The sequence below is a fragment of the Leisingera sp. ANG59 genome (assembly GCF_013317235.1).
Classification (GTDB): domain Bacteria; phylum Pseudomonadota; class Alphaproteobacteria; order Rhodobacterales; family Rhodobacteraceae; genus Leisingera.
The window spans coordinates 108,248-164,506 of record NZ_WLCM01000007.1 but is presented as its reverse complement, the minus strand read 5'-3'; the positions used below and the strand labels follow the sequence as shown (position 1 = coordinate 164,506).

The 56,259-nt window shown below is 65.2% G+C and carries 50 protein-coding genes, 2 tRNA genes, 1 pseudogene and 1 riboswitch (2 of these 54 only partly in view); of the genes and pseudogenes, 22 read left to right on the top strand and 31 right to left on the bottom strand.

Annotation, left to right across the window (positions count from 1 at the left end):
* Positions 1-16: transfer RNA gene (locus GKC28_RS09195), tRNA-Gly, on the bottom strand; it reaches 58 nt to the left of the window's first position.
* Between the two features lie 174 nt (positions 17-190).
* Here GKC28_RS09195 and GKC28_RS09190 point away from each other — a divergent pair.
* The 8 genes from GKC28_RS09190 (at position 191) to GKC28_RS09155 (ending at position 7,129) form a co-directional block, all read left to right on the top strand.
* Positions 191-904: a CbiX/SirB N-terminal domain-containing protein gene (locus GKC28_RS09190; RefSeq protein ID WP_174146604.1), complete on the top strand. Its 714-nt coding sequence runs from the start codon at positions 191-193 to the stop codon at positions 902-904.
* 105 nt (positions 905-1,009) lie between these two features.
* Positions 1,010-1,083, top strand: a tRNA-Cys gene (locus GKC28_RS09185).
* Positions 1,084-1,287: 204 nt separating this feature from the next.
* A complete protein-coding gene (locus GKC28_RS09180; RefSeq protein ID WP_174146603.1) occupies positions 1,288-2,220 on the top strand; it encodes a glycosyltransferase family 2 protein in 933 nt (310 codons plus the stop codon).
* A gap of 2 nt (positions 2,221-2,222) precedes the next feature.
* Positions 2,223-3,020 (top strand): NAD(P)-dependent oxidoreductase, encoded by a 798-nt coding sequence (locus tag GKC28_RS09175; protein ID WP_174146602.1) that lies wholly within the window; start codon positions 2,223-2,225, stop codon positions 3,018-3,020.
* Positions 3,013-3,789 (top strand): glycosyltransferase family 2 protein, encoded by a 777-nt coding sequence (locus tag GKC28_RS09170; protein WP_174146601.1) that lies wholly within the window; start codon positions 3,013-3,015, stop codon positions 3,787-3,789. The genes GKC28_RS09175 and GKC28_RS09170 overlap by 8 nt, the downstream gene beginning before the upstream one ends.
* Positions 3,786-4,979 carry a DegT/DnrJ/EryC1/StrS aminotransferase family protein gene (locus GKC28_RS09165; RefSeq protein ID WP_174146600.1) on the top strand — a complete coding sequence of 398 codons (1,194 nt, stop codon included), beginning with the start codon at positions 3,786-3,788 and terminating at the stop codon, positions 4,977-4,979. The genes GKC28_RS09170 and GKC28_RS09165 overlap by 4 nt, the downstream gene beginning before the upstream one ends.
* A gap of 52 nt (positions 4,980-5,031) precedes the next feature.
* The gene (gmd, locus tag GKC28_RS09160; RefSeq protein ID WP_174146599.1) at positions 5,032-6,150 is read left to right on the top strand and encodes a GDP-mannose 4,6-dehydratase; all 1,119 of its coding nucleotides are present in this window, start codon (positions 5,032-5,034) and stop codon (positions 6,148-6,150) included.
* Positions 6,151-6,154: 4 nt separating this feature from the next.
* On the top strand, positions 6,155-7,129 hold the full coding sequence (locus GKC28_RS09155) for a GDP-L-fucose synthase (RefSeq protein WP_174146598.1): 975 nt from the start codon (positions 6,155-6,157) through the stop codon (positions 7,127-7,129).
* 44 nt (positions 7,130-7,173) lie between these two features.
* Here GKC28_RS09155 and GKC28_RS09150 read toward each other — a convergent pair whose 3' ends face one another.
* The 12 genes from GKC28_RS09150 to GKC28_RS09095 all read right to left on the bottom strand — a co-directional run bounded on the left by GKC28_RS09150 (position 7,174) and on the right by GKC28_RS09095 (position 23,082).
* Positions 7,174-8,787, bottom strand: a complete 1,614-nt coding sequence (locus GKC28_RS09150; RefSeq protein WP_174146597.1) for an AMP-binding protein — start codon at positions 8,785-8,787, stop codon at positions 7,174-7,176.
* Position 8,788: 1 nt separating this feature from the next.
* Positions 8,789-9,949, bottom strand: coding sequence for an acyl-CoA dehydrogenase family protein (locus GKC28_RS09145; protein ID WP_174146596.1), 1,161 nt, complete (start codon positions 9,947-9,949; stop codon positions 8,789-8,791).
* A gap of 91 nt (positions 9,950-10,040) precedes the next feature.
* On the bottom strand, positions 10,041-10,844 hold the full coding sequence (locus GKC28_RS09140; protein ID WP_174146595.1) for an enoyl-CoA hydratase family protein: 804 nt from the start codon (positions 10,842-10,844) through the stop codon (positions 10,041-10,043).
* Positions 10,844-11,296, bottom strand: coding sequence for a MarR family winged helix-turn-helix transcriptional regulator (locus GKC28_RS09135; RefSeq protein ID WP_174146594.1), 453 nt, complete (start codon positions 11,294-11,296; stop codon positions 10,844-10,846). The genes GKC28_RS09140 and GKC28_RS09135 overlap by 1 nt, the downstream gene beginning before the upstream one ends.
* Positions 11,293-12,018, bottom strand: a complete 726-nt coding sequence (locus GKC28_RS09130) for an SDR family NAD(P)-dependent oxidoreductase (RefSeq protein WP_174146593.1) — start codon at positions 12,016-12,018, stop codon at positions 11,293-11,295. Before GKC28_RS09130 ends, GKC28_RS09135 begins: the two co-directional genes overlap by 4 nt.
* The gene (locus tag GKC28_RS09125) at positions 12,015-14,309 is read right to left on the bottom strand and encodes a bifunctional salicylyl-CoA 5-hydroxylase/oxidoreductase (protein WP_174146592.1); all 2,295 of its coding nucleotides are present in this window, start codon (positions 14,307-14,309) and stop codon (positions 12,015-12,017) included. Before GKC28_RS09125 ends, GKC28_RS09130 begins: the two co-directional genes overlap by 4 nt.
* 167 nt (positions 14,310-14,476) lie before the next feature.
* Positions 14,477-16,717 (bottom strand): phosphoenolpyruvate--protein phosphotransferase, encoded by a 2,241-nt coding sequence (gene ptsP, locus GKC28_RS09120; protein WP_174146591.1) that lies wholly within the window; start codon positions 16,715-16,717, stop codon positions 14,477-14,479.
* 271 nt (positions 16,718-16,988) lie between these two features.
* Complete coding sequence (locus GKC28_RS09115) at positions 16,989-18,227, bottom strand: aspartate kinase (protein WP_174146590.1); 1,239 nt, start codon at positions 18,225-18,227, stop codon at positions 16,989-16,991.
* Positions 18,228-18,414: 187 nt separating this feature from the next.
* Entirely contained in the window at positions 18,415-19,863 is a 1,449-nt protein-coding gene (locus GKC28_RS09110) for a TrkH family potassium uptake protein (RefSeq protein WP_174146589.1), read from the bottom strand.
* A gap of 47 nt (positions 19,864-19,910) precedes the next feature.
* On the bottom strand, positions 19,911-20,711 hold the full coding sequence (locus GKC28_RS09105) for a hypothetical protein (RefSeq protein ID WP_174146588.1): 801 nt from the start codon (positions 20,709-20,711) through the stop codon (positions 19,911-19,913).
* Between the two features lie 302 nt (positions 20,712-21,013).
* On the bottom strand, positions 21,014-22,117 hold the full coding sequence (gene folE2 / locus GKC28_RS09100; RefSeq protein WP_174146587.1) for a GTP cyclohydrolase FolE2: 1,104 nt from the start codon (positions 22,115-22,117) through the stop codon (positions 21,014-21,016).
* A 110-nt stretch (positions 22,118-22,227) separates the two neighbouring features.
* Positions 22,228-23,082, bottom strand: a complete 855-nt coding sequence (locus GKC28_RS09095) for a LysR substrate-binding domain-containing protein (RefSeq protein ID WP_174146586.1) — start codon at positions 23,080-23,082, stop codon at positions 22,228-22,230.
* Positions 23,083-23,192: 110 nt separating this feature from the next.
* On the opposite strand from GKC28_RS09095, the gene GKC28_RS09090 reads away from it, so the two are divergent.
* Complete coding sequence (locus GKC28_RS09090) at positions 23,193-23,981, top strand: 2OG-Fe(II) oxygenase (RefSeq protein ID WP_174146585.1); 789 nt, start codon at positions 23,193-23,195, stop codon at positions 23,979-23,981.
* Positions 23,982-24,092: 111 nt separating this feature from the next.
* Here the strand turns inward: GKC28_RS09090 and metZ are convergent, their stop codons facing one another.
* The gene (gene metZ / locus GKC28_RS09085) at positions 24,093-25,283 is read right to left on the bottom strand and encodes an O-succinylhomoserine sulfhydrylase (protein WP_174146584.1); all 1,191 of its coding nucleotides are present in this window, start codon (positions 25,281-25,283) and stop codon (positions 24,093-24,095) included.
* 61 nt (positions 25,284-25,344) lie between these two features.
* A riboswitch (SAM riboswitch) is annotated at positions 25,345-25,423 on the bottom strand.
* Positions 25,424-25,558: 135 nt separating this feature from the next.
* On the opposite strand from metZ, the gene GKC28_RS09080 reads away from it, so the two are divergent.
* Complete coding sequence (locus GKC28_RS09080) at positions 25,559-26,242, top strand: glutathione S-transferase N-terminal domain-containing protein (protein WP_174146583.1); 684 nt, start codon at positions 25,559-25,561, stop codon at positions 26,240-26,242.
* Positions 26,243-26,370: 128 nt separating this feature from the next.
* Here the strand turns inward: GKC28_RS09080 and GKC28_RS09075 are convergent, their stop codons facing one another.
* From GKC28_RS09075 to GKC28_RS26355, 4 genes and pseudogenes are all read right to left on the bottom strand, one after another.
* On the bottom strand, positions 26,371-26,982 hold the full coding sequence (locus tag GKC28_RS09075) for an inner membrane-spanning protein YciB (RefSeq protein WP_174146582.1): 612 nt from the start codon (positions 26,980-26,982) through the stop codon (positions 26,371-26,373).
* Between the two features lie 29 nt (positions 26,983-27,011).
* Positions 27,012-27,914 carry a DMT family transporter gene (locus GKC28_RS09070; RefSeq protein ID WP_174146581.1) on the bottom strand — a complete coding sequence of 301 codons (903 nt, stop codon included), beginning with the start codon at positions 27,912-27,914 and terminating at the stop codon, positions 27,012-27,014.
* Positions 27,915-27,997: 83 nt separating this feature from the next.
* A complete protein-coding gene (gene ftsY, locus GKC28_RS26360; RefSeq protein WP_174146621.1) occupies positions 27,998-29,188 on the bottom strand; it encodes a signal recognition particle-docking protein FtsY in 1,191 nt (396 codons plus the stop codon).
* Between the two features lie 111 nt (positions 29,189-29,299).
* A pseudogene (locus GKC28_RS26355) lies at positions 29,300-29,893 on the bottom strand (lysoplasmalogenase family protein); the annotation flags it as partial.
* Between the two features lie 146 nt (positions 29,894-30,039).
* Between GKC28_RS26355 and GKC28_RS09055 the strand changes: the two are divergent.
* The gene (locus tag GKC28_RS09055; RefSeq protein WP_174146580.1) at positions 30,040-30,435 is read left to right on the top strand and encodes a hypothetical protein; all 396 of its coding nucleotides are present in this window, start codon (positions 30,040-30,042) and stop codon (positions 30,433-30,435) included.
* A gap of 19 nt (positions 30,436-30,454) precedes the next feature.
* Here the strand turns inward: GKC28_RS09055 and xseA are convergent, their stop codons facing one another.
* Positions 30,455-31,951 carry an exodeoxyribonuclease VII large subunit gene (xseA, locus tag GKC28_RS09050; protein ID WP_174146579.1) on the bottom strand — a complete coding sequence of 499 codons (1,497 nt, stop codon included), beginning with the start codon at positions 31,949-31,951 and terminating at the stop codon, positions 30,455-30,457.
* A gap of 135 nt (positions 31,952-32,086) precedes the next feature.
* On the opposite strand from xseA, the gene purD reads away from it, so the two are divergent.
* Together purD and GKC28_RS09040 are read left to right on the top strand one after the other, a co-directional pair.
* The gene (gene purD, locus GKC28_RS09045; protein ID WP_174146578.1) at positions 32,087-33,352 is read left to right on the top strand and encodes a phosphoribosylamine--glycine ligase; all 1,266 of its coding nucleotides are present in this window, start codon (positions 32,087-32,089) and stop codon (positions 33,350-33,352) included.
* Positions 33,353-33,605: 253 nt separating this feature from the next.
* Positions 33,606-34,091, top strand: a complete 486-nt coding sequence (locus tag GKC28_RS09040; protein WP_174146577.1) for an N-acetyltransferase — start codon at positions 33,606-33,608, stop codon at positions 34,089-34,091.
* Between the two features lie 296 nt (positions 34,092-34,387).
* Here the strand turns inward: GKC28_RS09040 and GKC28_RS09035 are convergent, their stop codons facing one another.
* The 3 genes from GKC28_RS09035 to GKC28_RS09025 all read right to left on the bottom strand — a co-directional run bounded on the left by GKC28_RS09035 (position 34,388) and on the right by GKC28_RS09025 (position 37,489).
* Complete coding sequence (locus GKC28_RS09035; protein WP_174146576.1) at positions 34,388-36,112, bottom strand: DUF1217 domain-containing protein; 1,725 nt, start codon at positions 36,110-36,112, stop codon at positions 34,388-34,390.
* Positions 36,113-36,359: 247 nt separating this feature from the next.
* Positions 36,360-37,166, bottom strand: a complete 807-nt coding sequence (locus tag GKC28_RS09030; protein WP_174146575.1) for a VCBS repeat-containing protein — start codon at positions 37,164-37,166, stop codon at positions 36,360-36,362.
* On the bottom strand, positions 37,166-37,489 hold the full coding sequence (locus GKC28_RS09025) for a 2Fe-2S iron-sulfur cluster-binding protein (RefSeq protein WP_039167587.1): 324 nt from the start codon (positions 37,487-37,489) through the stop codon (positions 37,166-37,168). The genes GKC28_RS09030 and GKC28_RS09025 overlap by 1 nt, the downstream gene beginning before the upstream one ends.
* 201 nt (positions 37,490-37,690) lie before the next feature.
* On the opposite strand from GKC28_RS09025, the gene GKC28_RS09020 reads away from it, so the two are divergent.
* The 3 genes from GKC28_RS09020 to GKC28_RS09010 all read left to right on the top strand — a co-directional run bounded on the left by GKC28_RS09020 (position 37,691) and on the right by GKC28_RS09010 (position 39,461).
* Entirely contained in the window at positions 37,691-38,104 is a 414-nt protein-coding gene (locus GKC28_RS09020) for an OB-fold nucleic acid binding domain-containing protein (RefSeq protein ID WP_174146574.1), read from the top strand.
* Between the two features lie 60 nt (positions 38,105-38,164).
* Positions 38,165-38,704, top strand: a complete 540-nt coding sequence (locus GKC28_RS09015; protein ID WP_174146573.1) for a peptidoglycan-binding domain-containing protein — start codon at positions 38,165-38,167, stop codon at positions 38,702-38,704.
* Positions 38,705-38,792: 88 nt separating this feature from the next.
* Positions 38,793-39,461, top strand: coding sequence for a Crp/Fnr family transcriptional regulator (locus tag GKC28_RS09010; protein ID WP_174146572.1), 669 nt, complete (start codon positions 38,793-38,795; stop codon positions 39,459-39,461).
* A gap of 347 nt (positions 39,462-39,808) precedes the next feature.
* On the opposite strand, the gene GKC28_RS09005 is transcribed toward GKC28_RS09010, so the two are convergent.
* The gene (locus GKC28_RS09005; RefSeq protein WP_217434028.1) at positions 39,809-41,245 is read right to left on the bottom strand and encodes a Do family serine endopeptidase; all 1,437 of its coding nucleotides are present in this window, start codon (positions 41,243-41,245) and stop codon (positions 39,809-39,811) included.
* Between the two features lie 348 nt (positions 41,246-41,593).
* Between GKC28_RS09005 and GKC28_RS09000 the strand changes: the two genes are divergently transcribed.
* On the top strand, positions 41,594-43,753 hold the full coding sequence (locus GKC28_RS09000; RefSeq protein WP_174146570.1) for a methyl-accepting chemotaxis protein: 2,160 nt from the start codon (positions 41,594-41,596) through the stop codon (positions 43,751-43,753).
* A gap of 85 nt (positions 43,754-43,838) precedes the next feature.
* Here GKC28_RS09000 and GKC28_RS08995 read toward each other — a convergent pair whose 3' ends face one another.
* The 5 genes from GKC28_RS08995 to rpiA all read right to left on the bottom strand — a co-directional run bounded on the left by GKC28_RS08995 (position 43,839) and on the right by rpiA (position 48,539).
* A complete protein-coding gene (locus GKC28_RS08995) occupies positions 43,839-44,033 on the bottom strand; it encodes a DUF2065 domain-containing protein (protein ID WP_174146569.1) in 195 nt (64 codons plus the stop codon).
* On the bottom strand, positions 44,033-44,914 hold the full coding sequence (gene hflC / locus GKC28_RS08990; RefSeq protein ID WP_174146568.1) for a protease modulator HflC: 882 nt from the start codon (positions 44,912-44,914) through the stop codon (positions 44,033-44,035). The genes GKC28_RS08995 and hflC overlap by 1 nt, the downstream gene beginning before the upstream one ends.
* Entirely contained in the window at positions 44,914-46,053 is a 1,140-nt protein-coding gene (gene hflK / locus GKC28_RS08985; RefSeq protein WP_174146567.1) for an FtsH protease activity modulator HflK, read from the bottom strand. Before hflK ends, hflC begins: the two co-directional genes overlap by 1 nt.
* A gap of 81 nt (positions 46,054-46,134) precedes the next feature.
* Positions 46,135-47,490, bottom strand: coding sequence for a glutathione-disulfide reductase (gene gor / locus GKC28_RS08980; protein ID WP_174146566.1), 1,356 nt, complete (start codon positions 47,488-47,490; stop codon positions 46,135-46,137).
* 260 nt (positions 47,491-47,750) lie between these two features.
* Positions 47,751-48,539, bottom strand: a complete 789-nt coding sequence (rpiA, locus tag GKC28_RS08975) for a ribose-5-phosphate isomerase RpiA (protein ID WP_174146565.1) — start codon at positions 48,537-48,539, stop codon at positions 47,751-47,753.
* Between the two features lie 138 nt (positions 48,540-48,677).
* On the opposite strand from rpiA, the gene GKC28_RS08970 reads away from it, so the two are divergent.
* The 4 genes from GKC28_RS08970 to GKC28_RS08955 all read left to right on the top strand — a co-directional run bounded on the left by GKC28_RS08970 (position 48,678) and on the right by GKC28_RS08955 (position 52,782).
* On the top strand, positions 48,678-49,457 hold the full coding sequence (locus tag GKC28_RS08970; RefSeq protein ID WP_254604190.1) for a methyltransferase domain-containing protein: 780 nt from the start codon (positions 48,678-48,680) through the stop codon (positions 49,455-49,457).
* Between the two features lie 132 nt (positions 49,458-49,589).
* Positions 49,590-50,297 carry a glutathione S-transferase family protein gene (locus GKC28_RS08965; RefSeq protein ID WP_174146564.1) on the top strand — a complete coding sequence of 236 codons (708 nt, stop codon included), beginning with the start codon at positions 49,590-49,592 and terminating at the stop codon, positions 50,295-50,297.
* Positions 50,297-51,670, top strand: coding sequence for an L-serine ammonia-lyase (locus tag GKC28_RS08960; RefSeq protein WP_174146563.1), 1,374 nt, complete (start codon positions 50,297-50,299; stop codon positions 51,668-51,670). Before GKC28_RS08965 ends, GKC28_RS08960 begins: the two co-directional genes overlap by 1 nt.
* A 197-nt stretch (positions 51,671-51,867) precedes the next feature.
* Complete coding sequence (locus tag GKC28_RS08955; protein WP_174146562.1) at positions 51,868-52,782, top strand: DMT family transporter; 915 nt, start codon at positions 51,868-51,870, stop codon at positions 52,780-52,782.
* Between the two features lie 27 nt (positions 52,783-52,809).
* Here GKC28_RS08955 and GKC28_RS08950 read toward each other — a convergent pair whose 3' ends face one another.
* On the bottom strand, positions 52,810-53,475 hold the full coding sequence (locus GKC28_RS08950) for a thiamine diphosphokinase (RefSeq protein ID WP_174146561.1): 666 nt from the start codon (positions 53,473-53,475) through the stop codon (positions 52,810-52,812).
* A gap of 140 nt (positions 53,476-53,615) precedes the next feature.
* On the opposite strand from GKC28_RS08950, the gene GKC28_RS08945 reads away from it, so the two are divergent.
* Complete coding sequence (locus GKC28_RS08945; RefSeq protein WP_174146560.1) at positions 53,616-55,619, top strand: chemotaxis protein CheA; 2,004 nt, start codon at positions 53,616-53,618, stop codon at positions 55,617-55,619.
* 166 nt (positions 55,620-55,785) lie between these two features.
* Here GKC28_RS08945 and GKC28_RS08940 read toward each other — a convergent pair whose 3' ends face one another.
* Both GKC28_RS08940 and GKC28_RS08935 read right to left on the bottom strand, forming a co-directional pair.
* Entirely contained in the window at positions 55,786-56,022 is a 237-nt protein-coding gene (locus GKC28_RS08940; RefSeq protein WP_174146559.1) for a DUF2842 domain-containing protein, read from the bottom strand.
* On the bottom strand, positions 56,022-56,259 hold the 3' end of the coding sequence (locus tag GKC28_RS08935) for an adenylosuccinate synthase (RefSeq protein ID WP_174146558.1). It continues 1,076 nt past the right edge of the window; 238 of the gene's 1,314 nt are visible here — the last part of the coding sequence; its start codon lies beyond the right edge, outside the window; its stop codon occupies positions 56,022-56,024. Before GKC28_RS08935 ends, GKC28_RS08940 begins: the two co-directional genes overlap by 1 nt.

Below are 56,259 nucleotides of genomic sequence, written 5' to 3'. Positions count from 1 at the left end.
ATTTCACCATACCCGCTCAGGACATTTGCTGATTTAGGTGAAGCGCCGGGGAAGGTCAACCACCTTGTTTTCGTTTGCCTTTGCGGCAGCGGAAAATTCAACGCACCCCTTGCGAAAGCCCTGCCAAGCCCCCCAAATAACAGCACAATCCACCCGCCCCGCCGCCTGTCCAGACCACCGGAAGACCGCCGTGACCCAAATGCCGCAAACCGCCGTTATCACCGCCCACGGCCAGCCCTCCGCCCCCGCCCCGGCAGAGGCGGATCTGGCGGCCACTGCCAGGGCCGTAGCCGCGCATCTTCCCGGCTGGGATGTCCGCTCCGCCACCTTGGCAGATCCGGGCCGTCTGGAAGCGGTGATGCAGGCCGGCGCCGTGGTCTATCCGTTTTTCATGTCGCGCGGTTACTTCACCAGCAAGGTGCTGCCGGGGCGTCTGCAGGGCCGGACCATCCGGATGGCCACGCCGTTCGGGCTGGACAGCGGCCTGCCGGATCTCGCCGCACGGGCCGTGCAGCAGTTGGCATCGCAACAGGACTGGCCGCTCAGCACACTGAATCTGCTTCTGGCCGCCCACGGCTCGGCCCGCGGCCCCCGCGCCGCTGAAGCTGCAGAGGAATTCGCCGCGCAGCTCGGCCCGCTGCTGCCAGGCTGCACCCTGTCGCTGGGCTACATCGAGCAGGACCCGCGCCTTGCCTCTGCTGCCGCCCCCTTGCCCGCTCGGTCCATCTGCCTGCCCTTTTTCGCCCAGGCTGGCGACCACGTGAAGGAGGACCTTCCCGAAGCCCTGGACACCGCAGGCTTCGGCGGCACAGTGCTGCCAGTGGCAGGCGCCCTGCCCGGAGCCCCGGCCCTGATCGCCGCTGCCATCCGCCGCGCAAGCCTTGACCGGAACGCTTCTGAGTGAAATTCTAGCCTTCCGGAAAGAAAAGCAATTTTTGGCTCAAGCATTGGCATTTGGCCTCTTGCGCCAGAGCCGGGCATGTGATTAATCACGCCTTACACCACGGATGGCGAGTTGGCGGAGTGGTGACGCAGCGGATTGCAAATCCGTGTACACCGGTTCGATTCCGGTACTCGCCTCCAATTCCCTCACGGGCATTTTTCACTTTTTTCTGACGCGGACTGCGACCAATCCGGCTGCGAATAACGCTCTATCCAAGCCGATTGCAGTGCTCCCGCAATCTGCCGCCGCGCCTTTCCCCACTTAACCTAAAATTATTTTTTGCCGGATATCCGGGGAGTCAAAGAGGAGAAGCCTCGACACCCCGGTTCTGGAGAATCCGCCGAATGTACTTTGAATCGCACAACCAGCCGGACTCCGACCAGGAGACCCGCCCGCTGGTGACCGTATTCTGCGCTGTCTGGCACAAACAGGAAGACAAGCTGGAATTGCTGCGTTCCCATTGGGACAACCTCAAAGCGCAAACCGTCCCGATTGAACCCTGCTACATCTTCGACAACGGCGATCAGGCCCCGGACTGGCTTAAAGCGCCCTGGCACTCCTTTTCGGAACCGCTGACCATCTACGAAGCCTGGGCCGCAGGGGCCGCGCTGGCCCGCACCCGGTATGTCATGAACCTCAACATGGACGACCGGCTGGCCACAGGCGCCGTTCAGGAACTCGCGGAAACCGCGATGGTCACCAAGTCCGCCCTGATCGGGGGGGATTGGCTGATTTCCTTCGGCCGGGAGCACCTTGCCCGGGATTTCCCGGTAACGGGCTACACGGATACGCAATTCGTATCCGACTGGCCGCCCCGCCCCTGCGAAGGATTGCGGCTGGGCAGCGGGTCCGGCGAGCGCGGCACCTATGGCGCCGCAACCATGTGGGACCTGGAGATGGTGGGCAAATGGTATCCCACTTACTTCAGCAACGGTGAACCGGTGCTCTCTGTCGGCGACGCCATCTTCTGGAAAGTTCTGCAGGGCAAGCAGCTGAAACTGACCCGGCTGCCCAGGATCATCGGGCGCTATTATTCTGATCCGAACGCGCAGGCCGAGTTCCGGCCGCACAAGGACAATGAACTGCTGAAATCGCACGGGCTGAGCACCCGGTCCTTTGCCGACGCCGTGCTGAGCGGCGACTTCTCATGGCATGGCAAGCTCCAGGCCCCTGGCCGAAAGCAGCCGCTCAACAAGATTGAGAAGGCAAGCGCCGAATTGGAAGCGCGCTACCGCAAGATTTTCGGCCTGCCCGCGCAACCGGTTGCTGCAGAATAACGATGGCTGCGAAGATCTATATCACGGGCAGCGGCGGTATCGTTGGGCGCCATGCGCTCAAGGCCGTGGCGGAGCTTGCCCCCGGCGCCGACGTGATCCGCAACACGGCGGATCTGACTGACCTGTCTGAAACCGCCGCTGCCATAGCGGCAGCAGGCCCGCTGGACCTGGTCATTCACCTTGCAGCCATGGTACCGGTTGCGCAGGTCAATGCCGATCCGGCCAGGGCGTACGCGGTCAACGCGGGCGGCACGATGAACCTGCTGTCGGCCCTGGCGGGCTCCCCGGCCCGGATGCTCTTGTGCTCATCCAGCCATGTCTACGCCAGCCAGGACGCCCCGATCCCGGAAACAGCGGAAACCACGCCCGTCACCGTCTACGGGCAGAGCAAGCTGATGGCCGAACAGGCTGCGCTGGAAATCTGCGCTGCCGCGGGCCGGTCCCTTTGCATCGGCCGCCTGTTTTCGATCCATGACCCGGAACAGACCGGCAGCTACCTGAGACCCTCGCTGGAAAAACGGTTTGCAGGGGCCGACCCTGAGGCCGCCTTTGAACTCTATGGCGCGGAGGGCCTGCGCGATTTCCTGACCGCACGCGATGCTGCCCGCTACCTGGTGCGGCTGGCGCTGTCGGATGCGGAGGGCGTGGTGAACGTGGCCTCCGGCAAGCCTGTGACGGTTGCCGGATTTGCCCAGTCGCTGGCGCCGTTCCCGCTCAAGATCACTCCCCTGGGGCAAAGCAACAATCTGGTGGCCGATGTCTCGCGCCTCCGCGAAATTCTTGGAGAATGTAATGCCTGAACAGATTTCCATCGTTATCCCGACCTTCAACCGGGCGGAGATGCTGCCAAAGGCCATCGACAGTGCGCTGGCGCAAACCCACCCCTGCGAGGTGATCGTGGTGGATCACGGCTCCACCGACAACACGCCGGAGGTGGCGGCGGGCTATGGCGGCAGGATCACCTATGTGCGCCGCGAGCGCGACTTCGGCCCGCATTTCTGCTGGCTGGAAGGGGTGCTGCACGCCACCGGCGACTATGTGCATCTTCAGTATGACGACGACTGGATTCATCCGACCTTCATCGAGAAATGCGCAGGCCTGCTGAAGGGCGATGTGGGCTTTGCCTTCACCGGTGCGGAAGTTGTCGATGATGCAACCGGAAACCAGATGATGACCCAGTTTCTGGACTGGCTGCCCGATACAGGTATCTTTGAAAACCGCCTGGCGGAAGAGAAGATCGTCGGCTCGCTGATCTCTCCCGGTGCTGCGGTTTTCCGGCGCCAGATCCTGATCGACGCGCTCTATCAGGGCCGCCTGCCGCTGCAGGGCCATGAATACCACGGCGTTGGCCCCGACATCTTTGCCTCGCTCCTGTCCATGCTGCGCTACCCCAAGGTCGGTTTCGTCAAGGAGCCGCTGGCCAGCTTCCGCGCCCATGACGGCAGCATCACGATTGATGCCTTCAAGGACCAGCAGAAGAAGGCAAACATCGCCGCCGCCTATAATGAGGTGCGCCACTATTACGTAGAACTGAAGGCCATGCAGGCTGTGCGGGAGGCGCGCGCATGAACATGCATTCCCCCAAACCGGTGACCCTGGCCGAAGACACTATCTCGCAGGCTGAGCTGGAGGCCACCGCGGACTGGATGCTGGCTGGAAACCGGCTGACCAAGGACAAGCTGACAGTGGAATTCGAACGCGAGTTCGCGGACTGGATGGGCTGCAACCACGCAGTGTTCGTCAATTCCGGGTCCTCGGCCAACCTGCTGATGATCTATGCCGCCAAGGAAGCGGGCCGCTTGCGCAACAACAAGGTGATCGCCCCGGCCGTGAGCTGGGTCACCACGGTGTCGCCGCTGATGCAGCTCGGCTTTGACGTGCGGCTTTGCGATTGCGACCCGGACAACCTGGGCCTCGACCTCAACCACCTGGAGGAGCTTTGCCGGACCGAGGCGCCGTCGATGCTCATCCTGGTGCATGTGCTGGGCCACGCAAACCACATGAAGGAAATCCAGGAGATTTGCGACCGTTACGGCATCCTGCTGCTCGAAGACAGCTGCGAGGCGCTGGGGTCGACCTTTGGCGACCGCAAACTGGGCTGCCACGGTGCGGCCGGCAGCTTCTCCTTCTATTACGGCCACCACATTTCCACCATCGAAGGCGGCATGGTCGTGACCGACGACCCGGAGCTGCATCAGGTGATGCTGTCGCTGCGCTCCCACGGCTGGAGCCGGGATCTGGACCCGCAGCGCCGCGAGCGGCTGAAAAGCCAGCACAAGATCGACGAGTTCCGCAATTTCTACACCTTCTACCATGCGGGCTTCAATCTGCGCTCCACCGACCTGCAGGCCTTCATCGGGCGGATGCAGCTGAAGAAGCTTGACGGCATCTGCGCCGTCCGGGCGCAGAATTTCGACTGCTACGCCGAGGCACTGACCGGCTTTTACAAGCAGACCAGCGATACCGGTCTTTTGTCGTCCTTTGCCTACGGCACGCTGGTCGAGAACCGGATGGAAGTTTTCGAGACGCTGAAGGCGCATCAGATCGAATGCCGGCCGCTGATCTGCGGCAACATCGCCCGCCATCCCTTCTGGGTGCGGGAATACGGCGAGCAGATCCTGCCCAACGCGGATCTGGTGCATGAATACGGCATCTACCTGCCCAACCACCACAACCTGAGCCGCGCTGACGCCAGCCGGGTTGCATCTGTCTTTGCGTCGGTGGCCCGGCCCAAGGACATGCAGCCGGCCTCAGCCTGACAAACGCGAGCCCCCTATCGGCCCCCTCACAGAACACGGCGGAGAACACGCTATGAAAAAAGCTCTGATCACAGGCGTCACCGGACAAGACGGTTCCTATCTGGCGGAACTGCTGCTGGAAAAAGGCTATGAGGTGCACGGCATCAAACGGCGCGCCTCGTCGTTCAACACCCAGCGCATTGACCACATCTACCAGGACCCGCATACCGATCATGCCCGGTTCAAGCTGCACTACGGCGATCTGACCGACACCTCGAACCTGACCCGCATCATGCGCGAGGTTGAGCCGGACGAGGTCTATAACCTTGGCGCGCAATCGCATGTGGCAGTCTCCTTTGAGGCGCCGGAATACACCGCGGATGTGGACGGGATCGGCACCCTGCGCCTTCTGGAGGCGATCCGTTTCCTCGGCCTGGAGAAAACAACCCGCTTCTACCAGGCCTCTACCTCGGAACTCTACGGCCTGGTGCAGGAAACCCCGCAGCGCGAGACCACACCGTTCTACCCGCGCAGCCCCTATGCGGTGGCCAAGCTCTATTCCTACTGGATCACCGTGAACTACCGCGAGGCCTATGGCATGTATGCCTGCAACGGCATCCTGTTCAACCACGAGAGCCCGCGCAGGGGCGAGACCTTTGTGACCCGCAAGATCACCCGCGGCCTCGCCAATATCGCGCAAGGGCTGGAGCCGTGCCTGTACATGGGCAATATCCACGCGCTGCGCGACTGGGGTCATGCCCGCGACTATGTGCGGATGCAGTGGATGATGCTGCAGCAGGAGGCCGCCGATGATTTTGTCATCGCAACCGGCCAGCAGTACACGGTGCGCCAGTTCATCCAATGGGCGGCTGCCGAACTGGGGATCATGCTGGAATTTTCCGGCAGCGGCGTTGATGAGATTGCCACCGTTGCCGCCATCGACGGCGACCGGGCGCCGGCGCTCAAGCCCGGCGACGTGATCATGCGGATCGACCCGCGCTACTTCCGCCCGGCAGAGGTGGAAACGCTGCTGGGCGATCCCAGCAAGGCCAAGGAGAAACTCGGCTGGGTGCCGGAGATCACGGTGCAGGAGATGTGCGCGGAAATGATCGCCGAGGACTTGCATACCGCCCGCCGCCATGCGCTGCTCAAGGAGCACGGCTACGAAATGCCGGTCTCGTTGGAGGACTGAACGCATGAAAATCTTTGTGGCGGGTCACCGTGGCATGGTGGGCAGCGCAATTCTGCGCCAGCTCACCGCACGCCACGCCAACGGCGAACCGCTGGAACTGCTCACCCGCAGCTCAGCCGAACTGGATCTGACCGATCAGCAGGCCGTGTCCCGTTTCATGCAGGCTGAGCGGCCGGACCGGGTCATTCTGGCGGCCGCACGGGTCGGCGGCATTCACGCCAACAACACTTACCCCGCGCAGTTCATCTACGAAAACCTGATGATCCAGTGCAATGTGATCCACGCCGCCTATGAGGCCGGTGTGCACAGCCTCCTGCAGCTCGGATCCTCCTGCATCTACCCCAAGGAGGCCACGCCGCCGATCCGGGAGGATCAGCTTCTGTCCGGCCCGCTGGAGCCGACGAATGAGCCCTATGCAATCGCCAAGATCGCAGGCATCAAACTGTGCGAAAGCTACAACCGCCAGTACGGCACCGATTACCGGTCGGTGATGCCCACCAACCTTTACGGCCCCGGCGACAATTTCCACCCGGAAAACTCGCATGTGCTGCCCGCGCTGATCCGCCGCTTTCACGAGGCGGTGCGGGACGGCCGCGAGGAGGTGGTGATCTGGGGCAGCGGAACGCCGCAGCGCGAGTTTCTGCATGTCGACGACATGGCCGCAGCCTCGCTGTTCGTGATGGACCTGCCCGCGGAAATCTACCAGCGGGAAACCAGCCCGATGCTCTCGCACATCAATGTCGGCACCGGCCAGGCTTTGGATATCCGTTCCCTTGCGGAAATGATCGCCCGCATCACCGGCTTCCGGGGGCAGCTGGTTTTCGACAGGTCCAAGCCCGACGGCACCATGCAGAAGCTGACCGATGTCTCGCGTCTCTCGCGGCTCGGCTGGAACGCCACCATTGGCCTCGAAGAAGGGATCGCCGGCACCTATGACTGGTTCCTGCAGCAAACCCCTGGTGCGCTGCGCAGCAAATAGGACCGCGGGGCAGGCAGAGCCGCCCCACAGCCAAACCCGAAGCGTCAGTCCTTCAGCTTGAACCGCTGGATCTTGCCGGTCTCGGTTTTGGGAAGCGCGTCCGTGAACACCACTGACCGCGGGTATTTATAGGGCGCGATGGCTGCCTTCACATGGTCCTGCAGCAGCTTCACCAGCTCCTCCGAGGGCACTTGGCCCCCGGCCAGCACCACATGCGCCTGCACGATCTCGCCGCGCGCCTCATCCGGCACGCCGACAACTGCGCATTCCGCCACCGCCTCATGCGCCAGCAGCGCCGCCTCCACCTCCGGCCCGGCGATGTTGTAGCCGGAAGAGACAATCATGTCGTCGTTGCGGGCGGCAAAGTGCAGGTAGCCGTCCTTGTCCCGGATGAAACTGTCGCCGGTAATGTTCCAGCCGTCCCGCACGTATTCCGTCTGCCGGTCGTCCGCCAGATAACGGCAGCCGGTCGGGCCCTTGACCGCCAGCCGTCCGGTCTCGCCGCGGGGCGCTTCGTTGCCGTCAGCGTCAAGCACCCTCACCTGGTACCCCCCCACGGGCTTCCCGGTGCAGGCGGGCTTGTGATCACTGAAACGGTTGGAGATGAAGATATGCAGCATTTCCGTTGCGCCGATCCCGTCCAGCATCGGTTTGCCGGTCTTGTCCATCCATTCCTGATAGACCGGCGCGGGCAGGGTTTCGCCTGCCGACACCGCCGCCCGGAGCGAGGACAAATCCGCCCCCTCCTCCATCGCCCGCAGCATCACCCGGTAGGCCGTGGGCGCGGTAAAGCAAACGGTGGCCTTGTATTTCTCGATAATCTCGATGAGGTTCGGCGGCGAGGCATTTTCCAGGAGCGTCGCCGCGGCGCCAAACCGCAACGGGAAGATCGCCAGCCCGCCCAGGCCGAAGGTAAAGGCCAGCGGCGGCGAGCCGACAAACACATCCTCCGGCTGCACATCCAGCACTTCGCGCGCATAGCCATCGGCGATGATCAGCAGATCGCGGTGAAAATGCATCGTTGCCTTGGGCGACCCGGTGGTGCCGGACGTGAACCCCAAGAGCGCCACATCGTCCCGCCCCGTCTTCACCGCCTCGTAAGCAACAGGTTTCTCCAGCGCCAGCCGGTCCAATTCCGCATCATGGTTGGAGGTGCCGTCAAAGCCGACAACCGTCTTCAGGAACTTCGATTCCTTGGCGCAGGCGACCAGTTCATCCTTCAGCCTTGTGTCGCACAGCGCGTGGGAGATCTCCGCCTTGTCGACGATCTTGGCCAGCTCGCCCTTGCGCAACAGCGGCATCGTGTTTACCACCACCGCGCCCGCCTTGGTCGCCGCCAGCCAGCAGGCCACCATCGCCGGATTGTTGGCAGAGCGGATCAGCACCCGGTTGCCGGGCTTCACCCCCAGATCCTCTGTCAGCACATGCGCCAGCCGGTTAGTCCAGTCTGCCAGCTCCTTGTAGGTGCGGTAGCGGCCATTGCCGATCAGCGCAGTATGGTCGCCGAACCCCTTCTCCACCATCGCATCGGTCAGCTCGACCGCGGCGTTCAGGTACTCCGGGTACTGAAACCCCTCCAGCAAAAACTCCGGCCACTGGTCCATGGGCGGCAGGTTGTCCCGGGCGAACGTGTCCACGTGCGCGGTTGGTCCCAGCATCTCAATTCCCTCCCTGAAAGGCGCCGAGCGCCTGGCGCGCGATCACCACCCGCTGCACGTCCGAGGCCCCCTCGTAAATGCGCAAGGCCCGGATATCGCGGTAGAGCTCTTCCACCTTCTGGCCCCGGCGCACGCCGTCGCCGCCATGCAGCTGCACCGCCTTGTCGATGACCTGCTGCGCCTGGTCGGTGGAGAACAGCTTTGCCATCGCCGCCTCGCGGGTGACCCGCGCCGCGCCGCTGTCCTTGGCCCAGGCCGCGCGGTAGACCAGCAGTGCCGATGCATCCACATCCAGCGCCATATCCGCGATATGCCCCTGCACCATCTGCAGATCGAACAGCGGCGCGCCCTGCACTTTCCGCGCGGTCACCCGCGCCAGCGACTCGTCCAGCGCCCGGCGGGCAAAGCCCAGGGCGGCGGCAGCCACGGTGGAGCGGAACACATCCAGCACCGACATTGCGATCTTGAAGCCCGCGCCCGGCTGCCCCAGCAGCGCTGATTTCGGGATCCGGCAATCTGTGAACCGCAGGGTCGCCAGCGGGTGCGGCGCGATGGTTTCCAGCCGCTCCACCACCTCGAACCCCGGCAGGCCCGCGGGAACGACAAAGGCGCTCAGCCCCTTCGCCCCCGGCGCTTCGCCGGTGCGGGCAAACAGCGTGTAGACATCTGCAATGCCGCCGTTGGAGATCCAGGTCTTCTCGCCGTTCAGCACATAATGATCGCCATCCAGCGTGGCGGTCATGGTGGAATTCGCCACATCCGACCCCGACTGCGGCTCTGTCAGGGCAAAGGCCGCAATCGCCTTGCCAGCGCGCGTCAGCGGCAGCCATTCCTGCTGCTGCGCTTCGGTGCCGAACAGCGAAATCGCCCCGGTGCCCAGCCCCTGCATGGCAAAGGCAAAATCCGCCAGCCCGTCATGGCGCGCCAGCGTCTCGCGGATCAGGCACAGGCTGCGCACGTCCAGCCGCTCGCCCGCCATCGCGCCGGAATGCCGCGTCCAGCCGCCCTCGCCCAGTGCAGTGACCAGCGCCCGGCAGGCGGCATCGGTGTCGGAATGATCAATGCCCGCCAGCTGCGCCGCGGCCCAGGCTTCCAGTTCTTCGGCCAGCTTCCGGTGCCGGTCCTCAAAAAACGGCCAATTCAGAAACGTCCTGTCCGCCATGATGCGGCCCTCCCTGTTTCTTCTTTGCTCAAATACTCCCGCCGGAGGCTCCTGCACTCTCCTCCTGTGCAGCAGCAGCGGCTCAAGCGGTTCAGTCGCCCTCGAACAGCGGTTTTTCCTTGTTCACAAAGGCATGGTATGCGCGCTCGAAGTCCGCCGTCTGCATGCAGATCGCCTGCGCCTGCGCTTCGGCCTCGATCGCCTGTTCGATCGACATCGACCATTCCTGAGCCAGCATGGTCTTGGTCATCATATGGCCGAAGTTCGGCCCCGCCGCGATCCGCGCTGCCCAGCTCTGCGCCTCCGCTTCCAGCTCGTCCGCCGCAACCAGCTTGTTGTGAAAGCCCCAGGCGTGGCCCTCTTCGGCGCTCATCGACCGGCCCGTGTACAAAAGTTCCGCCGCCCGGCCCTGGCCGATGATCCGCGGCAGGATTGCGCAGGCGCCCATGTCGCAGCCCGCCAGCCCGACCCGGGTGAACAGAAACGCTGTCTTGGCCTCCGGCGTGGCGATCCGGATGTCGGAGGCCATGGCGATGATCGCGCCTGCGCCGACGCAGATGCCGTCAATCGCCGCAATCACCGGCTTGCCGCAGTTCACCATCGCCTTGACCAGATCGCCGGTCATCCGGGTGAAGGCCAGCAGCTCCTTCATGCTCATTTTCGTCAGCGGCCCGATGATGTCATGCACATCGCCGCCGGAGCAGAAGTTGCCGCCGTTGGAGGCAAAGATCACCGCCTTGACCCTGTCGTCATAGTGCAGGTCGCGGAACCAGTCGCGCAGCTCCGCATAGCTGTCGAAAGTCAGCGGATTCTTCCGCTCCGGCCGGTCCAAGGAAACGGTCGCAATGCCATCCTCGATCCGGCACAGGAAATGGGTCGCACCTCTCCTCACCATTATACCTTGCCTCCCTCTTCCAGCCGCCGCGCCACCGCTTCCAAGCTCTCGGCAATTCCTTGCGCCTCATCCGCTGTCAGCCCTTCAAAGGCCGCATTGATCCAGCCCTCATGCGCCTCTGCCTGGCGGGAAAATTCTACCCTGCCAGCCGCTGTCAGCCGCACCAGATTGGCGCGGCGGTCACCCTCGACCTTCTCGCGCTGCACATGGCCGTCCTCGACCAGCCGCTCGACAATGCCGGTCACATTGCCGTTGGAGACTTTCAGAACGCCCGACAACTCGCTCATCTTCAAGCCTTTTTCATGCTGCATCAGCGCCGCCATCACGTCAAACCGCGGCAGCGTGGTTGCAAACTCCCGCCGCAGGTTCTCGCGCACCTCGCTCTCCACCGCCTTGGTGGCCTTCAGCACCTTCAGCCACAGCCGCAGCCGGTCTTTCGATGTCGTGCTCAAATTTCCCCTCCCGACACGCTCATCGCGTGCCCATTGACCGAGGCCGCGCCGCCGGACGCCAGAAACACCGCCGTGGCCGCCACTTCCTCCGGCGCGATCAGCCGCTGCATCGGGTTCCCGCCAACCACCATTTTCAACGCCTTATCGCGCGAAATATCGTGCCGTGCCATCAGTCCGGCAATCGCGCCTTCGGCCATTTCCGTATCAACAAACCCGGGGCAGATCGCATTGCAGGTGATGCCCCTCTTGGCCACGCTCTGGGCCACCGACCGCACCAGACCCAGGACCCCGTGTTTGGACGCTGCATAGGCCGGGATCTGCGCCCCGCCCTGCAAGGACGCGGTGGAGGCGATGGCGATCAGCCGCCCCCCCGAGGCCATTCCTGCCCGCAGCGCCGCCCGGAAGGTCAGGAATGTCCCGGTCATGTTGACGGTTAATGTGCGCTGCCAATCCTCCAGCGAGACGTCTTCGATACGCGCGGCGACACCGGTGCCTGCATTGGCAATAACCACATCATAAGGCGCATCGAACAGGGCCTCCACCTGCGCCTCGTCCGTCACATCCGCCTCGCGGATCTCCAGCCCCATTCCATCTGCCGCTGCTTCCAGAGGCGCGCGGCGGCGGCCTGTGATCGTGACTTGGCTGCCTTCCGCGGCAAAGGCATGGGCAATGGCCTTGCCAATCCCCGTACCGCCGCCCGTGACCAGAACCCTGCGTGTCATGCCCGGATCACCTCCGCCTCGCGGTCGGCCAGCCGCCACAGCTGATCGCGGCCCGCCAGGTACGGCAGCGGCCAGTCGCCATGCCGGTCGCCGATCCGCGCGGCCTCGTGCAGCGTCCAGTAGGGGTCGGCCAGATGCGGCCGCGCCACCGCGACCAGATCAGCCCGCCCCGCCATCAGGATCGAGTTGGCATGGTCTGCCTCATAGATGTTGCCGACAGCCATGGTGGCAATCCCGGCCTCGTTGCGGATGCGGTCGGAAAACGGCGTCTGGAACATCCGGCCATAGACCGGCTGCGCATCGGTGGAGGTCTGCCCGGCGGAGACGTCGATGATATCGGCACCGGCTGCGGTAAAGGCCCTGGCGATCTCCACCGCCTCCTCCGGCGTCACGCCCGCGTCGCCTACCCAGTCGTTGGCTGAGATACGGACCGACATCGGCTTCTCCTCCGGCCAGACCGCGCGCATCGCCTGGAACACTTCCAGCGGGTAACGCAGGCGGTTTTCCAGCGATCCGCCGTACTCATCCTCCCGGATGTTTGATTTCGGCGAGATGAAGGAGGAAATCAGGTAGCCATGCGCCGCATGAAGTTCGATCATGTCGAAGCCGGCACGCTCTGCCATCTGCGCAGCTGCCACGAATTCCGCCTTTATCGCTTCCATCTCAGCCCGCGTTATTTCCCGCGGCGCCGGATTGTTGTCCGACCATGGAATGGCCGAGGCTGAAACCGTCTCCCAGTTCCCTTCCGGCAAGGGCGCGTCCATTTCCTCCCAGCCCAGCTGGGTCGAGCCCTTGCGGCCCGAGTGGCCGATCTGGCAGCAGATCTTGGCGCTGGTTTCACCGTGGACGAAATCCGTCAGCCGCTTCCACGCCGCCTCATGCTCCGGCGCATAAAGGCCCGGGCAGCCAAGCGAAATCCGTCCTTCGGCGCTGACACAGGTCATCTCGGTATAAACCAGCCCTGCCCCGCCCTTGGCGCGCTCGCCCAAGTGGACGAAGTGCCAGTCCGTCGGGCAGCCCTCCACCGCCTTGTACTGCGCCATGGGGGAAACCACGATCCGGTTCTTCAGCTCCATATCCCTCAGCTTGTAAGGCGCAAACATCGGCGGCCGCACCGGCGCATCGGCGGGCGCGCCGGCCTTGTCTTGGAACCACTTCTCGGCGCTCTGCAGCCACTCCGCATCGCGCAGGCGCAGGTTTTCGTGGGAAATCCGCTGCGAGCGGGTCAGCAGCGAGTAGTTGAACTGCACCGGATCCATGTCCAGGTAGCGCTCGACTTCCTCGAACCACTCCAGCGAGTTGCGCGCCGCCGACTGCAGCCGCAGCACATCCAGCCGCCGCTCTTCCTGATAACGCTCGAACGCACGCTCCAGCGTCGGCTCGGTGCTGACCAGCTCCGCCAGCGCAATCGCGCTGTCAAACGCCAGCCGCGAACCCGACCCGATGGAGAAATGCGCGGTGGCGGAGGCATCTCCCAGCAGCACCACATTTTCGTGATGCCATTTCTCGCACAGCACCCGCGGGAAGTTGATCCACACCGCCGCCCCGCGCAAATGCGCGGCATTGGATATCAGCGCGTGACCATCCAGGTGGTCGGCAAAGATCTCCTCGCAGGTGCGGATGATCTCCTCCTTGCTCATGCCCTCAAAGCCCCAGTTCTCCCAGGTCTCGGCAGAGCATTCGACGATCACCGTCGCGGTGTCCGCATCAAACTGGTAGGCGTGGATCCACATCCAGCCATGCTGCGTCTTCTCGAAGATGAAGGTGAAGGCGTCGTCGAATTTCTGATGCGTGCCCAGCCAGATGAACTTGCAGGGGCGCACGTCGATTTCCGGTTTGAAATGCGCCGCGAACTCATTTCGGACACTGGAGTTCAGCCCGTCGCAGCCAACCACCAGGTCATAGTCTTTCTGATATTCCGGCGCGGGCTTGGCGACGGTCTCAAACTGCAGGTCCACCCCCAGCTCCCGCGCCCGGTCCTGGAGCAGAAGCAGCATCTGCTTGCGTCCGATCCCGGCAAACCCGTGCCCGCCCGACACCGTGCGGGTGCCGTTGTGCACCACCGCGATATCATCCCAATAGGCAAAGTTTTCCCGGATCGCCTCGGCGCTCTTGGGGTCGTTGGCGCTCAGGTTCTCAAGCGCATCATCGGACAGCACCACACCCCAGCCAAAGGTGTCGTCAGGCTTGTTGCGCTCGACCACCGTGACCTCGGCCTCCGGCTGCCGCAGCTTCATCGAGATGGCAAAGTAGAGGCCCGCAGGCCCTCCTCCCAGACAGACGACTTTCATGATCATCCCTTCCCGCTCAGCGCACGTCTCTAAGGATCAGGATAAGCAGGCCAGTAAAAACTTCAAGCCTAAAGTTTTAAGCTTGAAATAATTGATCGCAGGAAAAGCCCCTGCACCCCTTCGGGTGCAGGCCCTGTCACCCGGTCCCGCCCGCCGCCCAGTGCGGCTCACAGTCCCCGCAAGTATTCCATGACGGCCGGGCGCACGGCCTGATCACCGCGATGACGGGCGTCGGAGATGATCTTGCGCAGCTCGCCCAGGTCCACCCGCAGCAGCAGCGACTTCACTGGGCCGATGGAGGCCGGGCGCATCGACAGCGTGCGGATGCCCATCGCCGCCAGGCAGACGGCCTCAACCGGGCGCCCTGCATCCTCGCCGCAGAAGCTCAGCGGCGTGCCGGAGATCGCGCAGCGCTCCACGATCCGCTCAATGAAACTCAGGAAGCTGACGTTCAGCGTATCATAACGCCGCCGCACCCGCTCATTCTCACGGTCGGCCGCAAAGAAGAACTGCTTCAGGTCATTGCCGCCGATCGAGATGAAGGCCACCTCGTCAAAAAATTTCTGCGGCGCATAGGCCAGCGAGGGCGTTTCCAGCATCGCGCCGATCTTCAGATCGGCCGGCAGCACGTGGCCCAGGATGCGCTCGCGCTCGATGGTCTTTTCGACTTCCGCGCGGGCGGCACGGTATTCCTCGAACTGGGCGACAAAGGGGAACATGATCGACAGCGGGCGGCCCTCGGCCGCGCGCAGCAGCGCCTGCAGCTGCATCCGCATCACGCCCGGCTTGTCCAGCCCCACCCGGATCGCCCGCCATCCCAGCGCCGGGTTCGGCTCATCGGTGGGCTTCATGTAGGGCAGCACCTTGTCGGAGCCGATATCCAGCGTTCGGAACACCACCGGCTTGCCATGGGCGGCATCCAGCACCCGCTTATACAGCGCCACCAGCTCCGACCGCTTCGGCATCTGGTTGCGCACCAGGAATTGCAGCTCGGTGCGGAAAAGGCCCACCCCTTCGGCGCCGGAGCCGTCCAGCGACGGCAAATCGGCCATCAGCCCCGCGTTCATCACCATGTTGATGCGCTGTCCATCGGTGGTGATTGCAGGCTTGTCGCGAATCGAGGCATAGCGCTCCTGCGCCTTGGTGTGCATCGCGATCTTGTCGCGGAAAGCGCCGACAACCGTGTCCTCCGGGCGCAGATGCACCACGCCCTGATCGCCATCCACCATGATGTGGTCGCCGTTCAGCGCCTCGGTGGTGATCCGTTTGGCATTGACCACCAGCGGGATCGCCAGCGCCCGCGCCACGATCGCGGCATGGGAGCCGACCGACCCCTCCTCCAGCACGATTCCGCGCAAGGACCGGCCGTATTCCAGCAGGTCGCCGGGGCCGATGTTGCGGGCGATCAGGATCGGGTTCTCCGGCAGCTCCGCTCCTGTATTGGCGCCCTGCCCGGTCAGAATCCGCAGCAGCCGGTTGGACAGGTCGTCCAGATCGCTCAGCCGTTCGCGCAGATAGGCATCCTGCACCTGGCTCATCCGGGCGCGGGCCTGGGATTGCTCCTTCTCCACCGCCGCCTCGGCGCTCAGGCCGCGGGCAATATCTTCTTCCATGCGCCGCATCCATCCCTTGGAATTGGCAAACATCCTATAGGCTTCCAGAACCTGCAGCTGTTCCGTGTCACCGTCGCGGGACACCTCCAGCATCTTGTCGACACCGACCCGCAGCTCCTCCACCGCATCGTTCAGCCGCTCCAGCTCGCGCTGGGGGTCATCGGCAATCGGATTTGTCACGATCACGCGCGGCTCATGCAGCCAGACATGGCCCTCCGCCGCGCCTTCCTGGGCGGAGGTGCCGTGAATCAGAACCGCTTGCTGGTGCAGGGGCGACAGCGCCGCGCCCTCGCCGACAAAGGCGCCCAGCTCGGTCATCTCGGCGATCACCATCGCCACCACTTCCAGCGCATAGACCGCATCGGCGGAAAACTCGCGCGCATCCTTGGACTGCACCACCAGCACGCCCAGCATCTCGCCCAGCCGCTGCACCGGCACTCCGAGGAAGGAGGAAAACCGCTCCTCCCCGGTTTCCGGCATGTATCGGAAGCCCTTGGCGTGCGGCGCGTCCGGGGTGTTCACCACCTTGCCGAACTTGGCCACCCGGCCCACCAGCCCCTCACCGATCCGCATCCTGGTCTGGTGCACCGATTCGGTGTTCAGGCCCTGGGTCGCGCACAGCTCCAGGGTCTCATCATCGCGGAACAGATAGACCGAGCACACCTCGGTCCCCATGCTGTCAGCGATCAAGTGGGTGATCTTGTCGAGCCGCGCCTGGCCAGCATCATCACCCGCCATCGCCTCGCGCAAGCGAACCAGAAGCTTCCTGCTTTCGGATTCCGTCGTATCGGCCATTCTCACCCTCTCCCGAGGTTTCTTTCCTCTGCACTGCCGCCCCGAGTGACCTCCGGGAACGGACACCGCCCAGAGTAGTGCGCCAGTGCTCTCTCCTCCACCCACTTGTCCCACCCCGGCGGGAAAAGTCCAAGAGTTTTTGCGCCATTGCCTGCATTCGCAGCGGCACGCCGAAGAGCCGGGCAGATCAGCGACCGCAGCGGGGCACACATGACAAAGGCGCCTGACCGGCGCCTTTGCAAGTTACAAAAAATTGTTCTGAAATCGGCTTTTAGCCTGCTTTTTCCAGCTCAAACGCATCGTGCAGCGCCTGCACGGCCAGTTCCATGTACTTACGGTCGATCAGCACAGAGATCTTGATCTCGGAGGTGGTGATCACCTTGATGTTGATGCCCTCATCCGACAGCACCTTGAACATCTTGGCTGCCACGCCGGATTGCGAGCGCATGCCGATGCCAACCACCGAAACCTTGGCCACATCCTTGTCGGCCAGCAGCTCAGCATAGTTCAGTTCGCCTTTCTCCTTGATCGCCATCAGCGCCTTCTCGGCGCGCGCCACCTGGTCGGTCGGGCAGGAGAAGGTCATGTCGGTGCGGCCGTCTTCGGAGACGTCCTGCACGATCATGTCGACGTTCACGCCCGCATCGCTGAGCGTGGTGAAGATCGCCGCTGCGATGCCGGGGCGGTCGGCCACCGACTGCACGGTCAGCTTGGCCTCATCGCGGGAGTAGGCAACGCCGTTTACAACATTGGATTCCATGATTTCCTCCTCGTCGCAGACCAGGGTTCCGGCCTCGTCGGACTGTTCCTCAAAGCTCGACAGAACGCGCAGCTTCACATGATAGCGCATCGCCAGTTCAACCGAGCGGGTTTGCAGCACCTTGGCCCCCAGCGAGGCCAGCTCCAGCATTTCCTCAAACGCAATCTTGTCTAGCTTGCGCGCTTTGCCGCAGATCCGCGGGTCGGTGGTATAAACGCCGTCCACATCGGTGTAGATATCGCAGCGCTCCGCTTCAAAGGCTGCGGCAAAGGCCACCGCGGTGGTGTCGGAGCCGCCGCGGCCCAGGGTGGTGATGCGGCCTTCGGGGCTGATGCCCTGGAAACCGGCAACCACCGCCACCTTCATACCCTCGCCGAACTTGGCGCGGATGTTTTCTGGCGGGATCTCCTCGATCCGTGCCTGGCTGTGGGCCGAATTGGTCTTGAGCGGCACCTGCCAGCCCTGCCAGCTGCGCGCCGGGATATCCATCTCCTGCAGCGTCAGCGCCATCAGGCCGGCGGTCACGTTCTCGCCCGAGGACACCACGGCATCATATTCCCGCGCGTCATACAGCGGCGAGGTTTCATCGACCCAGCCCACCAGCTCATTGGTCTTGCCGGACATGGCAGAGACGATGACGATCACGTCATAGCCCTTGGCCACCTCAACGCCGACGCGTTTGGCGGCGCGGCGGATGCGGTCCAGATTGGCGACAGAGGTGCCGCCGAATTTCATCACAAGTACGGGCATAAGGAACTTGTCTCCCTGCGCTTGCGGGTTTCGGTCCCGTGCCTCATAGGCGAGCCGTCCCCCAAGGGCAAGAGTGCGCGGGCCTTCAGGGCAAGGAAGCTGCGGTCCTGCCAGAGATTTCAGCGCGGCAAAGCGCCACAAGGCACCGCCTGCGCAACTTCTGGCAAGTGTCAGGCGCTCTTCTGTGTCAGGCGCGCCAGAACCGCACTGTCAGGATCGCATAAACCGCCATCAGCTCCAGCCGCCCGATCAGCATCGCCGCGCTCAGAATCCACTTGGCCGGGTCATTGAGGGTGGAGAAGTTGCCCGCAGGGCCGATGACCGGTCCCAGACCCGGCCCGATATTGGCCACCGCTGTTGCGGCACCGGAGACAGAGGTCACGAAGTCCAGTCCGGTCAGCGCCAGCATCCAGGCGACAATGCCGAGTGTCACCACGAAGAACATGAAGAAAGAGATCACCGAGCTGAGAACATCTGCACTGACCGCCCGCCCCTCGAACCGCGGCACAAAGATGCCATGCGGAGACCGGATCCGCTGAATCTGCACCCGGATCGCCGAAAACAGCAGTTGGTACCGGAATATCTTCACCGAACAGGCGGTGGAGCCGGCGCATCCGCCGATCAGCCCGATAAAAAAGAACACCATGATCAGGAAGCTGCCCCAGCCCATGTAATCCACGCTGGCATAGCCGGTGCCGGAGATGATCGAGGTGATATTGAACAGCGCCTCGCGGAACGCCTGTTCGGGGTGGTGCGGGAAAACATAGACCAGCACACTGCTGGTGACCGCGACCAGCAGCAGGATGAGGACCAGGAATACCCGGATCTGGCTGTCGCGGAACAGCGGCTCAGCGTGGCCGTTGATCAGCTGCACGTACCGCACGAACGGCAACGCCGCGATGATCATGAAGACCGACGCCGCGTATTCGGCAGGCCCCGAGAAGGTGCCGAACGAGGCATCGTAATTGGAGAAGCCGCCGGTGGACATGGTGGTCAGCGCATGCACCAGCGCATCGAATCCCTGCATGCCAAGCATCAGGTAGACGATCATGCACATCAGCGTCAGCGTCACATAGATCAACGATATCTGCTTCGCGATCGCCTGCGCACGCGGCAGGATTTTCCCCATGGTGTCAAAGGCTTCGGACCGGAAGATCTGCATCCCCCCGACCCGCAGCTCGGGCAGGAAAACCATCGCAACCACGATGATGCCGATGCCGCCCAGCCATTGCAGGATGCCGCGCCACAAGAGCAGCCCGCGCGGCAGGTCATCCAGCCCGGAAATGACGGTTGAGCCGGTGGTGGTCAGCCCCGACATCGCCTCGAAAAACGCATCGACAAACCGCAGCTCGGTTGCCCCCAGCATCAGCGGCACTGCCCCGAACAGCGGCAGCGCCACCCAGACCAGCGTGGTCAGCAGGAAGGTCTGGCGGATGCTCAGCCCCTCCTTCACCCCGTTGGCGCAGCTCAGGGACAGCAAGCCCCCGACCAGAATGGTGAAGACGGCGCTCTCCAGGAACACGGGCCACTCGCCCCGGCCGTCATAAAGATCGACCAGCAGCGGGAACACCATCATGGCTCCCAGAATGACGACCAGCAGGCCGATGACATACCCAACCGGGCGGAGATCCAACATGCGGCGCAGCGTTGGCCCCCCGCGCAGCCAGTGTCAAGTGGGCGGCGTCAGTCGCCGCTGCCGCCGGTGCCCGCCGCGTTGCGCTGCGGCATCTGCGGCGGAGTGGACGGCTGGCGCGGACGCTTGGACGGCGCAGCTTGCGCATCCTGCTCCTTTGGCGTTGCTGCGGCCTCAGCCACTGCGGCCTTGGCTGCCTCGGGCTTGGGCTCGGAAGCAGGTTCTGTCCCGGTTTCGCCGCGGCGGGCCGAGACGCTGCGGAATTCCGCAGGCTTTGTCTGCGCCTTCTCCCCGGCAGTTTTTCCAGCCGATTCGGCTGGATTGACAGCAGGCGAAGGCCCGGACGGAGCCGCGGCTTCCTTCACAGGTTCGGCCGTGGCCGCCGACGGCTTGTCTGCCTCCGCCTTTGCAGCAGCCGGTTTGACGGTCTCCTGCTTGGCTTTTGCAGGTGCCGCAGCCGCCTGCACTGCTTTTGGCGCGGCCCGTTTCCGCGCCGGCGCCTTGCGGGCGGTGGTCTTGCGCGTTGCGGGTTTACGGGCCGCGGCCTTGCGCGGGGCGGGCTTCTTGGCCTTTGCCGCAGGCGGTTCTTCCGGTTTCACCGCCGGTGCGGCCTCCGCTTCCGGGACCTCCGCTGGTGCGGCAGCAGCATCCCCGGCCACCGCCGGAACACCCGCCTGCATCAGCCGCCGCTGTGCTTCCAGCATCGACTGCGCCAGCCGCATCTGTTCCAGCGGCGCCTGCAGCGCGGCCTCCGCCGCCTGGCGCCACAGCTTCAGCTGCAGACCGGCCGCATAGCCCGCCCATTCATGCGTCTTGACCGTCAGGCCGGGGATGTTGTGAAAGCTCGTCATTTGTTACTCCTAATAGTCCTGCACTGCACTTGCCCCGGAATGGCGCTGCGGCATCCGGCAAAGAAACACGGGAGCGGCCGCCGGGGGCATCCCGGGCCTGATGCAGCGGAAAACGGGCCGTCAATTGCAGACACCTGCGCGCAAGCTCCCCTCGCCCCCGGCAGGACGGCCGGGGGGATTCGACTTGACGCTAGCATGAACCTCTGCGCTGCGGCGTAAAAAATGCGGCAATGCAGAAATTGCCGCGGATCAGGCCGCAGTCTAGCGGAAACCCGCCTGAAATTCAGGCAGGTCCAGGCGCCTTAGCCCTGGTGAATCAGGGTGGAGAACAGTTTCGGATCCAGGCTCATCGCCTTGAACAGCGGGCCCTGGGTCAGCACGCTGACCGCATCATGGCTGTGCAGGCTTTCCTGGTGGCTCGCGACCACCCGGAAATCGCCTATCCTTGCATCGCCCTGCAGTGCCTCGCAGAACAGCCGTGCCGCATCCTCGACAAAAATCGGGTTGGCGGCATTGAGCTCGGCAAAGGCCTGCTCGTCCTCGCGCTTGACCATCACCTGGGTCTCGGTCGGCACCGCCTTGCGGCACAGCTCGATCAGGTCCTCGAACCACAGGCACTCGCTGCCGGGCACCGACTGCACCGAAATCCGCGCCACCGAGCGCTGCGAATGCGGCGTCGCCAGCTGGCCGCGGGCCTGGCGGGCGTGCTCGGACAGCTCCAGCGAGCACGGGCAGGTCGAGGAGTAGACATAGTCCAGATGCATGATCTTCTCACGCACCCCGTCATGGTCCACCAGCTCCAGCGCAAAATCGTAATACTGGTAGCCGCTGAGGCCGGAACGCAGGCTTTCCACCCGCGCCGGGAAGGAAAACCGCATCTGGATGCGCGCATCCGGGCTGTCCAGGTCGCTCAGGTAGTCATCCAGCGCGTTCGCCATCACTTCAAAGCTGAAGGTCCGCTCCGCATGCTTGTAAAACGTGCGCATTATCCGGGACATGTTGATGCCCTTCTTGCCCGCATCCAAGGATACGGTGCCGGTCACACTGGTTTCCAGCGTCAGATCACCGTCATCGCGGGTGTGGAACCGGATCGGCAGGCGGAAATTCGAAATCCCCACATGCTGGATCTGCTCCTTGGCGCCGCGGATCAGGCTGGTCGGCCCGTTCTGCAGGTCAGGCAGCGTCGCGCGGTAGGCGTCGTCCGACTTGAAATCCCCGGGGTACTGCCGCGACAGCTCCGGATAGTTGCCGACCTCGCGGTCGGGCAGCAGCCGTGCCACCGCCGGGTCCAGCTCGGCAATCTCGGTTTCGGTCACGGTGCCGGCCCAGGCCCGCAGCACATCCAGCGCGGCGGCAGCAGCCTCGCGGTCCGGCGCCTCGGCAGCGTCGCGGTTGTGAATGTTCATCGGCGTTTCCCCCAGTGATACGGCCCATATAGGGTGCGGCAGGCCACCCACATATACTGTTACGCGGCAATTTTCAAAACGGATCCGCCATTTGCGGCAGAACCGGCGCCTTAACGGACCCCAAGCACCTCTGCAAGCGCCCTCAGGCGCCGCGAGCGCGCCTTGAAATGGGGGGTGACCAGCACATAGGGGCGCTGCATCTCCAGCGCCGGCCCCTCCAGCCGGTGCAGCCTGCCCGCCCGGATTTCGCCGCCCACCACCTGCTCCGGCAGCAGCGCAATGCCCAGCCCCGCCTGCACCAGCGACACCACCGACGGCACCGACTGCCCGATGGCCGCCGCCGCCAAGCCGGGGCGCGCCATTCCATGCTGCGCAAAATACTGCCGCCAGCCCGGCACGGAGGCGATGGTCTCGCCCCAGGCAACCTCCACCAGCGGCGCGCTGCCCAGCTCCGCCTGCGGATCCGCGCCGACAGGCACCAGCCGGTCGCTGAACAGCTCCCGGGTGCGGTGCTCGGGATGCTCGCCGCCATAGGTCAGCCGCGCGTCAATGCCCTCCGCCTCCAAGTCGATCCTGTCATCCTCGATCCTGAGCCGCACCGTCACATCGGGCCGCAGCGCCGCAAAGGCTTTCAGCCGCTCCGGCAGCCACAGCTGTGCCAGTGCCGGCGTGGCAGAGATCACCAGCGGGCGCCGGGCGCCGCCTACGGTCAGCGCCTCGGTGTAGCTGGCGATCTCCGCCAGCGACACCGCCGCCTTCTGGTAATAGTCCCGCCCGGCATCGGTCAGCCGAACCCGGTTGGCGCGGCGGGTGAACAGCTTCAGCCCCAGCCAGTCCTCCAGGTTCTTCACCTGCATCGACACCGCCGCGGAACTGACCCCCAGCTCTGCCCCGGCAGCCGAAAAGCTCCCGGTCCGGGCAGCGCATTCAAAGGCGCGCAGGGCGTTGAGCGGCGGCAGTTTCATACCCGCACAGTGCAAATTTTTCTTATGCTCGCCAAGATATTTTATAGTGGTCAGATCCCCGTCCGGCGCGCAGGCTTTGATAAAGTCAAACGATCCCCAAGGAACTCCCCATGCGCGACATTCTTGACCTTGACCGATACCCGCTCGACCGCCCCGGCAGCCCCGAATGGCAGGCGCTGGTGGACCGCTGCCGCGCCGAGCTGGCCGAAGACGGCATGTTCAGCCTGGACGGGCTGATGAGGCCCGAGGTGGCCCAAGGCGCTGCCGATGCGCTGAAGGGCAAATTTGAAACCGAAAGCTTCCACCACAAGCGCTGGCACAACATTTATTTCAAGGACGCGGTCGACGGCCTGGCGCCGGACCACCCAGCCCTGCAAAAGGTCGAGACCTCGAACTTCACCCTCTGCGCCGACCAGTTCCCGGACTCGCCGGTGCTGCGCTTGTATGACTGGCCGCCGTTTGCGGAATTCCTCGCCGCCACCATGGAGAAACCCGCGCTTTACACCATGGATGACCCGCTGGCGCGGCTGAACATCATGTCCTACGGCGCCGAGCAGGCGCTGAACTGGCATTTCGACCGGTCGGAGTTCACCACCACCATGCTGCTGCAAGCGCCCGAGGAAGGCGGCGAATTCCTCTATAGCCCGGAGCTGCGCACGGATGACGACCCGAACTACGACGGCGTCGAACGGCTGCTGGCCGGCAAAGACCCCAACATGCGCGTGATCACCCTCGATCCCGGAACCCTCAATATCTTCCGCGGCAAGAACTCCCCCCACCGCGTCGGCACAGTGAAAGGGGACAAGGCGCGGGTGATCGCCGTCTTCACCTTCTATGAACGCCCCGGCGTCCGGTTCACCGACGCGGAGAACATCGGCTTTTACGGCCGGGCCTCCTGACCGGACAGCATTAAAAAAAGAGAGGGGGCTGTCTGCCCCCTCTTGAGCCTGCGGCTCAATTCACCCCCGAGAGTATTCCGGCAAAGAAGAAGCCCTGCCGGGTCTCAGGAATCAGGCTTGCGAAACCTCCAGCGCCGCCTTGAGGTCGGCGATCAGGTCATCGGCATCCTCCAGCCCGACCGAGAACCGCACCAGGCCGGGGGTGATGCCCAGCTCCGCCTTCAGCTCATCACTCAGCCGCTGGTGGGTGGTGGTCGCCGGGTGGGTGGCGATGGATTTGGCGTCGCCCAGGTTGTTGGAGATCACCGGGATGGTCATCGCGTTCAGGAACTTGAACGCGGCCTCTTTACCACCCTTCAGGTCCAGCGACAGGACGGTGCCGCCCTTGCCGCCCAGCTGGGTCTGCACCAGCGCGTATTGCGCGTGGCCCTTGAGGCCCGGGTAGATGGTGCGCTCCAGCGCCGGATGGCCCTCCAGCGCTTCGGCGATCTTCAGCGCGGTCTCGGCCTGCGCGTTCACCCGCAGCGAAATGGTTTCCAGCCCCTTCAGCATCACCCAGGCATTGAACGGGCTCAATGAGCCGCCAGTGTGCTTCATATAGGGCTCCAGCGTGCCGCGGATGTAGTCCTTGGTGCCCAGCACCACCCCGCCCAGCGCCCGGCCCTGGCCGTCGATATGCTTGGTCGCGGAATAGATCACCACATCGGCGCCCTGCGCGATGGCGTCGGAGAACACCGGTGTCGAGAACACGTTGTCCACCACCACCGTGGCGCCAACCGAATGCGCGATCTCAGCAACGCCGGCGATGTCGATCACCTCCAGCGTCGGGTTCGACATGCTCTCGAAAAAGACCGCCCTGGTGTCCGGGCGCACCGCCGCCTTCCAGGCCTCCAGATCGGTGCCGTCGATGAAGGTGACCTCAACCCCGAAGCGGCCCAGCACATCCGACAGGATATAGTTGCAGGAACCGAACAGCGCCTTGGCCGACACGATGTGATCCCCCGCCTTCACCAGCGAGGTCAGCGCGCCGTTGACAGCCGCCATGCCGGAGGCAGTGGCAAAAGCATCCTCTGCCCCTTCCAGCGCCGCGATGCGCTTTTCGAACATGTCGACGGTCGGGTTGCCGTAACGGGCATAGATGAACTCGTCCGGGCCGGTCTCGATGAACCGCGCCTCGGCCTGCTCGGCGCTGTCGTAGACAAAGCCCTGGGTCAGGAAAATGGCTTCGCTGACTTCGTTGTACTGGCTGCGGCGGGTGCCTCCATGCACCAGCGTGGTGCGCTTGTTCCAGTTGTCGCTCATCTCTTCTGTCTCCTCGCGCCCATAGCGCACAAAAAACCCCCATTCGGCCAAGCGAAAGGGGGTCCTTCACGTCCTGACCTCTTTAGCGGGATTGTTTAACGTGGCCCGCAATCCGGTAACAAATCGCCACGATGTGATGCACGGGCTTTACGCATCTTGCGGGATTCGGTCAAGCCGCCGCATCCACCCGCGTCACACGGATGTGAGCGCCCCAGCCCCTTGCCTGCCCGCGCCCCCCATGCTCCTGTGGCCGGGTTGATAGACGGAGGCGCAAGATGCAGGACCCGATCCGGCTTTTCTACTGGCCCACCCCGAACGGCTGGAAAATCTCCATCGCCTTGGAGGAGATGAGGCTTCCTTACGAGGTCACCCTGATCGACATTGGCAAAGGCGATCAGTTCGCGCCGGAGTTCCTGAAGATCTCTCCCGGCAACAAGATGCCCGCGATCATCGACCCGGACGGGCCGGGCGGCGCGCCGGTCTCGCTGTTCGAAAGCGGCGCCATCCTGCAGTATCTCGCCCGCAAGACCGGGCAGTTCTACGGCACGGATGAGCGTGCCCGGCTCAGGGTGGATCAATGGCTGATGTGGCAGATGGGCGGGGTCGGCCCGATGGCGGGCCAGGCGCATCACTTCCTGAAATACGCGCCCGAGGATCTGCCCTATGCCAAGGACCGCTACCGCAGCGAGGCCGCCCGCCTCTACGGCGTGCTGGACCGGCAGCTGGCGGAGAATGAGTATGCGGCGGGCGCGGACTATACGATTGCTGATATGGCGATCTGGCCATGGGCCTCGCTGTGGGAGGGCCAGCAGCAGACGCTGGAGGACAAACCGCATCTGGCCCGCTGGCTCGATCTGATGTGGTCCCGCCCCGGCGTGGTGGCAGGCCGGGCGCTGCACGCGGACCTGCGCGCCGACCGGTCGGACAGCAAGGCGCAGCAAGTATTATTCGGCAAATAGTCACACAAAAAAAGTTTACGCCTGGCCGATAGGCCGGGCTGCGCCTGCCTGCCCCCCGGCAGGCGCATTCGCGCCCGCCCAGGCAGCCACAGCCCTAACTGCGAAATCTCTAATGTTACTGCCTGCCCCTACTTGGCGGGACCGGCCTCTTCTTCTTCGCCGTATTTCTGGAACAGCTGCCCCTGCAGCATGAAGAAGGCGAACATCGCCACCGGCAGGCCGAAGGTCTTGAAATAGACCCAGGTCTCGGTGCTTTGCGTCCGCCAGATCAGCTCATTGGCCGCCGCCAGGGCGAAGAAGAACGCGCACAGCCGCCGGGTCAGGATCATCCAGCCCTCCTGCTTCAGCGGCATCAGTTCCTCCATCACCACCTTGAGCCAGCTTTGGCCGCGCATCAGGCCTAGCCCCAAGAGCCCGCCGAACAGCAGATACAGCATCGTCGGCTTCATCTTGATGAAGCGGTCGTCGTTGAACCACACCGACATGCCGCCGAACAGCACCACCAGCACCAGCGTGGCGAACTGCATCCGCGACAGGTGCCCGGTCAGTTTCCACAGCGCCAGGGTTGAGGCCGCCATCAGCGGGATGAACGCCGCGGTGATGACGATGAAGCCCTTGTATTCGCTGCCGCCGATCAGAAACACCTCATCCTTCAGCTTCAGGTAGCCGACGAAGAACAGGACAATCGGGCCCAGTTCCAGCACCATCTTCAGGGTCGGGTTGATCTTCTTTCCGGCCATGGGGCCTCCTGTCAGTTCTGCACGCGGCCTCAGCCGCCCATTTCCACTATCACGGCGCCCAGCGCGATCAAAGCCATCAGCGCGATCCGCCGCGGCCCCACGGTTTCCTTCAGCACCAGCCAGCCGATCAGCGCGGCAAACACGGTTGAGGTCTCGCGCAGCACCGCCGCCTCCCCCACCTTGTCGAGCCGGGTCGCCAGCATGATCGCCCCGAAGGAGGCAAAGGCCACCAGCCCGCCGAAGAAGCCCTTGACCATCAGCGGCCCCGGCGCCGGGGGCTCCGCCATGCCGCGCCAGCGGGCAAAGGCGATGACCGGGAACACCAGCCCGTCGATCATGAAGAACCACGCCAGGAAGGTGAAAGGATCGGTGGTCGCCCGGATGCCGAAGGCGTCATAGGTGGTGTAAAGCGCCACGAACAACCCGGTGATCACCGCCAGCATCAGCGCGATCCCCAGCGTCTCCCGCTCGGTGACCAGAAAGATGAAGTTGTAGACGGCCAGCCCGAAGATCCCGGCCAGCAGCACCGCGACGCCCAGCCACTGCGTTACCGTGAAGACCTCGCCGAACAGCCAGTAGGCGCCGATCACCGTGAACAGCGGCCCGGTGCCGCGCACCACCGGGTAGACCACCGTGTAGGCGCCTTTGGAATAGGCCAGCGCTTGGAACAGCTTGTAAAGCACATGGATCACCCAGGCGCCAAAGAAGATCAGCCACATGTGCGGCTCGGGCCAGGGCACCACAAAGAAGGCAAAAGGCGCGGCCATCACGCAGTAGGAAAAATCGATCGCGCCGCGCGACAGCCAGGGGTCATGGCGCCCCTTCTGCAGAGCCCCGAAAACCGCGTGCAGAAAGGCCGCCATCACCGCCAGATACAGCGCTGCCTGATGCCCGGCCTCGGTGCCTTCCAGGGAGATCAGCCAATCGCTCAAATCAAATGCCTTTGCGCGGGAGGAGAGCGCCGGGGGCTCTGCCCCCGGACCCACGGGATATTTTCAGCAAGAGGAAGCGGGGGTCAGGATTTCTCCAAACCGGTCAGCGCAGCGGCGAATTCTTCCGGATCGAAGGGCGCCAGGTCGTCGATCTGCTCGCCCACGCCGATGGCGTGGATCGGCAGGCCGAACTTGTCCGCCAGCGCCACCAGCACGCCGCCCTTGGCGGTGCCGTCCAGCTTGGTCATCACCAGGCCCGATACATCCGCCAACTGCTGGAAAGTGCCGACCTGGCTCAGCGCGTTCTGGCCGGTGGTGGCGTCCAGCACCAGCAGTGTGTTGTGCGGCGCGGTCTCATCCTTTTTGCGGATCACCCGGACGATCTTGGCCAGCTCCTCCATCAGGTCGGCGCGGTTCTGCAGACGGCCTGCGGTGTCGATCATCAGAAGGTCAGCACCGTCTTCCTGCGCCTTGGTCATCGCATCAAACGCCAATGACGCCGGGTCGGAACCTTCGGGCGCAGTCAGCACCGGCACCCCGGCCCGGTCGCCCCAGACCTGCAGCTGCTCCACCGCAGCGGCGCGGAAGGTGTCACCCGCGGCAATCACCACCTTTTTCCCTGCGCCCTTGAACTGGCTGGCCAGCTTGCCGATGGTGGTGGTCTTGCCGGAGCCGTTCACGCCCACCACCAGCACCACCTGCGGGCGCTTGGCATAGATCGGCAACGGCTTCGCCACCGGCTCCATGATGCGCGCGACTTCCTGCGCCAGCAGCTCCTTGATCTCGCGGCTGGAGACCTTCTTGCCCATCCGCCCTTCGGCCAGGTTGGCGGTCACACGCAACGCGGTGTCCACCCCCATATCAGCGGCGATCAGCAGCTCTTCCAGCTGCTCCAGCATGTCGTCATCCAGCGCCCGGCGCGGTTCCGCCGCAGCAGAGCGCCCCATCAGACGGCCCAGCAGGCCCGGCGACTTTTTCTCAGGTTCCGGCGCAGGGACAGGGTTGGGCGCGGCCACCGGCTGCGGCGCAGGAGCGGGCTCTGGCGAAGGCTCCGGCTCAGCAACAGGTTCGGGCTGCGGCACCGGCGCAGGTGCAGGCTGCTCAGGCGTTACCGCCGGGGACTCCGCCAGCGCCTCGACATGGGCCTCAGCTTGAGTCTCCGCAGCCTCCGCCGCACCGCTCTCCGCGCCCTCCTCGACAATCGCATCGAGCCCCTGCTCGAGCTTGGAGGAGGATTTGAACAGCCGCTCCTTGAGCTTTGAGAAAAACGCCATCTTGGTCTCCGCAAAAGGGTCTGCACCCCACCTAATGCGGATTTCGGCGGAGTGCAAAGCGCAACGCGCCGCAGAAATCAGGAAAATGCCGCCACAAAGCCCGCTTGCGCCCCCCCAATAGAGCGGCCAGACCGTATATGGCGTGATCCGGCGCAGCGCATGATCCTCCGGCAGCACAAAGGTTTCCGCCGCCAGCACCATATCCGACAGCATGAAGGCGCAGGCAGCGGCAAAGACCCACGAACCAAACGGCAGCGTCAGCGCCGCCGCCCCCATGCCAAGGATGATCGGGATGTACCCCAGCACAGCCCCCTTCAGCGCCCCGGCGCGCGGCGCCAGGATTTTCGCCATCATCAGCCCCAGCACCAGCAGACCTGCCGCGAAGGCCGCGCCGGGCATCTGCAGCAGCCGCGCCGCGTCGCTCGCCTCCCGCGTCAGGAACAGCACCGCATAGGCCAGATGCCCGGCGGCAAAGGCACCGACGCCCGCCATGAACGCCGCCTCGCCGTCTCGCGACAGGAACAGATCGCCCAGCGCGCACAGGGCCAGCGCCAGGGCCAGCAGCAAGGGCGCGTCCGCCAGCAGCGCCGCCACCGCCAGCAAAGCGACTGATGCTGTCTTCAGCACACTGCGCAGCAGTCCGGGCGGCTGCGCCGCAAGGAAAAGGTAAATCAATGCACAGCCCCCGGCCCCCGCCCAAAGCATCAGTTCCGCCGTCATCGCCTGCCACCCCTTCGTTTTCCGGCAGTCTGCCGCCTGCGGACGCGTCCGGTCAAAGATGACCCTGCGGGAGCCTGCCCGGAAACACGCAACGCTTGGAGGTGGAACCACTCCTGAGGCACAATGGCCTCATGCGCACATTGATGATTCTCCTGCTGACTGCCCTGCCCGCCCCGCTGGCGGCAGGCGAGCCGCTGAGCGCAAGCGAGTTCGACCGCTACACCCAGGGCCGCACGCTGTTCTACGGCTTCGGCGGCGCCATGTACGGGGTCGAACGCTATTTGCCGGACCGCCGGGTGATCTGGTCCTTCCTGGACGGCAAATGCCAGGAGGGCAACTGGTACGAAGAGGGTGGCCAGATCTGTTTTGTCTATGAAAACCGCGATGATCCGCAGTGCTGGACCTTCGAGCTGACGTCCCGCGGCCTGACCGCCCGGTTCGAGGACGACCCGGCCTCGACAGAGCTTTACGAGGCCGAGGATATCGGCGAGGAGATGCTGTGCTACGGCCCCGAGGTCGGCGCCTGAGGCCGCAGCAGATGACCCGCTAGAACAGCGAGCCCTGGCCGCCGCCCTCTGCTGGAGGTTTCGGCGCTTCCTTTTTCGGCGCCTGTGCCGCCCCGCCCTCCAGATCCAGCGTGCCGTCTGCAAATTCGATCTGCAGGGCGCCTGCCTTGGCGGCGGCGGCCCTGGTGGTCAGGATCTCATCGCCCGAACGCACCACCGCATAGCCGCGCTCCAGGGTCGCCTTGTAGCTGAGAATCTCCAGCTGCCGCCCGGCGGCGGTCAGGGCCTGGCGCTGGCGGTCGATGCGCGCGGCCTGCGCTGCATCCAGCCGCTGGGCCAGCCGCCCCAGCGCATCCTTCTGCGCCGCCATCTCCCGCTGGATCGGCCGCAGGCTGAGGCGTGAGGACAGGTTCTGCAGCCGGTCGCGCCGCCCCTCAACCAACTGGCGCAGGGTGGCCGGGCGCAAGCTGGCCGCGGTTTCGCTCAGATGCACCCGCCGCCGCTGCACGCCGCTGATCAGCGCACCGGGCAGCCGGTCGGAAATCCGGTCCAGCCGCTGGCGCGGGGTCTCCAGCAATGTGTCGGGCTTGGGCAGTGCGCGCGCCAGATCGTTCAGCCGCTGGCGCCGCAATTGCACCGCCTGCCCGGCCGCCCGCGTCAGCCGCGCGCCCTGGTTCTCGGACCAGGCCATCAGCTCCAGCCGCACCGGCACCGCCAGCTCAGCCGCCGCGGTCGGGGTCGGTGCCCGGCGGTCGGAAACAAAGTCGATCAGCGTGGTATCCGTCTCATGCCCGACGGCTGAGATCAGCGGGATCTGCGAGGCCGCCGCGGCACGCGCCACGATCTCCTCGTTGAAGCCCCACAGATCCTCGATCGAGCCGCCGCCGCGGGCGACGATGATCAGATCGGGCCGCGGCAGCGCGCCGCCCGGCGTCAGCCGGTTGAAGCCCTGGATGGCGCGGGCGACCTCGGGCGCGCAGTTCTGCCCCTGCACCGCCACCGGCCAGACCAGCACCTTGCGCGGGAAACGGTCGCGCAAGCGGTGCAGGATATCGCGGATCACCGCGCCCGACGGCGAGGTCACCACCCCGATGATCTGCGGCAGGTACGGCAGCGGCTTCTTGCGCTCCGGCGCAAACAGCCCCTCGGCCTCCAGCTGCTTCTTGCGCTTCTCCAGCAGCGCCATCAGCGCCCCCTGGCCGGCAACCGCCACCTCATCCACGTTCATGTTGTACTTGGACTGGGCGCCGAACGCGGTCAGGCGGCCGGTGACAACCACCTCCAGCCCTTCCTCCGGCACCACCGATAACCCGCTGATCTGCCCCTTCCAAGTGGTGCAGGCCAGCACCGAACGGTCGTCCTTGATGTCGTAGTAGAGATGGCCGGAGCGCGCCTTGAACACCCGCCCGACTTCGCCCCGCACCCGGATGCGCCCGAAACTGCCCTCCAGCGTGCGTTTCACCTCGCCGGAAATCTCGGAAACGGTGAATTCCGGGGCGTTCTGCCCGGGCTGCGGGTCGTCAAACAGGTCGGACATCGGGGGCTGCTCTCCTGCGGCCTTTGGCCGGTCTTGTTTTGAAGTCGCGCGCAGCATAGAACGCGCGGCAAGCAAGGCAAGCCCCCGGCAGGCGCCGCGGGGTCACAGGGCTCAGGCAGATCGGAGAATGCGCCAATGAACATCCTTATCCTCGGCAGCGGCGGGCGTGAACATGCACTGGCCTGGGCAGTGATGCAGAACCCCAAATGCGACAAGCTGATCGTGGCGCCGGGCAATGCCGGCATTGCCCAGATCGCCGATTGCGCATCCTTCGACATCGAGGACGGCGGCACAGTGGCGGCGTTCGCCGAGGAGAATGCCATCGACTTCGTGATCGTCGGCCCCGAGGCGCCGCTGGCCGCGGGCGTTGCCGACCGGCTGCGCGAGGCAGGTCTTCTGGTGTTCGGCCCCTCCGAGGCCGCGGCCCGGCTGGAGGCCTCCAAGAGCTTCACCAAGGAAATCTGCGACGCGGCGGGTGCCCCCACCGCAGGCTACGGCCATTTCACCGATGCCGAGGCCGCCAAGGCGCATGTGCGCAAGCACGGCGCGCCGACGGTGGTCAAGGCCGACGGTCTGGCGGCCGGCAAGGGCGTGATCATCGCCATGACCGAAGAGGAAGCCCTCGCCGCCATCGACGACATGTTCGGCGGCGCCTTCGGCGGCGCCGGCGCCGAAGTGGTGATCGAGGAATTCATGGAAGGCGAAGAGGCCTCCCTGTTCGTGCTGGTTGACGGCGAAGACGTGCTGGCGATCGGTTCCGCCCAGGACCACAAGCGGGTCGGCGAAGGCGACACCGGGCTCAACACCGGCGGCATGGGCGCCTATTCCCCGGCCCCGGTGCTGTCGGCGGAGGTCGAGGCGAAGGCGATGGAAGAAATCGTCAAGCCCACCATGAAAGTGATGGCGGAACGCGGCATGCCGTATCAGGGGGTGCTCTATGCGGGCCTGATGATCAAGGACGGCCAGCCCCGCTTGGTGGAATACAACGTCCGCTTTGGTGATCCGGAATGCCAGGTGCTGATGATGCGCCTCGGTGCCCAGGCGCTGGACCTGATGCACGCGGCGGCTGAGGGCCGCCTGGGCGAAGCGCAGGTGAACTGGGCGGACGATCACGCGATCACCGTGGTGATGGCGGCTGAAGGCTATCCTGGCTCGTATGAAAAAGGCTCCGGAATCAAGGGGCTGGACGCGCTGCCCGAGGACAGCAGCAACATGGTGTTCCATGCGGGCACCCAGGAACAGGACGGCAAGGTGCTGGCGGTTGGCGGCCGGGTGCTGAACGTCACCGCCCGCGGCGAAACCCTGCAGGAGGCCCGCGACCGCGCCTATGCGATGGTGGACGGAATCGACTGGCCGCAGGGCTTCTTCCGCCGCGACATCGGCTGGCGGGCGCTGAAGTAACCCCGGGCTTGTTGCCGGGACGGCTCCCGCCTGCTCCCGGCCAATCACAGATTGCCACTCGCAGTTGGGCGTGGCCGGGCGCTGCCGCGCCCGGCGGCCTGCGCCCCGCAGGCGCAGGCATCTTCCCCTCCTCCGGATTTGCCCGCACCGCAGCGGCGGAATATCCTGCCGGACAGGAAGGACACCCCATGACGCGCAAAACTGCCATCCGCCGGCCGCGATTGCCCTCTCCGCCTGCTGACGGGGTTACCCAATGACCGCCCCCCGCCGACTTGCACCCGATGACCCCAGCCTCGTTGATGTGCTCGACCTGATCCGGCGCAGCTTCGCCTGTATGGAGGGTCGCATCGATCCGCCCTCCTCCATGCACCTTCTGACGCTGGCCTCCCTTCAGGACCAATGCCGCAGCGGCGAGATCTGGGCGGCCGGCACACCGCCCTTGGCCTGCGTCTTCCTGACGCCCAGGCCCGATTGCCTGTATCTGGGAAAACTCGCGGTGGAGGAGGCTCAGCGCGGCACCGGGCTGGCCCGCGCATTGGTGGATCTTGCCGCGTCCCGCGCCAGGGCGCTTGGCCTGCCGGTGCTGCGGCTGCAGACCCGGATCGAGCTGACGGGCAACCGCGCCGCCTTTGCCAGGATGGGGTTCCGCAAGACCGGCGAGACCGCGCATCCGGGGTTCGACAGGCCGACTTCGGTGACCATGGAGAAGGCTGTTCCCGGCGGCCCGGCCCAAGCCTGAGCCCCGGTCCGGCCCTTCCGCATGGCAAGCAGCACAGCCGCCTTTGAGCCGCTCCAACCCGGGCGCAAACGATGGCAGAACATGCCCACCCCAAGGCCGCTTGCTGAACGCCAAGGGAAGGTTCTTTCAGGGCACCGGTAATTTTCAGGATACCGGCAAGCATTGGCCGCCCGCAGCTGAGCGCTGCAGCGGGCGGCCAACGCCGAACACACAGACTGGCTGCGGCACACAGGCTGGCTTCAGATCAATCGGCCTGCCCCGGCGGGGGCGGGATCAATGGATCTGGCCCCCGCGCGTCAGAAACCGCCCAGATCCGTCATCAGCAGAAACCGCCTGCGGAACTGGTCGAGCATGTCCGGCTCCAGGAAATCCGCCGGATGGGTGGTGCCAAAGGCGGAAAAGGCCCGGTCCTTCATCTCCACCAGCTGGCGCTCGATATCCAGCTGCCCGAAATTGGACGGCAGCGCCAAGGCGGTCTCGAACACGGTGCGCAGCGGCGGTGAGCCCATGATGTTGTACCAATGGGCGTTCTCGCTGCCGCCTTCATCCGCCACCGCCTGCAACTCACGCTCCAGCGCCAGCGCCAGCCGCATGTTGGGATCTGAATTGCCGATCTCGATCTCGAACTGGCGTGTTGTATAAAGATCGGCAATTTCCTCGGCAAAGCCGTCCGGGTAGTCCTGCGCGATCTCCCCCTTGTTGAAGGAGAAGGCATAAGCCATTGCTTTCATGTTCTTGTCATGGTGCAGATTGGCATAGGAGATTTCCGAGGACAGATCCGAATCCAGCGTCTTGATCATGACATTGAAATCGCTGTCCCGGTGGCTCAGCCCGAAAATGTCCAGCGAGGCCTCGAACAGGCTCAGGTCGAACACCAGCTCCGTCGCAGAGGACAGGCTGTCCAGCTTGTCGGTGATCTCATTGGAAAACACCTGCATCTTGCTGACATGATCCGGCCAGGTGTTCTGGAACGCCTCTGCAAAATCGTAATAGGCAATGTTTTCCGGCTGGTTCACAAAGGAGTTCGGGTCGTTCAGGTCGGACTCCAGCACCTGGCGCAAGTAGGTCTCGCCCCGGTCGCTGACGTTGAACAGGTCCAGCGCATCCGCCAGCAGCTCCGGGTTCTGCAGCAGCTCATCCGGGTCGGTCATCGCGTTGATGTCCGGATAGCCGAAACCGAATGCGCGGGAGACATTCAGATAGCGCGTGTCCTCCAGCTGGTTCACGAAAGAATCCGGATCGGTGGTGTCCGAATTCAGCACCCGGCGCAGGAAGTCCTTGCTGGTGCGTTCCAGGTCGAAGGTCTCGATCACCGCCTGCAGCAGGTCTTCATCCTCCAGCAGGTCATCGGCGCTCGCCAGCCCGTCGGTGTGCTGGTTGAATTCCGACACCAGCGCCTGGATGCTGCTGTCATACTCCGGCGGTTTGCCGAATTCGAATTGTTTGGCAAAATCGGCGAACCTGGTATCGGTCAGCTTGTTGGCAAAGGACTCCGGATCGCTGAGGTCTGATTCCAGCACCTTCTGAAGAAAGAACTGGTTGTTTTCCATCCCCTTGAGCCCGACGTTGTCCAGCGCTTTTTTCAGCAGGGTTGAGTTGGACAGCAGGTCATCCGCGGTGGAAATGCCCGCAAATTCGCTGCCGCCTTTGGCACTCGGCAGCTGCGGACCGTCCGGGCTGTTGAAGCCGAAGGTCTTTGCCAGCGCCAGATAGCGGCTGTCATTGAGGCGGTTCACAAAGGACTTGGAATCACTCAGGTCGGAATCCAGTACCTTCTGGATGAAGGCGCGGTTGTTGATGTCTTCATCCAGGCCAAAGGCGCCCAGTGTCACCTGCAGAAGGTTGTAATCGTCCAGCAACTGGTCCGAGCTTTGGATGCTGGTGATGCGCTCTTTGAAATCCTGCACCCGGCGGTCCAGAACGGGTGATTTTTCATAGACTTCCTGCTGCTGGGCCTGGGTCCGCTGCAGGAAGGTCCAGCCGGCGATACCGGTGCCGAACACATAGGGTGTAAAACTCACGCGCGTGTCTCCTGTGAAAACATGCCCCAGCCGGCGCCGCCGGGCATTTCCCCATTTGCCGCAGGCTACGCGAAGGGAGTGAAGAATTCGGAAACGCGAATGCAGAACCGCCCAAGGCCGCAGGCAAGGATCTTATGCAAGGCCGGGGCGCGCGCTCCCGCCTGTTTCAGCCCATCCGGGGGATGAGCCGGGCAGTTGGGCCGGGCGCCGCGCAAGGCGCGGCGCGGACCCGTTGCACCCGCTGTGGTCAGCGGCAGGCCAGCGCCTCTGTCAGACCTGCTCCGGGGTCGAAGACTCCAATGTCCCGGGCGGATATTTCACCCTCCCGCAGCCGCGCCGCCATGATCCGCTGCCAGCCGCCGCTGACCAGCACCAGCTCCGGCCCCTCACCGCAGTCGCGGATGCCGGAGGTGATGAAGTCCTCGCCGATGCGGTGATTGGTCAGCCCGGGCTTGCTGGCAACCTCGTGCAGCGCGCCGTCCCGGAAACGCCAGATGCGCAGGGTCTTTGCCAGATGCGGCCGGTCGACATAGGCAATCTCCGCATATCCGTCACCATCCAGATCCGCGGCGCCGATGGGCGCCAGCCAGCGGTGGCTTATGCCGATATGCGGGGTCTCGGCGATCTTTTCACCGCGCGCGTCATAAATGGCCAGCTGGGCGCCCGCTGCCACATCGGTCTCGACCACCAGCACTTCGGGATTGCCGTCGCCATCCACATCCGCCAGCCGCGGCGCGATGTCCTCAAACACATGATCCCGCGGCAGCCGGATCAGAATCTCGGATGTCTGATAGACGGCCTTGGCGGACAGCCCGTCAGCACCGCTGTTTTCAACCGTCAGCTCCAGCGCGCCGTATTCCAAATCATCGCCCAGCACCGCATGGCCATAGCGCGAGGTGGGTTCGCCGTAACGGGCCGAGACAATCCTGTCTTCAGCCGCCAGCGCAGAGGGGCCGGCCAGGGCCAGCCCCAAACACAACGCCCGCCAGACGCGGCGGGCGGAACCGGGCCGGGCGCGCATCCGCAGACGCCGCGCCGCCGGCCCGGCAGCCATCAGATTTGCTTCTCGGGCATATGCACCACCAGGCCGTCCAGCGCATCGCTCACCTTGATCTGGCAGGTCAGGCGCGAGCGGGCCGGGTCGGGCTCATAGGCGAAGTCCAGCATGTCCTCTTCCATGTCGTCCTTGGCGGGCAGCTTCTCGACCCAGTCCGGCGCGATGTAGACGTGGCAGGTCGAGCAGGCGCAGGCGCCGCCGCAATCGGCCTCGATGCCCGGAATGTTGTTGTCGCGCGCGCCTTCCATCACGGTCAGCCCGTTGGCCACATCCACAACATGTTCGGTGCCGTTGTGCTCGATGTAAGTGATCTTTGCCATTGTCAGCTCTCTTCCCTTTTCCGGTACTTGCGCGACTGTGTAGCCAAGCGCCCGCGCCGGTGCCACCCCCAATTGCGACGCCGCCCTGCCGCTGCTGGACTTTAACACCACATGTTCTATATTTGTTCACGCTCAAATATTCTCAACCCCAGGGCCGTTTTCCTCATGCCAGCCTCCGCCCCGCGCCCCTCCGCATCTCCTGTGCCCCATCCGCGAAGCGGCCAGCAAACCAGCCTGCCCTCCTGGCCGCGCCCGCCCCATTGCCTGCCCGCCGCCCGGCTGCAGGAGCCGCCGGAAAACGCCCGCATCACCGTCGCCGGGCTGGTGATCCTGCGCCAGCGCCCCGGCACCGCCAAGGGGGTGATCTTCGTCACCCTCGAGGATGAGACCGGCGTGGTCAACGTGATCGTCTGGCGCAAGATCTACGAGGCGTTCCGCCGCGCGGTGATCTCCGGGCGGATGCTGCGGGTCACCGGGCGGCTGCAGCGGGCGCATTCGGTCACCCATGTGATCGCCGAAACGGTCGAGGACATCTCGCCGATGCTCGACCTCCTGCTGGCGGATCAGCACCGCCAGGACGATCCGGCCTTTGCGCCGCCCTCCGAACTCGGCTAGGCTGCTGCCGAAGCAACGGCGCCGGCATGGACTGCGGCACCGGCATGAGGCAACCCGGGCATGACGCCACCGAGACCCCACCCCAGCCGCCGCCTGGCGCCGGCCCTGCTGCTGGCCATGCTCGCGGCGCTGCCCGCCTGCGTCCAGCCGCAACAGGGCGGCCCCGGCAGCGAAGTCTCCCGCGAAGGCCGCTATGCGCCTCCGGGTGCGCCGCCCGGCACCTGCTGGAGCAAGCACACCTCCCCCGCCGTGATTGAAACCGTCACCAGCCAGGTGCTGGCACAGCCAGCGCAGCTGGACGCCAGCGGCCGGGTGATCCGCCCCGCAACCTTCCGCACCGAGACCAGCCAGCAGATCGTGCAGCCGCGGCGGGAGCAGTGGATCGAGATCCCCTGCCCCGAAATGATGACCCCGGAGTTCATCCGCACGGTGCAGCGGGCGCTGGCGGCGCGCGGGCTCTACCGCGGCCCGGTGCACGGCCAGATGGACGCCGCCACCCGCGCGGCGGTGCAGCGCTACCAGGCGCCGCTGGGGCTGGACAGCGGCACCCTGACGCTGGCCTCCGCCCGCAGGCTGGGCCTGATTGCCGTGGCCGGCTGAACCATCCGGTTCAGCTCCCTGTTCCCAGCCGGCGAACCCTCTGCTAAGGTCCGCGCACCGGGCAACAGACACGAATGAGACGCACACCATGCTTACCACCCGCCTGCCGGACACCGGCTTTCTCTCCGGTGCCTCCGGCCCGCTGCGCCGGATGCTGGAGAGCCAGGCCACCGAGGTCCGCCTGCGCCAGGGCGAGGTGCTGTTCGAGCAGGGCGATGCAGGCGATGCGCTTTATGCGATTGCCGAAGGCGCGCTGGAGTTCTCGGTGCTCTCCGCCTCGGGCCGCAAGCTGTCGCTCGACATGATGCGCCCGGGTGCCGTGTTCGGCGAGATCACCCTGTTTGACCCCGGCGAGCGCACCGCCACCGCCATCGCCGCCGAGCCCAGCCGCGTCTTGCGGTTGCGCAGCGGCGACGTGCTGGCGCAGATCCGCGAGCACCCCGACCTCGCCGCGGACCTGTTGCGGCTGGCCGGCCAGCGGATGCGCTGGATGAACACCCAGCTCAATGAGCAGGTGTTCCTGCCGATGCCGGTGCGGCTGGCCCGCAAGCTCTTGTATCTCGCACCCGAGACCAGCGACGGCCGCGTGGCGCTGTCGCAGGCGGAACTGGCGGAATTCGTCGGCGCCACCCGCGAGGCGGTGTCCAAAACGCTCGCCGCCTGGAAACGCAGCGGCCTGGTCGGCATCAGCCGCGGCGGCGTGCAGATCCTCGACCGCAGCGAACTGGCGGTGCTGGCGGAACCGGATTCAATCTGACCCTGCTGCCGCTGCCGGAAAAGCTGCAGGTTTCCGCGACAAATTCCGCACTCTGTAATCCCGGTCACAGAACCGGCCGCCGCCGCACGCCATAAGCGGCTCATAGACGGCCATTGACCGTTCCACCCCGATGGCTGCCTGTCCAGCAAGAGCCATGTGCCCGCCAGCACATGGCTCTTCCCCTTTTTCAGCCCCTTTCCCCAGAACCGCCGCCCGGCAGCAGCCCTGGGCAAAAATTTTCAAAGGCTTCTGCCAAGGCCTCTCAATAAATCTCGGGCCGGGCTGCAAAGCAAAAGGCCGGGCATTTGCCCGGCCTTCCCCATGATTTCAGGACCATCTGCCCCGGGTCACTCCGAAAGGTTCAGCGCCACAAAGCGCGGCTCGCCGCCGCGGCGCACCAGCAGCAGAAGCGACTTGCGCCCGGCCTCCTTGGCCTCGCTGACGCGCGCCTCCAGGTCGCTGATCGTGGCCACCTTCTGCTGGCCCGCCTCGGTGATCACGTCACCGGCGCGCAGGCCCTTCTCCCAGGCCTCGGAGGTCTCATCCACCGACAGAACCGCCAGGCCTTCAACATCTCCGGCCACATTCAGCTCGGCGCGCATCTGGTCGGTCAGCACGCCGACCGACAGGCCCAGCAGCTCCTTCTCGGTGCTGCCCGGCGCCCCGCCGCTGCCGCTTTCGCTGGACGGGCCGCGCTCGGCATCCTCACGGCGGCCCAGGGTCACCCGCAGGGTTTCCGTCTTGCCCTCGCGGTAGACCACCACGCGCACGGTCTTGCCGACCTCGGCATTGCCGACCTGGCGCACCAGGCCGCGGGTGTCCTGCACATCGACGCCGTCAAAGCTGACGATCACGTCGCCGGCCAGCACGCCGCCCTCCTTGGCAGGGCCTTCAGGCACGTCGGTCACCAGCGCGCCGCGGGCTTTTTCCAGGCCCATCGCCTCAGCCAGATCCGAATCCACGTCCTGGATCTTCACACCCAGCCAGCCGCGGCGGGTCTCGCCGAACTCCTTCAGCTGCGCGACCACCTTGACCACCACGTTGGACGCCATGGAGAAACCGATGCCGATGGAGCCGCCGTTGGGCGACAGGATCGCGGTGTTCACACCCACCACATCACCGTCCATGTTGAACAGCGGCCCGCCGGAGTTGCCCCGGTTGATCGCCGCATCGGTCTGGATGTAGTCGTCATAGGAGCCCGACAGCTCGCGGTTGCGGGCCGAAACGATGCCTGCCGACACGGAGAACCCCTGCCCCAGCGGGTTGCCCATCGCCACCACCCAGTCGCCGACCCGGGCGGTGTCGCTGTCGCCGAACTTGACGTATTTCAGCGCCGCCGGCGCTTCCACCTTCAGCAGCGCGATATCGGTGTTGGGATCGGTGCCGATCACCTTTGCGGGCAGCAGCTCCTTGGGCTGGCCTTCGCCCGGAAAGAACTCGATCTCGATCTCGTCGGCGCCGTCGATCACATGGTTGTTGGTAACGATATAGCCGTCCTCGGAAATTACAAAGCCGGAGCCCAAGGCAGACGAGCGGCGCGGCCGGTTGCCATTGCCGTTGCGGTCCTGGAATTCACGGAAGAATTCCTCGAACGGCGAGCCTTCCGGCACGATGCCCTGCGGCCCGGTGCGGCCCTCCACGAGGGTGCTGGTAGTAATGTTGACGACCGCCGGGCTCACCCGCTCGGCCAGCGGTGCCAGGCTTTCGGGCCGGGCCATTGCGGATACCGCCTGCATCAGCAGGACCGCCGCGGTCAGCACCGCAAGCCAGGCCAGCCGGATCATCGCGCCGCTGCCGCCTGCCCGGCCGGAAATTGCAATTGCCTGTGGCTGCACGGATCTACTCCTTGTCATTTTCAATTCTTGGTCTCCGGCCTCTGGGTGGCGCAAACGCCGTCAGCACCGGCCATAGTCTTATGGTCCCAATGTAGGAACTTCCGCCCGGCACGCAACCAATGATGCAAGCTTTCAAGCCAGCGTGAAGACCCGCAGGCCCGCGACCTGTGCCGGAGCGGGCACCCGCTGCACTGCGCCGGTCTTTGAACCGGGCACCACCGGGTTTCCACCGTTTTTTAGGAATACCGCCCTACGGATGGACTTCCACTCCCTCACAATACCGGAGCCTTCAAATTGATGAAGACCTCTATCAAGACTGCAATCCTCTCCATCGTCGTCCTGGCTGCCGCAGTCATGTTCGCCCAGATCGGCATTGCCCGTTACACCGATGCTGTCCGAGGCAGCACACTGTCCGAAATGGACCGGATCGAATCCCTGGCCGCAACGCTTGACGATCTGGAGATTGAATTCCTGTCAGCCCGGCGGGCGGAAAAGGACTTTCTGCTGCGCCGCAATGAAATAAGCGCCGAACGCCATGCCGAAGTGATGGCAAACCTGATCTCCACTCTGGAGTCCGCCCGCACTCAGGGCGCCGCAATCCAGGGCTTCGCCGGCCATGAAAAGGAATTTGCCGCCCTCAAAACCTCGATTGACGCCTATGGCGCCGGGTTCCTGCAGCTTGCGGACAGTCACCGCCGGCTGGGGCTGGATGAGAAATCCGGCCTCCAGGGCAGCCTGCGCAGTGCAGTCCACGAAGTCGAAACCAGGCTCAAGGACATCAACCGCCCGGAGATGCAGGTCCAAATGCTGATGATGCGGCGCCATGAAAAGGATTTCCTGCTGCGCGGCGCAGACAAGTATCTCGACCGCCTGAACGCCCGCGTTTCGGAATTCCTTGAATTTCCCAGCAGTTACTACGCCGACCAGACGCAGCGTTCCGAAATCGAAGCCCTCCTGGCCACTTACCAGGGCGCCTTTCAGGCTTTCGTCGGTGAATCGCTGTCCGAAAAGCAGCTGCGCAAGGAGCTTTCCGCGAGGTTCGCCGAGGCGGAACCCGTCCTGATGTCCCTGCGCGACCAGTCCCGCGTGCTGCTGGCAGACGTTCGCGTCCAGGCAGCCCTGGTGGAGCAGTCCGCCCAGAAAACTGCCCTTGCGGCCGGCCTCGGCGGCCTCGCCCTGTTCGTCGTGATCAGCCTGAAGCTCGCTTTCGGCATTTCCCGGCCCCTGGCCCGGGCCAGCAGCGTTCTGCAAGGCCTGATGGCCGGCGATTACTCCAAGGAGCTGCCCGCCTCCCGCATTACCGAAGTCGCGTCCATCTCCAGCGCTCTGGAAGTGTTCCGCAATGACCTCAGACAGAAGGACCAGCTGATGGGCGAGGTCTCCGAGGTGATTTCGGCCTGCGGCGCCGGCGATTTTTCCAGGCGGATCAGCACCGGCGGCAGCGACAGCGGCTTTGCCGGCCTGGCCCGCGGCGTGAACCAGATCGGCGAGGCCGCGGAACGCGGTGTCGGCGATGTGATGCAGGCGCTGCGCGCCTTGTCACAGGGCGACCTCACCCACCGCATGCCAAGCGGCCACCAGGGGGTGTTCAAGGAGATTTCCGGGACGATCGACACGCTCAATGCGAACCTCCGCGCAATGGTTGGCCAGCTGACCAGCAGCAGCCGCACGCTGCTCAGCACCTCCGATGAAATCGCCGGCGCCGCAGAGGACGCCTCCCGCCGCGGCGAGCACTCCGCCGCTTCGCTGGAGGAAACCGCCGGCTCCCTTCAGACCCTGAACGAGGCGGTTCAAAGCACGGCGGAAAACGCCCGGCAGGCCAACAGCTACGTGAGCGACGCACAGCAGCAGGCGCTGTCGGCCCATGAACTGGCCAGCGAGTCGATCCGGGCGATCCGCCGGGTTGCGGACTCGTCGCAGGCCATTGCCAGGATCACCGACCTGATCGACGACATCGCCTTCCAGACCAATCTGCTGGCCTTGAACGCAGGTGTCGAGGCCGCCCGCGCAGGCGAAGCCGGGCGCGGTTTTGCCGTCGTCGCTTCCGAGGTCCGCAATCTTGCCCAACGGTCCGCCGGCGCGGCCGGGGAAATCAATGAGCTGATCAAGAACAGCGGCCGCGAAGTCGACACCGGCGTCGGCCTTGTGGAACAGACCGGGGAGGCACTGGCGGTTATCCAGAACGTTGTCGATCAGATCGTCGGCAAGGTGCGGGAAATCTCCGATGCCGCCACCGGCCAGGCCGGCAGCCTCACCGAAGTGAACGCCGCCATCACCGCCTTGGACCGGAATGCGCAGCAGAACGCCGCCATGCTGGAGGAAACCGCCGCCGCAAGCCAGCTGCTGCGCCGCGAAGCAGGCAGCCTGGTTCAGGCCGTCGGCGGCTTCACGGTTGAGCCCGCCGACAGCTGGCAAGCGCTGGTGGCTGGCGAAACCGCTCTGCCTTCCGCAGCCTGACCATCTGCCGGCACTCAAAAAAAACAGCGCGGGCTGGCTTCAGCCCGCGCTTTTCTGTTTCCCAAGGGCCGCCGCGACCGGGCCGTCAGAACCCCAGCCGGAACGCCAGCCAAACCAGGATCAGCCCCAGCACCAGTGCCGCCAGCCCCGCATTGCGGCGCTGCTCCTCACTCAGGGTGCGCAGCATTTCCAGCAGCCGCTCCACAAGCGAAGGGGCCAGTGCGTACACCAGCCCCTCTGCAATCAGCACCAGCCCGAGGGCCAGGAAGATGAACCCCATTACTGGGTTGCCGCCTTGCCGCCCGAGGACTTCAGGTAGTTGAAGAACTCGTTGTCCGGCGACAGCACCAGCGAGGAATTCCCGGCCAGCAGCGAATTCGCATAGGCGTTCAGCGAACGGTAGAACTCGAAGAACTCCGCATCGCGGCCATAGGCAGAGGCAAAGATCGCGTTGCGCTCGGCGTCCGCTTCACCGCGGATCACCTCGGCTTCGCGCTCGGCTTCCGACACCAGCTCGACCTCGGTCCGGTCCGCCTGGGCGCGGACGCGCTGCGCCGCCTCTTCACCGCGGGCGATCTCGTCCGCCGCTTCCCGCTCGCGCTCGGCGCGCATCCGGGCAAAGGTGGCTTCCAGGTTGGCCTGCGGCAGGTCGGTGCGCTTCAGCCGCACGTCGATCACCTCCAGCCCCAGCTGGCGGGCCTGGGCGATCGCGCCGTTGCGGATTCGCAGCATCAGCGCAAATCGGTCCGAGGACAGGATGTCGTTGGAGCTCACGGAGCCCAGCACCTCGCGGGTCTGCGCCCGCATGATCTTGTCCAGCCGCAGCTCGGCACCGCCGATGCCGCCGCCGCCGACCGCCTGGCGGAAGGTTTCCACATCGGCAATCCGGTAGCGCGAGAACGCATCCACGATCAGGCGGCGGTCATCCAGCGGCGTGACCTCCAGCGGGCCGACTTCCAGGCTCAGGATGCGGTCGTCATAGCGCACCACATTGTCGATAACCGGCAGCTTGAACGCCAGCCCAGGGGTCTCCTTGACATCGACCACCCGGCCAAAGCGCAGCACCAGCGCCTTTTCACGCTCGTCCACGATGAAGATCGACGACAGCGCCGCAATGCCCAGAACCACCAGGACGGGCAGAAGAAGAGTAGATTTCCGCATCAGTTGCCCTCCTGCGGCTTGCGCAGCTCATTGAGCGGCAGATAGGGCACGACGCCCTGGCCTTCGCCGCCTGCAGTGTCATCCAGGATGATCTTGTCGACCCGGCCCAGGACCTCTTCCATGGTTTCCAGGTACAGGCGCTTGCGGGTCACTTCCGGCGCTTTCTGGTATTCTTCCAGAACCGCGGTGAAGCGGCTGGCCTCACCCTGGGCCTCGTTCACCACCTGGGCACGGTAGGCCTCGGCCTCTTCCAGCGTCTGCGCCGCCTGGCCGCGGGCGCCAGCCAGCTTGCGGTTGGCATAGGCGTCAGCCTGCTTTTCCAGCCGGTCGCGTTCCTGGCCAGCGGACTGCACTTCGCGGAAGGCATCCTTCACCGGCTCCGGCGGGTCGGCGCCGTCAAAGTTCACCCGCACGATGTTCACGCCGCTGTCATAGCTGTCCAGCGTGTCCTGGATCAGCTCTTCCAAACGGGCGGTGATGGCGCCGCGGTCGCGGTTCAGGATCGGTGCCAGCTCGGACTGGGCGATGATCTCGCGCATCGCCGATTCCGACACCGCATTGATGGTCGAGCGCGGATCGCGCAGGTTGAACAGGAACCGCGCCGGATCGGAGATGTTCCACACCACCTGGAAATCCACGTCGATGATGTTCTCGTCCCCGGTCAGCATCAGCCCGGCGTCAGAGCCGCGGGCGCCGGAGCCGATGTTCTCGGTCTGCTCCACCCGCACCGGAATCACCTCCTTGGTGACCAGCGGCCAGGGCGCAAAGTTCAGGCCCGGCTGGCCGGTCGCAGAATATTCGCCCAGGAACAGCTCCACCGACTGCTCTTCCGGCTTGACGGTATAGACGCTGGCAAAGCCCCACAGCACCACGCCGGCGATGACCGCCAGCCCCAGGGTGCCCTTGGTGAACAGCGGCGCACCGCCGCCGGCGCCGCCGCCGCGCCCGCCGGAGCCGCCGCGCCCGCCCATCAGCACGCGCAGCTGTTCCTGGCCTTTCTTCACCAGCTCATCGATTTCCGGGATCTGGGGATCCTCCGGCTTGCGGCCGCCGCCGCCTCCGCCGTTGTTGCCCCGGTTGCCTCCTCCGCCGCCGGAGGAGCCACCGCCCCCCCATGGGCCACCGCTATTGCCCGCCATTTGTCTCCTATCCGTTTGCTGCCGCCCATCCCTTCTTCAGGAAGGGCCGCATGTGAGGTCTGTTGTTGCCGGTTTGCCCGTTCAGGCCGAGCGCACCGGAGTCTTCAGTGTCACCAACTCTTCCGACATTGTCGGGTGCACCGCAACCGTACGGTCGAAATCTTCTTTGGTTGCACCCATTTTTACGGCAATCCCGGCCAGCTGGATCATCTCGCCCGCGCCGGGTGCGACGATATGGCAGCCCAGCACCTTGCGGGTCTGCTTCGAAACGATCAGCTTCATCAGCACCCGCTGCGCCCGGCCTGCAAAGGCCTGCTGCATCGGTTTGAACGAGGTCGCATAGACCTCGATCGGCTCCTGCTCGCGCGCCTCTTCCTCGCTCAACCCGATGGTGCCCATCTCCGGCTGGGTGAAAATCGCGGTCGGGATCAGCTCATGGTCGGGGCTGGTGGGATTCCCTTTGAACACGGTCTCGACAAAGGCCATCGCCTCGCGGATCGCCACCGGCGTCAGCGCCACCCGGTTGGTCACATCGCCGATCGCATAGACCGACGGCACTGAGGTCTGGCTGAACTCATCCACGATGATCTCGCCATTGCGGCCGCGCTCCACGCCGAGCTCCTCAAGACCAAGGTTGTCAGCGTTGGGGTGGCGCCCGGTGGCATACATCACCTTGTCGAACAGCCGCTCCTGGCCGTTGGTGGACTTGACCCGGATCTTGTCGCCTTCCTTGCGCATCTCCAGCACATTGGTGCCCAGATGCACGTCAATGCCCGCCTGGCACATCTCCTCGGAAATCAGCCCGCGCGCCTCGTCGTCGAAACCGCGCAGGATCTGCGCCCCGCGGTAGAACTGGGTGGTGTTGACGCCCAAGCCGTTCATGATGCCCGCGAACTCGCTGGCGATATAGCCGCCGCCGACAATCAGCAGGCTTTCCGGCAGCTTGTCCAGGTGGAACATCTCGTTCGAGGTGATCGCCAGTTCCGAACCCGGGAATTCCGGCACCGTCGGCCAGCCGCCGGTGGCGATCAGGATATGCTTGGCGGTCTTGCGGGTGCCGTCGGCCAGCTCCACCGTATGGGCATCGGCCAGTTTGGCACGGCTGTCGAAGCTCTCGACGCCGTTGTTCTTCAGGATGTTGCGGTAGATGCCTTCCAGCCGGTCCAGCTCGCCATGCAGCTTGCCCTTGAAGGCATCCCAGTCAAAGCCGCCCGCCTTGATGTCCCAGCCATAAGCCTGCGCGTCCTCGACCATGCCCGAATACTCCGATGCGAACACCATCAGCTTCTTCGGCACGCAGCCGCGGATCACGCAGGTGCCGCCGTACCGGTCCTCTTCGGCCAGCGCCACCTTGGCGCCTTCCTGCGCCGCCACGCGCGCTGCCCGCACCCCGCCGGAGCCGCCGCCGATGACAAACAGATCGTAATCAAAGCTCATGAAGTTCTGCCCTTTGCATTTCTTGATCAGGTGTATCCCATAACGGGCCACCAAACGCCATATGCCCAAGTGGGCGTTCCAGCGCCGCATTCAACCTTTTGCATTGAATTTGCACAGGGTTGTGAGGCGGATTTCCTGTATCGGAACATTCAGGGCGGCGCCCGCCCCGCCGTGCTGGAAGCGAAGCGCCCGTCCCGGTGGGGCGGGACGGGCGCTGCCCGGCCTCCCGGCCGAGCCCAACATTTGCGGAATGGCGGGTCTCAATCAGCCAGATCGGTGAACAGGTTGTCGCTCTCGGCAAACTCCAGCTTGTCCTTCTCGACGGTGCCCTCGTTGATGTCACGCACCTCGACGCGCCCGTCGCCATAGCCGATCACCACCGTGTCGCAGATGTCAATGAACAGCCCGTTCTCGATCACCCCGGGAATCTGGTTCAGCACCAGCGCCAACTGGCGCGGATTGCCGATCCGTTTCAGATGCAGGTCGAGGATGTAATTCCCCTCGTCGCTCATGAACGGCGCGTCGCCGTTCATCCGCAGGGTCGTCATCCGCCCCATGACATCCATCGACACCAGCGTCTCCTCGATCAGCGCCTGGCTGCTCTGCCAGCCGAACGGCAGCACCTCCACCGGCAGCGGGAAGGCGCCCAGCGTGTCCACCATCTTGCTGGCATCCGCGATCACCACCATCTGGTCCGAGGCCGTGGCGACGATCTTCTCCTGCAGATGCGCGCCGCCGCCGCCCTTGATCAGGTTCAGGTCCGGGTCGACCTCATCGGCGCCGTCGATGGTCACGTCCAGCCATTTGGCCTCATCCAGCGGGACCACCTTGATGCCCACATCCCGCGCCAGCGCCGCGGTGCGGCTGGAGGTCGGCACCGCGGTGATCCGCAGGCCCTCGTTCTGCACCAGATCGCCCAGGCAGCGCACCAGCCAGGCCGCGGTCGACCCGGTGCCCAGCCCCACCCGCATGCCGTCCTCGACCATCTCCGCCGCGCGCTTGGCGGCCACGAATTTCGCCTTGTCGATGGGGGACAGCTCGCTGGTCATCACAGGTCTCCATGCAGATGCTTTCCCCGCCGTTATAGGCGGTCGGCCGCCCCCGCGCGAGAGGGCTTTTGCCCGCGCCCGCCGCCCGGCTGGAAATCCAGGCAATTCGCCCTAGACCTCTAACCCGGACGGAGGGACATGATGCTGCAATTCGACGAGGAAACCACCCGCGTGCTGGAGGACGCCTATCAGGGCGCCGACATCTGCCGGCGGCGGCGGGCCAATTTCGACGCGCTGGCACCGCAGCCGGGCGAGCGCATCCTGGATCTTGGCTGCGGCAACGGGCTGCTGACGCTGGAACTCGCCCGCGCGGTCGGCCCCGCGGGCCATGTGGCCGGGCTGGACGCCAGCCCGGACATGCTGGCCGCCGCCCGCCAGCGGCTGGAAGGGCGCGCAAACACCACCCTTACTGAAAGCGACGCCGCCAGCCTGCCGTTCGAGCCGGAAAGCTTCAACAAGGCGGTCTCGGTGCAGGTGTTCGAATACATTACCAGCCGCCGCCCGGCGCTGCGCGCCCTGCACCGCGTGCTGCAGCCGGACGGCCGTCTTGTGATCGGCGACATCCACTGGGACACCCTGGCCTGGAACAGCGACAACGCGGCCCGGATGCAGCGGTTGCTGGACATCTGGGACGCCCATACGGCCGAACGCGCCATCCCTGCCCGTCTGCCGGAGGAACTGCGCGCCTGCGGGTTCGCGGTGGAGGCCCTGCAGCCCCTGACCATCTGCGACACCAGCCTGCGCCCGGACGGGCTGGCCGCCATGATGATCCGCCTGATCCGCGCCTATGCGGTTGAAAGCGGCGCCACCGACACAGACGACGCCGCCGCCTGGGCGCAGGAACAGGAGGAACTGGCGGCGGAAGGGCGGTTTTTCTTCTCGCTCACCCATTTCGTCTGCACCGCCAGGCGGCTGTAAAGCACTGAGCGGCCGGCTTCTTTCCGCCGCTCGCAATCCCGATTGCCAAACATGCATCACAAAGGCGGGTTTCCTATTGGAAACGCCGGAAACGGACACATATTCCCCAGGTCTGCGTCATAATATTGCGTCATGAAACCCGAGTACCGCCTGCACTACGCCCCTGACAACGCCTCACTGGTCATCCGGCTGGTGCTGGAGGAGCTTGGCCTGCCGTATGAGACGGTTCTGGTCGACCGCCGGGCAGAGGCGCAGAACAGCCCCGCCTACCGGGCACTGAACCCGGGTGGGCTGATCCCGGTGCTGGAAACCCCGGACGGGCCGCTGTTTGAAACCGCCGCCATCCTGCTGTGGCTCTCCGAACGCCACGCCGCGATGGCGCCGCAGCCCGGCAGCGCGGACCGCGCCGCGTTCCTGAAGTGGCTGTTCTTTGCCTCCAACACGCTGCACGCCGACCTGCGGATGCTGTTCTATCCGGAGAAGTACATCGGCGCGGAGAAAGCCGATCAGCAGCAGCTGCAAAAGGTCCTGCGCCAGCGCCTGCATATCCATCTGACCAGCCTCGACCAGACCGCCGCCCAGCGCCCCGCCTGGCTCGGCGCGCCGCAGCCCTCGGTTCTGGATTATTACCTCGCCTGCCAGATGCGCTGGATGGCGCTCTACCCGGCGCAAGCCGACAAGTCCTGGTTTGTCATCGCCCATTACCCCAGCCTGCAGCGCCTCTGTGCTGCGCTGGAACACCGCCCCGCCGTTGCCGTGGCCCGCGAAGCCGAGGGCCTCGGCGCCACCCCGTTCACATCCCCGGCCTACGCCAATCCCCCAGAAGGATCAGCCACCTAATGTTCCTCTCCGTTTTCGACATGTTCAAAGTGGGCATCGGCCCGTCGTCCTCCCACACCATGGGGCCGATGGTCGCCGCCGCGCGCTTCCTCGACATGATGCGTGCCTCGCCCTTCGAATTCCACGGCCTGCGCGCCTCGCTGCACGGCTCGCTCGCCTTCACCGGCGTCGGCCACGCCACCGACCGCGCCACCATCCTCGGCCTCGGCGGCTTTGTCGCCCATGACTATGATGACGAGAAGGCCAAGGCCTTCCTGGCGGAGCTGGACAAAACCCACACCATGCACCCCGAGGGGCTGGGCGCGCTGCACTTCGACCCCAAGGCGGACATGATCTTCGACTATGATCACGCGCTGCCGGGCCACGCCAACGGCATGATCCTGATGGCCACCGACGCCCAGGGCGACGTGATCCTGAAACAGGTGTTCTACTCGATCGGCGGCGGCTTTGTCGTGACCGAGGAGGAACTGGCCGCAGGCAAGGCCACCGACGAAGGCGACCCGGTCCCTTACCCGTTCAAATCCGCGGCTGAGATGCTGGAGATGGCCAAGGCCAGCGGCAAGTCGATCGCCGAAATGAAACGCGCCAACGAGATCTCCCGCGGCTGCTCCGAAAGCCTCGCCAAGGGCACCGCCCGCATTTGGCAGGTGATGAACGACTGCATCAACCGCGGGCTGGAGCGCGACGGCATCCTGCCCGGCGGCCTCAAGGTGCGCCGCCGCGCCAAGGGCATCTATGACGCGCTGATGGCTGAGCGCGGCAAGAACCTGACCGCGCCGCACACCATCAACGACTGGATGAGCGTCTACGCGATGGCGGTGAACGAGGAAAACGCGGCCGGCGGCCAGGTGGTGACCGCGCCGACCAACGGCGCCGCAGGCACCCTGCCCGCGGTGATCCGCTATTACCTCGACCATGTGCCGGGCGCCTCGGAAAGCCACGTCGAGGACTTCCTGCTGACCGCTGCCGCGATTGCCGGCCTGGTCAAGTATAACGCCTCGATCTCCGGCGCCGAGGCCGGCTGCCAGGCTGAGGTCGGCTCGGCCGCCGCGATGTCCGCCGCCGGCCTCTGCGCCGTCATGGGCGGCACCCCGGAGCAGGTGGAAAACGCCGCCGAGATCGCGCTGGAGCATCACCTGGGCATGACCTGCGATCCCGTGAAGGGCCTGGTGCAGGTGCCCTGCATCGAGCGCAACGGCCTCGCGGCGATCAAGGCGGTCTCCGCCGCATCCCTCGCGCTGCGCGGCGACGGCCAGCACTTCGTGCCGCTGGACGCCTGCATCGAAACCATGCGCCAGACCGGCGCCGACATGCACGACAAGTACAAGGAAACCTCGCTCGGCGGCCTCGCCGTGAATGTGCCGAACTGCTGAGCCCCCAAGCTTTCCTGCCAAATTGGCGTGACATAAGGCCCGTGGCTGACCTTGGTTAGGCGCGTATGCGCCTGACCGGTGGGGAAGGTCAGGCGCGGGCCCTGCCGCAGCGCGACATGTCCCAAAGGGACGCAACACCTCTCCTTTCCCCGCAACTCCAGCTTGCACTGCACACTGCGCAGGCCTAGCCTGCCGCCATGACACAGGACCGGCCCCTCCTCGGCATCGCCCTGATGCTGGGCTTCTGCATGGTGATCCCTCTCGGGGACGCCATTGCAAAACTGCTGACCAACCGGGTGCCGGTTGCCCAGATTGTCTTCATCCGCTTTGCCGCCCAGGCCGCGATCCTGCTGCCTTTGGCCCTGGCCCTGCGGCTGCCGCTCAGCCTGTCGCGCCGGGTGGCGCCGCTCCTGTTCCTGCGCACCCTGCTGCAGATGGGCGGCATCGGCGCCATGTTCACCGCCTTCCGCTACCTGCCCTTGGCCGATGCCGTTGCGATTGCCTTCGTGATGCCTTTCATCATGCTCCTCCTGGGCAGATACGTCCTGAACGAAGAGGTCGGCCTGCGCCGCCTCGGCGCCTGCGTGGTCGGCTTTGCCGGCACCTTGCTGGTCATTCAGCCCAGCTTTGCCGCGGTCGGCTGGAACGCGCTCTGGCCGCTGCTGGTGGCGGTGATCTTTGCCCTGTTCATGCTGATCACCCGCAAGATCGCCAAGGAAACCGACCCGATCGCGGTTCAGGCCGTGGCCGGCGCAATGGGCACCGTGCTGCTGGCGCCGGTGTTCCTGATCGGCGACGCCATCGGCCTGCCCGCCCTCTCCACCGCCCCGCCGCCGCAGGACACCTGGACCCTGCTGGCCGCCGCCGGCGCGCTCGGCACCGTGGCGCATCTGATGATGACCTGGAGCCTGCGGTTTGCCCCCACCTCCACCCTCGCCTCGATGCAATACCTGGAAATCCCGGTGGCAGTGTTCTTCGGCTGGCTGATTTTCTCCGAACTTCCCAACACCCTCGCCGCCTTCGGCATCCTGCTGACCATCAGCGCCGGCCTTTACGCAGTGATGCGCGAGCGCAAGGCCACGGAGACCCAAGAGCGCATCAACCCCGCCTGACATCCGGCCCGGAAACCAGCCTGCGGCCTAGCGGTCGCCCCTGATCCCGCTCAGCACATCCGCCAGCAGCCGCCGCGGCACGATGGCCAGCAGACCCGGCCCCTCCGGCACCAGCCGCACTGGTCCTGTTGCCCGGTTCGAGGTGCCGATCCGCCCCATCGGCGACATCCGCAGGCCGTCGATGGGCCATTCCAGCCCCTCGGACCGCCCCGTCACCTCCTGCATCGGAAACAGCGAAACAACCTCTCCCGCGCGGGCAGGCAGGTCCACGGCACGGGTCAGATGGAAAGCCACCTCCGTTTCGCCCACCAGCACACAGGGCGTCTCATGTCCCTGCACCAGCGTGCTGAACGCCGCCAATTGGTGATCCACCCGCGCGCCCAGGAACCCCACCGCCAGCACCGCCGGCGCCGCTATCAGCCTCAGCGCCTTGTCGAAATCGGTGCTGTCCTGCTCCGCCACCGGGTGCAGGCTCTCCGGCGGCAGCTGCGCCCGCACCGCATCGCTCAGCGAGTCGAAATCGCCGATCACCGCCCGCGGCACATGCCCCGCCGCAAGCGCCGCCGCAGCGCCGCCATCCGCCGCCACCAGCACCGGCGCCAGCGCCAAGGCCTCCGCCAGCGCGCCCGGCACCACTTCGCCGCCGCCCACCAGGGTGATTGGTTCCGATACGTTTACAATCTTGGTATTCATGCGCTGCATTCCCGCCTATTTTGGAAACAAGACACATTGTGAACACAAAATGATACGATCAATTGCACGGATTCGAGCAAAATTGGTCCTTCCAGCCTTTATGGTGAACGACAACGTATGTGACGAAGACGAGCGAGCTTATGGTACACAACAACAAAGTCTTGACCGTATCCTATGGAACCTTTTCCTGCACATTGGAAGGGTTCGAGGATTCCTTCGGCACGATGAAGGCGATTGCCGAGTATTTCCGCGACCTTGCCGCGGATGACCGTTACTTCGGCGCCGAGCCGCCGCAGCCGGACGCCGACATGCTGGCCCGTATCGCCCAGCGCGAGATCGCCCGCCAGGTCGAGGCCCGCACCGGCGAGGGCGGCATCCACCTGCGCGCCGCCGCTCCGGCGCTTGGGGCAGCTGCTGCCGCAGCCCCGGCTGCCCCGGTGGCTGAACAGCCCGCGCCCACTCCGGCCCCCGCTGAGGCGCCGGCAGCAGAAGCCGAAGCCGAAGCCGAAGCCGAAGCCGAAGCCGAAGCCGAAGCCGAAGCCGAAGCCGAAGCCGAAGCCGAAGCCGAAGCCGAAGCCGAAGCCGAAGCCGAAGCCGAAGCCGAAGAAGCCATCGCCGCTGTGCTGGGAACCGCAAGCGAAGAAGAGCCCGCCCCCGCCGTCGAACTGCTGGAAGTGAACGAAGCCGAAGCCGGCTTCACCGAGGCAGAGGACGAAGCGGCGCAACCCGAAGCAGAAGCAGAGCCGGTTGCGGCCGTAGCCCCGGCAGCCGCCCCCGCCGCCGACAGCATCGCCGCCAAGCTGCAGCGCATCCGCGCCGTGGTCGCACAGACCCCCGAGGAGGACTTCAGCGAGGACGAGCACGCCGACGACGTGCTGGAAGGCGCCGAGGAGGACATCTCCGCCGCCCTGCCGGCCGATGACGCCGCAGCTGAAACCGATGACGAGGGCGACGACGAAATCGCCCGCGCCCTGGACCGCCTGGACCTGAACATGGCCACCGCCGGCGCGGAAGCAGAAGACACCGCCGGGCCCGAACAGGCCCCGGCAGCCGAAGACGATGGCAATGCGGAAGAGGCCGAAGACGGGATTTTCACCGGCCTCGCCGAAGACGGCCCGGAATCCGAAGCGGACAGCACAGAGGACAGCTCTGGGGACAGCAGCATCCTAGCGGCCGGCGGCGAGGAAGAAGAGACCCCCGCGCCCGCCAAAGCTCCGGCCCGCGTCCGCATCACCAAGATCAAGCGCGCCGTGTTCGACGAGGCGCTTGCCTCGGGCCGGCTGGAGGAGGCGGAACAGAAGGCCGCTGACACTGCCAGGGCTGAGTCGGAGCAGGCCCTGCTCTCGGAAGAGGATGAAGCCGACCTGATGCGCGAGCTGGCCGAGGTGGAAGCGGAAATCCTCGCCGCCTCCGAACAGCCCGCAGAAGCAGATGCGGGTGAAGAAGAAACCACCGCCGCGGACACCGCAGCACCCGGCCTGGCCGACAGCGATGTCTCCCGCCTGATGGCCGCCGCCGACGAAAAACTGGAAGACCCGGAAACCGCTTCCTCGCGCGAGGCCTACAGCCAGCTGCGCGCTGCCGTCGCCGCAACCAAAGCCGGCGGCGCGGAGGCTGACGGCGATGGTGACGAGGCGCAGCCCTACCGCGACGACCTGGCCAGCGTGGTGCGCCCGCGCCGCCCGGAAACCCGTCAGGCCGCCTCGGAACGCCCGGCCAGCCCTGCCGCCCGGCCTGCCCCGCTGAAACTGGTGGCAGAACAGCGCATCGACGACGGCGCCGAACAGCAACAGCCGCAACCAATTCGCCCGCGTCGGGTCTCGGCCGGTGTGCTTGCCTCCGGGACCGACGGCGACAGCAGCGGCTTTGCGGCCTACGCCGAAGAACGCGGTGCCGCCGAACTGCATGAGCTGCTGGAGGCCGCCGCGGCCTATATGAGCTTTGTCGAAGGCCGCGACCACTTCTCGCGCCCGCAGCTGATGAACACGGTGCGCACCGCCGGCAGCAGCGACTTCAACCGCGAGGACGGTCTGCGCTCCTTCGGCCAGCTGCTGCGCGACGGCAAGATCGAGCGCTCCGGCAACGGCAAGTTCACCGCTTCCGGCGACATCGGCTTCAAACCCGGCAAACGCGCCGCAGGCTGAACAGTCTGCAGACCAACAGAAAAAGGCGGCCCCGCGAGGCCGCCTTTTTCATTTCAAACCAGACCGTTATTCACCTTTGCGGAAGTACTCCGGGGTGAATTGGCCGCCAGGTCAAGAGGGGCAGCGCCCCTCTTCTCAGCAAACCTGCGGGGCCGCGCGCCTCCCCTTACTGATCCCCGGCGTCCGGGTCTTCCTTGCCGACGCCGCGGAACACGAACTTGAACGGCAGCACCCAGACGATGCCCAGCGCGACATAGACGATCAGCTCCAGCCACAAGGGCGGCCGGTCCAGCCAGTTCATCACCGTGACCGCAGCCACGATATAAACCGGCATCCCGACCAGCAGGATCACCAGGGCCCAGCGCCGCCGGGCCTTGTAGCTCAGGCCTTGTTTCTCTGCCATCAGTCGGCGAACGGGTCGGTCACCAGGATGGTGTCCTCCCGCTCCGGGCTGGTGGACAGCAGCGCGACCGGGCATTCGATCAGCTCTTCCACGCGCTTCACGTATTTGATCGCATTGGCCGGCAGGTCGTTCCAGCTGCGCGCGCCTTCGGTCGACTCGCTCCAGCCCGGCATTTCCTCGTAGACCGGCTTGCAGCGGGCCTGCTGGTCGGCCGCGGTCGGCAGGTAATCCAGTGTC

Excerpts from the sequence above, each read along its gene's own strand:
- GKC28_RS08955 (WP_174146562.1), top strand. The coding sequence starts at position 51,868 with ATGACACAGGACCGGCCCCTCCTCGGCATCGCCCTGATGCTGGGCTTC.
- GKC28_RS08960 (WP_174146563.1), top strand. The coding sequence starts at position 50,297 with ATGTTCCTCTCCGTTTTCGACATGTTCAAAGTGGGCATCGGCCCGTCG.
- GKC28_RS09090 (WP_174146585.1), top strand. The coding sequence starts at position 23,193 with ATGCGCGACATTCTTGACCTTGACCGATACCCGCTCGACCGCCCCGGC.
- GKC28_RS09165 (WP_174146600.1), top strand. The coding sequence starts at position 3,786 with ATGAACATGCATTCCCCCAAACCGGTGACCCTGGCCGAAGACACTATC.
- GKC28_RS09000 (WP_174146570.1), top strand. The coding sequence starts at position 41,594 with ATGAAGACCTCTATCAAGACTGCAATCCTCTCCATCGTCGTCCTGGCT.
- gor (WP_174146566.1), bottom strand. The coding sequence starts at position 47,490 with ATGAGCTTTGATTACGATCTGTTTGTCATCGGCGGCGGCTCCGGCGGG.
- GKC28_RS08965 (WP_174146564.1), top strand. The coding sequence starts at position 49,590 with ATGAAACCCGAGTACCGCCTGCACTACGCCCCTGACAACGCCTCACTG.
- ftsY (WP_174146621.1), bottom strand. The coding sequence starts at position 29,188 with ATGGCGTTTTTCTCAAAGCTCAAGGAGCGGCTGTTCAAATCCTCCTCC.
- GKC28_RS09010 (WP_174146572.1), top strand. The coding sequence starts at position 38,793 with ATGCTTACCACCCGCCTGCCGGACACCGGCTTTCTCTCCGGTGCCTCC.
- GKC28_RS08940 (WP_174146559.1), bottom strand. The coding sequence starts at position 56,022 with ATGGCAGAGAAACAAGGCCTGAGCTACAAGGCCCGGCGGCGCTGGGCC.
- GKC28_RS09080 (WP_174146583.1), top strand. The coding sequence starts at position 25,559 with ATGCAGGACCCGATCCGGCTTTTCTACTGGCCCACCCCGAACGGCTGG.
- GKC28_RS09040 (WP_174146577.1), top strand. The coding sequence starts at position 33,606 with ATGACCGCCCCCCGCCGACTTGCACCCGATGACCCCAGCCTCGTTGAT.
- GKC28_RS09130 (WP_174146593.1), bottom strand. The coding sequence starts at position 12,018 with ATGACACGCAGGGTTCTGGTCACGGGCGGCGGTACGGGGATTGGCAAG.
- GKC28_RS09030 (WP_174146575.1), bottom strand. The coding sequence starts at position 37,166 with ATGGCTGCCGGGCCGGCGGCGCGGCGTCTGCGGATGCGCGCCCGGCCC.
- metZ (WP_174146584.1), bottom strand. The coding sequence starts at position 25,283 with ATGAGCGACAACTGGAACAAGCGCACCACGCTGGTGCATGGAGGCACC.
- GKC28_RS08950 (WP_174146561.1), bottom strand. The coding sequence starts at position 53,475 with ATGAATACCAAGATTGTAAACGTATCGGAACCAATCACCCTGGTGGGC.
- GKC28_RS09110 (WP_174146589.1), bottom strand. The coding sequence starts at position 19,863 with ATGTTGGATCTCCGCCCGGTTGGGTATGTCATCGGCCTGCTGGTCGTC.
- GKC28_RS09125 (WP_174146592.1), bottom strand. The coding sequence starts at position 14,309 with ATGAAAGTCGTCTGTCTGGGAGGAGGGCCTGCGGGCCTCTACTTTGCC.
- gmd (WP_174146599.1), top strand. The coding sequence starts at position 5,032 with ATGAAAAAAGCTCTGATCACAGGCGTCACCGGACAAGACGGTTCCTAT.
- GKC28_RS09115 (WP_174146590.1), bottom strand. The coding sequence starts at position 18,227 with ATGCCCGTACTTGTGATGAAATTCGGCGGCACCTCTGTCGCCAATCTG.
- xseA (WP_174146579.1), bottom strand. The coding sequence starts at position 31,951 with ATGTCCGACCTGTTTGACGACCCGCAGCCCGGGCAGAACGCCCCGGAA.
- GKC28_RS09175 (WP_174146602.1), top strand. The coding sequence starts at position 2,223 with ATGGCTGCGAAGATCTATATCACGGGCAGCGGCGGTATCGTTGGGCGC.
- rpiA (WP_174146565.1), bottom strand. The coding sequence starts at position 48,539 with ATGACCAGCGAGCTGTCCCCCATCGACAAGGCGAAATTCGTGGCCGCC.
- GKC28_RS09025 (WP_039167587.1), bottom strand. The coding sequence starts at position 37,489 with ATGGCAAAGATCACTTACATCGAGCACAACGGCACCGAACATGTTGTG.
- GKC28_RS09180 (WP_174146603.1), top strand. The coding sequence starts at position 1,288 with ATGTACTTTGAATCGCACAACCAGCCGGACTCCGACCAGGAGACCCGC.
- ptsP (WP_174146591.1), bottom strand. The coding sequence starts at position 16,717 with ATGGCCGATACGACGGAATCCGAAAGCAGGAAGCTTCTGGTTCGCTTG.
- GKC28_RS09170 (WP_174146601.1), top strand. The coding sequence starts at position 3,013 with ATGCCTGAACAGATTTCCATCGTTATCCCGACCTTCAACCGGGCGGAG.
- GKC28_RS09005 (WP_217434028.1), bottom strand. The coding sequence starts at position 41,245 with ATGATCCGGCTGGCCTGGCTTGCGGTGCTGACCGCGGCGGTCCTGCTG.
- GKC28_RS08945 (WP_174146560.1), top strand. The coding sequence starts at position 53,616 with ATGGTACACAACAACAAAGTCTTGACCGTATCCTATGGAACCTTTTCC.
- purD (WP_174146578.1), top strand. The coding sequence starts at position 32,087 with ATGAACATCCTTATCCTCGGCAGCGGCGGGCGTGAACATGCACTGGCC.
- folE2 (WP_174146587.1), bottom strand. The coding sequence starts at position 22,117 with ATGAACATTCACAACCGCGACGCTGCCGAGGCGCCGGACCGCGAGGCT.
- hflC (WP_174146568.1), bottom strand. The coding sequence starts at position 44,914 with ATGCGGAAATCTACTCTTCTTCTGCCCGTCCTGGTGGTTCTGGGCATT.
- GKC28_RS09055 (WP_174146580.1), top strand. The coding sequence starts at position 30,040 with ATGCGCACATTGATGATTCTCCTGCTGACTGCCCTGCCCGCCCCGCTG.
- hflK (WP_174146567.1), bottom strand. The coding sequence starts at position 46,053 with ATGGCGGGCAATAGCGGTGGCCCATGGGGGGGCGGTGGCTCCTCCGGC.
- GKC28_RS09105 (WP_174146588.1), bottom strand. The coding sequence starts at position 20,711 with ATGACGAGCTTTCACAACATCCCCGGCCTGACGGTCAAGACGCATGAA.
- GKC28_RS08970 (WP_254604190.1), top strand. The coding sequence starts at position 48,678 with ATGATGCTGCAATTCGACGAGGAAACCACCCGCGTGCTGGAGGACGCC.
- GKC28_RS09095 (WP_174146586.1), bottom strand. The coding sequence starts at position 23,082 with ATGAAACTGCCGCCGCTCAACGCCCTGCGCGCCTTTGAATGCGCTGCC.
- GKC28_RS09075 (WP_174146582.1), bottom strand. The coding sequence starts at position 26,982 with ATGGCCGGAAAGAAGATCAACCCGACCCTGAAGATGGTGCTGGAACTG.
- GKC28_RS09145 (WP_174146596.1), bottom strand. The coding sequence starts at position 9,949 with ATGGCGGACAGGACGTTTCTGAATTGGCCGTTTTTTGAGGACCGGCAC.
- GKC28_RS09150 (WP_174146597.1), bottom strand. The coding sequence starts at position 8,787 with ATGCTGGGACCAACCGCGCACGTGGACACGTTCGCCCGGGACAACCTG.
- GKC28_RS09155 (WP_174146598.1), top strand. The coding sequence starts at position 6,155 with ATGAAAATCTTTGTGGCGGGTCACCGTGGCATGGTGGGCAGCGCAATT.
- GKC28_RS08995 (WP_174146569.1), bottom strand. The coding sequence starts at position 44,033 with ATGGGGTTCATCTTCCTGGCCCTCGGGCTGGTGCTGATTGCAGAGGGG.
- GKC28_RS09140 (WP_174146595.1), bottom strand. The coding sequence starts at position 10,844 with ATGGTGAGGAGAGGTGCGACCCATTTCCTGTGCCGGATCGAGGATGGC.
- GKC28_RS09015 (WP_174146573.1), top strand. The coding sequence starts at position 38,165 with ATGACGCCACCGAGACCCCACCCCAGCCGCCGCCTGGCGCCGGCCCTG.